Genomic DNA, 57,671 nt, shown 5'->3' with positions numbered 1-57,671 from the left:
GACGTTCGCAAGCTTCTTGTTGGTGGCCACGAGCTGCGGGCGCTGATACAGCGGAATCGATCCTGCAGCGGCCCAGATCCGGGCGTCCGCCTGCCTCATCAGGTCCCGGGCAGCCCCCTCGTCGAGCTCGGAGACCGCCTGGTCGAAGAGCTGGTCGATGTGGTCCGTACCGATGCGGGTGTAGTTCTGCTCGACGAGCAGCGATCCGTCGGTGGCGGGCACCGGCTTGGCGAAGATCGGCCGGTCGTCGGTGGCCGGGTAGGCGGTGGCGGGCCATGAGTACAGCGCCAGGTCGTAGTCGCCCGAGGCGACATGGTCCTTGAAATAGCTGGCGTCCGAGACCTTGATGATCTCGGTGGAGATGCCGACCGAATCGAGCATGGCCGAAATCTTGTCCCCCACGGTCCGCAGCGACTCCGAGCCGGGTCCGGAGGGCAGGACGAAACGCAGGATCAGCGCCCTGCCGTCCTTGCCGAGGGGGCCGCGGACTCCGCCCGCGGCCCTGGCCGGGGCCGCCGGAGCCGCAGTCCCCGCGGGGGCGTAGGCGCCGGCGGCGCCGCCCGGCCCGCGTTCCTGGGCGGTGACCTTCTCGCGGGTGACCTCGGCAGGGCCGGTGTCGACGACGGCGCGGGCGTAGGCGTCCGAGAAGGTTCCCGCCTGGCGCAGCAGGGCGGCGCTCTGGACGGCGGCGGCCGGAGCGGGGGCGAGGATGTGACCGGCCCCTTCCGCGTCGCCCGGCTTGTCGTCGCCGCCGAGGATGTGCCTGCCGTCGCCGCTGGTCGGCTGGTGCTGCGCACCGGCGTCGTCCGACTTGCCGTCGCTCTTGTCCGCCTTCGCGGCCTTGTCCGCCTTCTCCTTTTCGGCCTTGTCCTTCGTCTTCTCGCCCTCGCTGCCTGCCTTCGTGCCGCCGGACTTCTTCGTCGCGCCGTCCCGCGTCCAGCCGGCGTCCGCCAGTAGCGCCTGCGACTCCTTGGTGTCCTGGTCGCCGAGCGCCCCGCTGTTGTCCTGGTAGCCGGGCTGTCCGGCCACTGCAAGGTGGCTGCCGAGCGGGGCGGCGGGCAGACCGAGCGGACTCAGTACGGCGTCGGCGAGCTCCTGGCGGTTCAGGGCCCGGGCGACCGCGCGGCGCACCCGGTCGTCGGCCAGTGGCCCGGACTCACCGTTCAGCGCGAGCTGGGTGTAGGCGGGCCCCAGGGACTTGCGGAGAACGTAGGCGCGCAGCCCGTCCTGCTCGGAGGCGTACACCTCGGCGGCTGCCCTGGTCTTCTCCCTGGCCGCCTGGGCGACCGCAGCCGCGTGCTCGTCCGAGCCGTGCGCCACGGCCCAGGAGCGCAGCGCGGCGGCCGGGCCGATCTCCGAGCCGGGGCCGTGGGTGAGCGGCTGCCCGTTGCCTCCCTTGTCCCGTCCCGCCGCCACGATCCGGTGCGCCGCCGCAGCATCGACATCGGCGACGTCGACCTTGCCCTCGACCAGCGCCGCGGTGCGGTCCTTCGGCTTGACCGCACGGAAGACGATCGAGTCGAGCTTGGCCTGGCCGCCCCACCAGCGCGGGTTGCGGACCAGGGTGATGGTGCCCCGTCCCTGGTCCACGCCGCGCAGCCGAAACGGTCCTGCGGTGGACTTGAGCGTGGTCCGCGCCCCGTCGTTGAATGCTGCCGGGGAGCTGGTCATCTCCTTGGGGTACAGCGGGGAGAAGAGGGAGCGCCAGTCCGCGTACGGCTTGGCGAACGTGACCCGGACTTCCAGGTCGTTGGCGCCGCGCTCGATCCGTTCGATCCGCTCGTAGCCGGCGTTGCGGGCGGTCCAGAACGCCGAGTCCTTGCCGCTGAGCGCCCGCCACTGGGCGACGAAGTCGGGGGCCCCGATCTCCCGGCCGTCGCTCCAGACCGCCTGCTGGTCGAGCCGGTAGAGCACGACCTGCTTGGGCTCGCGCTCGACAACCTTTGCGGAATTCAGATAGTCCCGGTTCATCTGCGGGGTGCCCTTGGCGTCGAGCGGAAAGAGCGTCGGCAGCAAAACCCCGGTGATGCGTGTGGTGGTGGCGTCGGCGTCCGCCTGGAAGGCGTTGAAGGTCGCGGGCATCGCGTCGATCGCCCAGTTGACCGTGCCGCCCTCGGCGACATGACCCCGGCCCGCGGGGGCCACGTCCTGCGGAACGACGGTGGCGGCGGTGGCCTGATCATCCGAACTGGTGCACCCGGCGAGCGCGGGGATCGTGAGCACACCCGCGACAAGGAGCGCGAGCGGGCGGCGCTTTCGGACCGTCCCGCGGGGGACGCCGACGTGGGACATGGCTGATACCTCCGGGGCCGGCCCGGCCCACCCGCACTCGAATGGACCAGATGATGCGTATTTAGTGGCATTTACTGTTGATCGCACTGATTCCGCTCATCCAATGAAGGCGCCCACGCGCGCGGGACAGCGCAGACACGGCGCGCAGCCCGCGAACCTCACCCGGGCGGCGGAGTGCCGAGCAAAGACAGGGCGGCCCGCTCCCTTCCCAAAGGTGGTGTGACGCGCGACACTCGCATGCGCATGAGCATTGCCGCCCGCGACCGCAGAGGTGAGAGCAAGTCATGTCACTGCAGGACGAGTTGACTGCTGTTCAGCGCTGCCTAGACGACCTGGCCCGCACCGTCGGACGGCTGGAGCGGAGCCTTGCGCAGCTGCGCGCGGCCGACGCCGGTCCGCAGCCACCCGGAGCCGCCGCCGGCACCGACCCCGTCGACGGCGTCATCACGATCACCGAGGCGCCGTACGACGCCACCTTGTGGACGGACTCGGACGACGAGGGTCTGGGCGTCCGCGGCAGGCACGCCCCCTAGGAGAGTTCCTTGGCCACCGGCACAGAACCAGGTACGGAACCATCTCAACGCAACGATCCCGTGCGGCGCGGCGCACGTACCGCCCGGCGGTCCGGCGTGCACGACGCCTCGCGGGCCGCCATCGCCGCCCGCCATCTGCGGACCGACCGCTGGTGGCTGGCGCCCGCGGTCACCGCGGGCGGGCTCCTCGCCTTCATCGTCTACTCGACCTGGCGAGCCTTCTCGAACGCCGACTACTACGCCGCCCCCTATGTGTCGCCGTTCTACTCGCCCTGTCTGGCGGAGAACTGCGCCCCCATGCGGCACGGCCCGAACTGGGAACTCTTCGGCAGCTGGTGGGGCCTCTCCCCCGCCCTGCTGATCCTGGTCTTCCCGCTCGGCTTCCGGCTGACCTGCTACTACTACCGCAAGGCCTACTACCGGGGCTTCTGGGCCTCCCCCCCGGCCTGCGCGGTCGCCGAGCCGCACAGGACGTACACCGGCGAGACCCGCTTCCCGCTGATCATGCAGAACATCCACCGGTACTTCTTCTACGCCGCGGTGCCGGTCGCCGGGATCCTCACCTACGACACCGTGCTCTCCTTCCGCGACGAGCACTACGCCTGGGGCCACATGGGCCTCGGCTCTCTGATCTTCCTGGTCAACATCACGCTGATCTGGGCGTACACCCTCTCCTGCCACTCCTGCCGGCACATCATCGGCGGCCGGCTGCGGCACTTCTCCAAGCACCCGGTGCGCTACCGGCTGTGGGGCTGGGTGGGCCGGCTGAACGCCCGGCACATGCTGCTCGCCTGGTCCTCCCTGATCAGCGTGGCGCTCGCCGACTTCTACGTGTATCTCGTCGCCTCCGGCGCCTTCGACGATCCGAGGTTTTTCTGAATGACTGAGCTCGAACGGCAGCAGTGGGACGTCGTCGTGGTCGGTGCCGGAGGCGCCGGGCTGCGCGCAGCCATCGAGGCACGGGAGCGCGGGGCCCGTACCGCGGTCATCTGCAAGTCGCTCTTCGGCAAGGCACACACGGTCATGGCGGAGGGCGGAATTGCCGCCTCCATGGGCAATGTGAACTCCGGGGACAACTGGCAGGTGCACTTCCGCGACACCATGCGCGGCGGGAAGTTCCTCAACCAGTGGCGGATGGCGGAGCTGCACGCCAAGGAGGCGCCGGACCGGGTCTGGGAGCTGGAGACCTGGGGGGCGCTCTTCGACCGTACGCCGGACGGGAGGATCTCCCAGCGCAACTTCGGCGGCCATGAGTACCCGCGGCTCGCCCACGTCGGGGACCGTACCGGCCTCGAACTGATCCGCACCCTCCAGCAGAAGATCGTCTCGCTGCAACAGGAGGACTACCGCGAGCACGGCGACTACGAGGCCCGGCTGAAGGTCTTCCAGGAGTGCACCGTCACGCGGGTGCTCAAGGACGGCGAGCGAAGCGGGGTGGGGGTCCCCCCCGGCCGAAGGCTCGGGGGGAGGGTCAGCGGCACCTTCTGCTACGAGCGTGAGTCCGGCCGCTTCTTCGTCCTCGAAGCGCCCGCGGTCGTCCTCGCCACCGGCGGCATCGGCAAGTCCTTCAAGGTCACGTCGAACTCCTGGGAGTACACCGGCGACGGCCACGCCCTCGCACTGATGGCGGGCGCACCCCTGCTGAACATGGAGTTCGTACAGTTCCATCCGACCGGCATGGTCTGGCCCCCGTCCGTCAAGGGGATCCTCGTCACCGAGTCGGTGCGCGGCGACGGCGGGGTGCTGCGCAACTCCGAGGGCAAGCGGTTCATGTTCGACTACGTCCCCGACGTGTTCAAGGAGAAGTACGCGCAGTCGGAGGAGGAGGGCGACCGCTGGTACGAAGATCCGGACCACAACCGCCGCCCGCCCGAACTGCTGCCGCGCGACGAGGTCGCCCGCGCCATCAACTCCGAGGTGAAGGCGGGCCGCGGCTCACCGCACGGCGGCGTCTTCCTGGACGTGTCCACCCGGATGCCGGCCGAGACGATCCGGCGGCGGCTGCCCTCGATGTACCACCAGTTCAAGGAGCTGGCGGATGTCGACATCACGGCGGAGGCCATGGAGGTCGGCCCGACCTGCCACTACGTGATGGGCGGGATCGCCGTCGACTCGGACACCGCGGCAACCGTCGACGTGCCCGGTCTGTTCGCGGCGGGCGAGGTCGCGGGCGGTATGCACGGCTCCAACCGGCTCGGCGGGAACTCCCTCTCCGACCTGCTGGTCTTCGGCCGTCGCGCCGGACTGCACGCCGCCGAGTACGCGAGCGCGATCGGCGATCCGCCGGTGGTGGACGAGGAGCAGATCGACGCGGCGGCGGCGGAGGCTCTGCGTCCGTTCAGCGCCGGGGACTCTGACGCCGTCGGGGAGCCCGCGGAGAATCCGTACACCCTCCACCAGGAACTCCAGCAGACGATGAACGACCTGGTCGGCATCATCCGGCGGGCACCCGAGATGGAAGAGGCGCTGGAGAACCTCGCCGCGCTGCGGATACGGGCGCGCCGCGCCGGGGTCGAGGGCCACCGGCAGTTCAACCCGGGCTGGCACCTCGCCCTGGACCTGCGGAACATGTTGCTGGTCAGCGAGTGCATCGCCCGGGCCGCGCTGGAACGCACGGAGAGCCGCGGCGGTCACACCCGCGAGGACTGTCCGACGATGGAGCGCTCCTGGCGGCCGGTCAATCTGCTCTGCCGGCTGTCCGAGGACGGTGCCCTGGCACCGGGCGGCCGGATCGAACTCGTACGGAAGACGACCGACCCCATCCGACCGGACCTGCTCTCCCTCTTCGAGAAGGAGGAGCTGGTCAAGTACCTCGCCGAAGAGGAGCTGTACGAGTGAGCGGCTACGAAGCCCGGTTCAGGGTCTGGCGCGGCGACGCCGACGGCGGTGACCTGCAGGACTTCTCGGTCGAGGTGAACGACGGCGAGGTCGTCCTCGACATCATCCACCGGATCCAGTCCGGCCAGGCGGGCGATCTGGCGGTGCGCTGGAACTGCAAGGCCGGCAAGTGCGGTTCGTGCAGCGCGGAGATCAACGGACGGCCGCGGCTGATGTGCATGACCCGCATGTCGGTGTTCGACCGGGACGAGACGATCACCGTCACTCCGCTGCGGGCCTTCCCGGTGATCCGCGATCTGGTGACGGACGTGACCTTCAACTACACCAAGGCACGGGAAGTGCCCGCCTTCGTACCACCGGAAGGGGTGAAGGCGGGCGACTACCGGATGCAGCAGGTCGATGTGGAGCGTTCGCAGGAGTTCCGCAAGTGCATCGAGTGCTTTCTCTGCCAGGACACCTGCCATGTGGTCCGCGACCACGAGGAGAACAAGGCGGCCTTCGCCGGACCGCGCTTCCTGATGCGGGTCGCCGAGTTGGACATGCACCCCCTGGACGCCGCCGCCGAGTCGGGACTCGACCGGAAGGCGACGGCGCAGGAGGAGCACGGGCTGGGCTACTGCAACATCACGAAATGCTGTACGGAGGTGTGCCCCGAGCACATCAAGATCACGGACAATGCGCTGATCCCGCTGAAGGAGAGGGCGGTGGACCGCACGTACGACCCGCTGGTGTGGCTGGGGAACAAGATCCGACGGCGGGAGGCTCCCTGACGCGGGAGCGGCGGTGGGGCGGGCCCGACAGTCTCGGTGGTGGGGCACCTGCGGCCGGCGGGGCGGCGGCCGCTTCTGAACCATCTGCAGAGCATGCACGCGAGTGTTCGGAGAGCCCACGCGGCCTGTCCGATTCGCACGGCCCAAGGGATTCACACAGTCCATACAAGGGATTCACATGGTCCATACAAAGGAGAGGTGCCAGGGCGAAGCAGACCATTCTCGGCCGTGTCACCCAGCCGGCAAAGGCCAATATCAACGCGCTGCTGGATCAGGCGGAGGATCCGCAGAAGATGCCGGACCAACTGATCCGCGACTACACGGCGAACGTCTCGGAGGCCGAACAGGCGGTGGCGGCGACCATCGGCAATCTGCGGCTGATGGAGCAGGACCACGGCGAGGAGGTCGCCGCGGCCAAGGAATGGGGCGACAAGGCGCTCGCCGCCAGTCGCAGGGCCGACGAGCTGCGGGCGGCGGGCTCTGCGGCAGAGGCCGACAATCCGGAACGGCGGCCGCTCTGACACCAGGTCCCGGTCCCGCGCTCAGAACATGCTCAGCAGCTGCTCGACCGTGCGCTCGACGGCCGGTTCCCCGTCGGGCAGCGGCAGTTCGAACCAGACGGTCTTGCCGCGCGGAGTCCGCCTCGAACCCCAGGCCGCACTCAGCAGTCCGACCAGCTGCAACCCACGCCCGCCCTCGTCCGTGTCGCGCGCTCGGCGTCGCCGCGGCTGGACGAGACCTGCGTCCCATACCTCGCACACGAGCGTACGGTCGCGCAGCAGCCTGAGCCGGATCTCACCCTCGCCGTAGCGCAGGGCGTTGGTGACCAGCTCACTGACGAGCAGTTCGGTGGTGTCCACCAGGTCGTCGAGCTCCCAGGCGAGCAGTTGACCACAAGCCAGTTCGCGGGCGCGGCCGACGGAGCGGGGTTCGCGCGGCAGCCGCCAGTCGCCGACCGCGTCGACCGGTAGCCCTTGGATGCGAGCCATCAGCAGGGCGATGTCATCCTCGCCGTGCCGGGTGTCGAGGGTGGTCAGTACGTGGTCGCACACGTCCTCGAGCGGGAGCTCGGCTTCGATGAGGGCATCGCGCAGAGCCTGCAGTCCTTCGTCGAGCGGGTGGTCGCGGGACTCGACGAGACCATCGGTGTAGAGGGCGAGGAGGGCGCCCTCCTTCAATTCGACCTCGACTTCCTCAAAGGGTTCGCCGCCGACGCCGAGCGGCATCCCGGGCGGGACGTCGAGCAGCAGGGCGGGTTCGCCCGGTTCGACCACAACAGGGGGGAGGTGTCCGGCGTTGGCGAAAGTGCACCGCCTGGTGACCGGGTCATAGACGGCGTAGACACAGGTCGCCAGGTAGACCTCGGAGAGATCTGCGTCCCGGGCCTTGTGGGACGCTCGTGACGGCCACTGGGCGCCCCCGAGGCCGTCGGAGGGGGTGCTGGCACCGGGGGTGCCCAGTCCGCGGGCGACCTCGTCGAGCGCGGAGAGCACCTCGGCGGGTTCCAGGTCGAGGAGAGCCAGAGTCCTTACTGCGGTGCGTAGTTCGCCCATGGCGACGGCGGCCCGCAACCCACGGCCCATGACATCGCCGACCACCAGGGCAGTGCGGTGTCCGGGGAGTTCGATCACGTCGAACCAGTCGCCGCCTACCTCGGTCGCGGTGTTGCCGGGGAGATAACGGCAGGCGATGTCGAGACCGGCGGCCTCGGGATCGCCCGGTGGCAGCAGGCTGCGCTGGAGGATCAGTGCCCGCTCGTGCTCGCGCCGGTAGAGGCGGGCGTTGTCGATACAGACGGCGGCGCGGGCGGCAAGTTCGGTGGCGAGGGCCCGGTCGCGTTCGCCGAAGGGTTCGCTGCCTTTGGTGCGGGAGAACTGGACGAGGCCGACGACGGTGTCATGGGCGACCATCGGAACGGCAAGGGTGGACTGGACGAAGCCGTGGTCGTCGCCGGGGACGTCCTCGACGCGGCCGGTCCGCAGGGCTACGGAACAGGGGGAGCTGAAGGAGTAACGGTGAACGGCGCCCAGCGCGGGCGGGTCGGTGGCGCCGTCGGACGCGGCGCCGTCCGGGGCGGTGGTCGGCAGGACGTCCGACACGGCGCTGGCGAAGGCGACACGGCGCAGTTCTGCGGATCCGCCGACGGACTCGTGGTGGAACGAGCCCAGACTTCCGGGCGGCGCCTCGTCACCGGTGAGCAGTCCCTGGTAGAGGTCGACCGAGGCCAGGTCGCAGAAGCCGGGTACAGCGACGCCGAGGAGTTCGCGGGCGGTGGTCTCCAGATCGAGGGAGTTGCCGATGCGCGCGCCGGCCTCGTTGAGCAGGGCCAGGTTGCGGCGGGCGCTGGCGGCCTCGCGGGCCGCGATGTGACGGCCGGTGACGTCGGTGGCCAGTCCGGCTATGCCGATGGGGCGGCCTGCTCCGCTGTGCACGCGGTAGAGGTTCATCGACCAGTGGCGGCGCTCGGCGTCGCCGGGCGCGGTGCCGACGAGTTGGAGATCGGTGACGGAGTCCCCGGTCTCCAGAACACGCCTGAGCGTGGCGGTGAGCCGGTCGGCCTCGGGGCGGGCGAGGTAGTCGTCGACCGTGCGGCCGCGGTGGTCGTCGGACTTGCCGCCGAAGACGGTGGCGAAGCGCTGGTTGGCGCGCACGACCGTGAAGTCTGTGCCGAACAGCACGAAACCGAAGGGAGATTGACCGAAAATTGCCTGCGATGCCGCAAGGTCCGTCTCGATACTCCGTAGGGCGCGGACGTCCACGACGATACAGAGGGCGGCCCGTTCCCCGCGCTCCGTCTCGCTGGGCATCACATAGACCTCGGCGAGACCGTGCACGGCGTCCTCGCCCGGCATCCGAAAGGGGACGAGGCCCGTCCACTCCTTGCCGTCGAGTATCTCGCCGACCCGGCGATGGCCGCCGGTGCGCAGCTCTGCGGGCATGAACGTCTCGACCGGGTCCCTGCCCACCGCCTCGTGCGCGGCAATGCCGAAGAGACCGGCGGCCCGGCGGCTCCACTGCTCGATCAGCCCGTCGGAGCCGATCGAGAAGGAGGCGACCCTGATGTAGTCATAGATCGAGCCAGGCGGGCTGCTCTGCCACACGACGTCGCCCGCTGTCCCAGGTATTTCGCTCACGCGACCGTCCCCTCCAGCTCACACACCGGACCGGTCCTGCCCGCAGTATTCAGCACTACGGCGCTTACCGACACGGCGTTCACGATCACAGCACGGCCACAGTCCCTTTCAGCCAGGTTCTGCCCGGCCTCTGGTGATCGCTGTGCGTCCCACCCCACTCCTAACCAGGGAGGGCCAGCTCGAACCACACCGTCTTGCCACTCTTTCCGCGCCGGGTCCCCCAGCGACGCGCGGAACAGGCCACCAGCTGCAGTCCTCGACCACCTTCGTCGTCGGGTCCGGCAGGGTGTTCGGTGGGCGGATCCGGAAGCGGATCGGAGACTTCCACAAGCAGTCCGGGGCGGGCGTCCGGAACTTTGCCGTCGAGGTGCGGGCGCACCAGCCGTACACCGATGGGGCCCGAGGCGTAGCGCAAGGAATTGGTCACGAGCTCGCTGACCAGCAGGACGGTCACATCACCGACGGCCGCGTCGAGCCCCCAGCCGCGCAGCGCCTCGTGGACCGCATGCCGAGCAGTACGCACGGCGCCCGGCACAGCTGGAAAGGTCCACTCGGCGCAGTCGCCTTCGGCATCGATCACGCCGATCACTTCCCAAGACCAGCAACGAGGAACGTCGTGTTTAAGGGGTCTAATCAGCACATACCCGATATTTAAGGCGGACTATCGCTGGAATCGACACCTGGGGCGTACGGGTGTATGGCGACGTGCGCACCGAGGGGACGTGCCTGATCAGCGGCGCGCGCCGCCCGGCAGGCTCCGAGTCGGCGCTGTTCCGGTCCCCGTCGGCGCGGATCCGGTCGGCGCTGTTCCCGTCGGCGCCGTTCCGGTCGGGAGGCGGCGCATGGCTTCGGCGACGGCGGGCCGGTCCTGATCCAGCCAGTCGACCTCGTCGCCCTCGCCGGGCCCGAGCCAGCGCAGCTCGTCGTGGTCCTGAAGTGGAACGGGCACACCGGACACCAAACGCGCGGCCCACACCCGGAGTACGTATCCGGGCTTGAGCGGCCACTCGCCGGGAATGCGCTCCAGCGGCTCCGTCTCGACGCCGAGTTCCTCGCGGAGTTCACGTACGAGCGCCTGCTCGCCGCTCTCCCCCGGCTCCAGCTTTCCACCGGGCAGCTCCCAGCGGCCGGCCAACTCGGGCGGGGCACTGCGACGCGCGGCCAGCAGGCGCCCCCGGTCATAGACAGCTCCGGCCACCACCACGCGATCATTCATAGGCCGGAGCGTAGTCCCCGGTTCCGCCCCTCACAGGTCTCCCCCGCCCCGCACCGCCCCCGCGATCGGTCCGTGGGTCAAGGCCGGGCGCTCTGCCCCATGCGCTCCACCCAATAGAGCTGCTCGTGTCCGCGGTTGTCGAGCTTGTCGGCGATCCTCTGTGCCTCGTCCTGCGTGGCATACCTGCCGACGCGGTACCGACTGCCGTTGTCGTCCTGCCGTATCACCAGCCAAGGGAGCACGGCACCGCTGTCGCTCATCGCGTCCCTCCCGAGCATTGAGCCCCTCCCCTGTACAGCGTGCACGTCTCGAAGGATCCCCAGGAAACCGCAGTACGCATATGCCCGAGCCTACGCCTGACCTTTACGCAACGGATAAGTAATTACACAAAGAGATACCAATCCGGCCAACGCGAAGGGGGCGCACCCACTCGGATGCGCCCCGCCCCCGGTGCCTCACGGATCAAATCTGCCGCTTGCGCCTCCGCCACCTCTGCCCGCTCCGGCGCCGTGCGCAGCGTCGGCATCGGCATGACGACCGGGCCGACAGCCGGGTCCTTGCGGCAGACGCCCCCGCACTCCGCGTCCAGCGAGAGAGCTCGACAGCGAGCCCGCGATCAAGCCCACCAGCGCGCGAACCGCCGCTCACCTGACGGGAAGGTGGTAGGCGATCCGGTAGCGATCCGCAGGCACCACCACATCCGCCGTCTCCACCGCCCGCCCCGATGCGTAGTATGTACGCCCGATCACCATCACCACATGGCCCGGCACACCGCCGAGAGTCAGGAGCTCCTCCGCCAGCCCCGGACGCGCGCCGACCTGTTCGACCACGTTGTCCACGACGACATCGATCGCGGCCATCCGCTCGACCACCCCGCAGCCGCCCAACGGGCCCTCCTCCGGCAGCATCACCGGCGTGCGCCCCGTGACGGCGAGGGGCTCCCAGGAGGTGGAGAGCATCATCGGTTCCCCCGCTTCCCGGAAGATGTATCTCGTACGCATCACCCGGTCGCCCGCCTCGATGCCGAGCCGTTCGGCGATCTCCGGACTCGCCCCTTCCTGCTCGCTGCGGGACTCCCACGTCCCCCGCACCCCGTCCGCCGTCTGCTCCTGGCGGAACGGGCTGGCACCGGCGCCCGAACGGTATCCGGAACGGGCGATGCGACGCGGGACCGGGCGCTCGCGCACATACGTACCGGAACCGGAGCGCCCCTCGACCAGCCCCTCTGCCATCAGCACCTTGCGCGCCTCCAGCGCGACCGTGTCGGAGACTCCGTACTCCTCGCGGATACGGGCCTGCGACGGCAGGCGCGTATGCGGCGGCAGCGAGCCATTGGCGATCTTCTCTCTCAGATCGCTCGCAACGCGTAGATAGGCGGGCTGCTCACCGAAAGTCACAGGGCACTCCCAACAGGTTGACAGTCTGCAACAGCCTGGCAACCGTCGGTTGTGGACCGCAAGCGCAGGCCAAAGTTTCACCCGAAGTGATGATTTGGCGCCGTCCTGCACATACCCGGGACGCGATCACCCCGGATCATCCGCGATCGGCCTCAACCGTTTCTATCGGGCATCCACGGGCGCGACCTCCAGGTCAAGGACCTGGACACGAGCGGGCCCCCCGCCAAGCTCACCCACATCACCTACCCCTTCGGCAACGCGAGTGCCGACGGCACGTGCGTGGCCGGACATGCGCCCGTCAAGACGGACGCCGGGGCGGACCACGTCCGTCCGCTGGACGCCGCCGGGCCGGTGGACGGCGTCGCGGACACCGGCACCGAGCCTCTCGCGGGCAACTTCGATCAGCTGCGTGAGCTCACGGCCAAGCACCCCGGCCTGAAGGTGATGATCTCGGACGACGGAGAGCCGACCCGCCGTCGACCAGGGCCTGGGCCGGCGGTAGCAGGCGAGAGGGTGTGGGGGCGGCCGCCCCCACACCCTCGGTCCGTTCAGCGACGCATCGTCGTGATGATCAGAACTGCAGGGCCCAGGAGTTGATCTTCCCGGTGTCGGCCGCGGCATTGTCACTGACCCGCAGCTTCCAGGTCCCGTTGGCCACCTCCGACGAGGCGTTCACCGTGTAGGCGGTGATCACGTTGTCGGCGCTGCCGCCCGTTCCGTACGCCTTCAGGTTGTAGACCGACCCGTCGGGCGCGACCAGGTCGATCTTCAGGTCGCCGATGTAGGTGTGCGTGATGTCGACGGGCACGCTCAGCGTCGCAGGTGCGTTGCCGGTGACACCGGTGACGGTGATCGGCGACTCGACCGTGGAGTTGTCGCTGATGGTGTAGCTCGTCGCGTTCTCGAACCTCGGGCCCGGCGGCGTCGTGGTGCCGCTGCCGACGTTCAGCAGCCGGTTCGGCGAACCCGTACCCGGGCTGGTCACCACTCCGGTGCTGGCCGCGGCGACCAGTCCGGCGGAGACCTGCGCAGGGGTCTCGCTCGGGTGGTCGGCCAGATAGAGGGCCGCGGCGCCGGCGACGTGCGGGGTCGCCATCGACGTGCCGGAGATGGTGTTGGTGGCGCTGTCGCCGGTGTTCCAGGACGAGGTGATCGACGAGCCCGGGGCGAAGATGTCCAGCACGCTGCCGTAGTTGGAGAAGCTGGAGCGGGCGTCGGTGCTGGTCGTGGAACCGACGGTGATGGCCTCGGTGACGCGTGCCGGGGACTTGGTGGAGGCGTTGGTCGACTCGTTGCCCGCGGCCACCGCGTAGGTGATGCCGGACGCGATGGAGTTGCGCACGGCGGCGTCGAGGACGGAGTCCGCCCCACCGCCCAGGCTCATGTTGGCGACGGCGGGCTTGACGGCGTTCGCCGTCACCCAGTCGATGCCCGCGACGACCTGTGCGGTCGTGCCGGAGCCGCTGTTGTCGAGGACCCGCACGGCGACGATCTTCGCCTTCTTGGCGACGCCGTACGCGGAACCGGCGACGGTACCCGCCACATGCGTGCCGTGGCCGTAGCCGTCCTGGGCGGTGTTGTCGTTGTCGATGGCGTCGTAGCCGTACGAGGCACGGCCGCCGAAGTCGCTGTGGGTGATCCGGACACCGGTGTCGATGATGTACGCGGTGACACCCTCGCCCGCGTTGTCGGGATAGGTGTAACTCCGGTTCAGCGGCAGGGTCTTCTGGTCGATCCGGTCCAGTCCCCACGAGGGCGGTGACGGCTGGGTGCCGGAGACCGTGAAGGTCCGGTTCTGCACGACGGACTCGACGGCCGGGTCCGCGGCGAACTTCTTCGCCTGCGCCTCGGAGAGCTCGACCGCGTAGCCGTTGAGGGCGGCGCGGTAGGTCTTCCTGATCGTGGCGCCGTACTCCCTGGCGAGCGCCTTGCCCTGCGCGGAGCCGGCGTCGGCCGCCGCCTCGTCGAGCGTGACGATGTAACTGCCGCTGATGGCGTCCGGCGCGCCCGCGTTCTCGATCCGGCCTTCCGCCGCGGTCCCGGCCGCGGTGGCGGGGAACACCGCCGCGGCGGAGAGCACGAGGGCCGCGCCGGCTATGACGCTCGCCGCAGCGATTCTTCGACGCGCGTGGGGGGTGTGACGCATCACTGACATGTGAGGGGTCCTCCTGAATCGCCTTGCGCTGGTGTGGCGTTGCGAACCGCTTGGGTACGGAAGCGAACGCTGTACAACATGAACATGACAACCATGCGGTTGACAGATTCGACGTTGCCCGTTCCCCGCTGTCAGCGAAAGATTGACCGATCCATGGGAATCCCACAAGACGGCCTTGCAGTGCGCCATACCTTTGCCATTCACCCGCCACACGGCTGACATGCTGGCGGGCATGGCCACATATCTCTGCCCGCAGGACGGCACCCGCGCCGACACCACATCTCTGACCTGGTGCTGTCCGGTCTGCCGTGGCCCCTGGGACCTCGACTTCGAGCCGGACACACCGCTCTGCGTCAACGCGCTTGCCGGACGCGTCAATTCACTGTGGCGTTACGAAGAGGTGCTGCCCCTCTCCTCGCCCACCACCAGCCTCGGCGAGGGTCGCACGCCGCTCGTACCGCTCACCGACACGGTCTCTGCCAAGCTCGACTTCCTGATGCCGACACTCTCCTTCAAGGACCGCGGCGCCGTGATGCTCGCCGAGCTGGCCCGCCGTCTCTCCCCCGGTCGCGTCGTCGCGGACAGCAGCGGCAACGCGGGAACGGCCGTCGCCGCGTACTGCGCGCGGGCCGGACTGCCCTGCACGGTGTACGTCCCCGGGGGCACGTCCCCGAAGAAGACCGAGCAGATCCGGGCCCACGGCGCCCGCCTGGAAATCGTCCCCGGCGACCGCGAGGCCGCGGCGTCGGCCGCCAGGACCGCCGCCGACTCCCCCGGCACCTTCTATGCCTCGCACGTCTTCAACCCGTACTTCCTGCACGGCACGAAGACGTACGTGTACGAGATGTGGGAAGACCTCGGCGGCAGGCTCCCCGACGCCATCGCCGTGCCGGTCGGCAACGGCACGCTGCTGCTCGGCGCGGCCCTGGCCACCGCGGAACTCCTCGCCCAGGGTCTGATCGACGCGCCACCCGCCCTGATCGCCGTACAGGCCGAGGCCGTGTCGCCGCTGGCCACCGCGTTCCACCGGGGCGAGCACGACCTCCCCGGCCCTCCCGGCCGGGCCGCCCCCGCCGCCCCCACGCTCGCCGAGGGCATCGCCATCCCCCGCCCGCCGCGCGCCCGCCAGATCCTGGCGGCGGTGCGGGAGTCGGGCGGCACCTTCCTCACGGTGACGGAAGATCAGATCCGTACCGCGCAAAGGGACCTGGCGGCCCGCGGTTTCTACGTCGAGACGACCGGGGTCGCCTGCTGGGCGGCGGTCGGCGACTGGACGGACCGCAGCGTGGTCGTACCCCTGTGCGGGGCTGGGCTCAAGACGGGCCTGGCCCCCTGATCAGGGGTCGGGCCAAGTGAGCGCCTCGCGCAGCCCGGCGTAGGCGTGCCCGATGGGGGGCTTCCCCCTGTATTCGCCACGTACCCCTGCACCGTGTCGACGGCGACAGGACGGGCGAAGCAGGCGAATCTGTTGCGCTGCTTCTCCTCCGCCCAGGCCATCGCGGCCGGGTCGATACGTTCGCTGACCAGGAGGGGGAAGCAGGCGACGCCGGTCTGCATGCCGACGAGCGGCCCGCCCTTGTTCTTCTTGGCGACGCGAGCACCTGCGTGGTGAACGTGTCGATGACCGGGACGGTGATCTCGGGCACGGCGGCGGCCACGGTGTCGGCCCGGCTTCGGCGGGGCCTTTTGCTGTTCAGGGGCGCTTCGAGTACGCATGCGAAAGCCCCGGCAGCGCACTCGTCGTCCGTCGGAGCACCGGTCCGGCTCCGCGCCGGACCGGTGTCTTCGCGTGGCCGGGAGGTGCCGGGACGCGTCCGGGTCAGACCTGCTCCTGGAGCATCTCGTTCAGGCGGCGGGACAGTTCGACCCGGCGTGTCTTCAGCGTGGCGGTGCGCGGCAGTTCGGCCAGCGGGATCTGGACGGGGTCGGCCAGCTGGGGGTACGCGGCGACGGCCGCGCGCCAGCGGGCCGGGTCGAGCGGCTGGTCCCGGTGGGTGCAGACGACCGGGATCGCGTTGCCGTCCGGGCCCGGCACCACGACGACCTCGGCCAGTTCCTCCAGCTTGTCCAGCACGATGTCCTCGATCTCGAGGTTGCTGCCCACCCCGGGGATCGTGTCGAACTCCCGGTCGAGCATGTGCAGGCAGCCGAACGCGGTGCGGTAGCCGACGTCCCCGGTCCGCCACCATCCGTCGTGCACGTTGGCGTCGTAGCGGTCCTGTTCGCCGTGGTAAGTCTTCGCGATCCCGTCCCAGCGGACGTCGATGAAGCCGGGGTTCTTCGACGAGGGCCGCTTGCCGTCCTGGCTCACCAGCCTGACCCGCGCGCTGCCCGGCAGGGGGTAGCCCACGCAGCGGCCGTCCATCCGGTGGGCGGACCTGCGGTAGTACGGGCGGCCGACCGCGGGGCCGACCTCGCTCTGCCCGTAGATCTGGAAGAACTGCGCCTTCTGCCCGGAGGAATGCAGGAGCCGGCGCACCGTTCTCGGATGGATCGCGTCGAAGGTGCTGCTGAAGTACTTCACCGACGCGAACGGCTTTCGCGGATCATCGGCCAGGTCCTCCCACGCCAGGAAGGAATTGGGGAGCGCCTCGATGAGCCATGGGCGGTGCTCGGCAAAGAAATCGGCGACGGCGTCGGGGTCGCCATCGTTCACCAGCAGCACCGGCATCGCCTTGGCGAGGCACAGGGCCATCGCCGCGAACATCCGGGAGTGGCCGAAGGCTATGTGGATCGCGACGGCCCCCCGCTTGCGCATCAGCCCCAGCAGGAACAGCTGCGGGCGGAGCCGGGTACGCATCGTCCGCGGCGTGTGCACGACCAGCTTGGGCAGGCCTGTGGTGCCGGAGGTGTGCGTGATCATGGCCGGCTCGTCCAGGCCCTGGAACACCGGCCGGACCGGAGCCGATCCGGCGAGCTCGGCGAGCGAGACCGCTCCTGGTCCGCAGTCGCCCACACCGATCACGCCCCGGGTGAGCTCCGCCAGCGGCACGTCGGCCGCGGCCAGCGCATCGAGCTTGGGCCCGTCGGTGAGCAGGTGCGGCTGGTCGAGCCGTTCGAGCAGGGCGGCGAGGGCCTCGAAGTCCAGCGTGTGCGACAGCATCACCGGAACCGCGCCGGTCCGCGCCACCGCCGTGGCCAGCAGCCAGACGTCGAAGTTCGCCGCCTTGTAGATCACCACGTGTTCGCCGGGGCGCACACCGGCCGCGGCGATCCGGTTCGCGAGGTCCGCCGTGTGGCCGGCGAGTTCGGTCACCGTCAGGCTCCGCCCGGCCTCCGGCAGGACGTCGAGATCGTGATCGAGGGTGAGCGGCATGGAGCCGTTCACCGCCGCCGCTCTTTCCGGTACGACGCCGAGGTAGAGCCCGCGCTTGTGTATCGAGTTGTTTCCCATGAGACCTCCATCCGGATCCGCGTCGATCCCGTTCTCCGATTGACGGCGGTTCCCTGTCTTCCGGTGCCGGCGGATCACAGCGTCCGGCACCGGACTTGGCCCTGACTGGCCGACGAATTGGCATCTTCTTGGCCCGTGCGACGCACGGCGGAACCCGGCCGGAACTGATGCGCCGACATCGCTTTTCCGGTAACGGCGCCGACACATCGCGGTGATGTCCGCCCCGATTCGGGGGCGGTTCAGCGGTCGCGGTAGGCGACCTGTTCGGCCATCTCCTCCAGGCGGCGGCGCCAGCCGGGAGGCAGGAGGGCATCCTCCAGGGCCGCGCGGGCGTCGACGACGAGGGCGGCGATCCGCTGTTCCACTTCCTCACGGACTCCGGAAGCGAGGAGTGCGTCGCGGAGTTCGCCGGGGTTCCAGTCGGTGTGGCGGCCGTCCTCGAGCAGGCGGGCGACCGCGGGGTCCTTGGCCGCGGCCAGGGCGATCAGCAGGGTCATCTTGTGCTCGCTGAGGTCCAGGCCGGTCGGCTTGCCGGTCGTCTCCGCGTCGCCGAAGGCGTCGAGGAGGTCGTCGCGCAGCTGGAACGCCTCGCCGGCCGCGACGCCGTACTCCTCGAAGGCCGCCTGGAGTTCAGGCCGTCCGGCGATGGACGCGCCGAGGGCGAGGGGCCGGTGGATGGTGTAGCGGCCGGACTTGCAGACGGCGACCCAGCGGGCGAGGTCCGGGTCCGGCTTCAGCTCCGCGGCGAGGGTGATGTCCAGCTGCTGGCCGATGATCATCTCGGTGACCAGCTCGTTCCAGACCTCCGAGGCCGGGCCGGTCAGGCGGCCCGCGAGCCGGTTGGCGTAGCTGAGCGCCAGGTCTCCGGCCAGGATGGCGATGCCCTCCCCGTACCGGCGGGACTCCCCGGCCCAGCCGCGCTCGGCGTGGACGCCCGCGTACGTGGCGTGGACGGTCGGCACCCCGCGCCGGGTGGGCGAGTTGTCCATGATGTCGTCGTGGATGAGGGCGAAGACGTGCAGCAGCTCCAGCGCCGCCGCCGCGTCGACGACCGTGTCGTCGTCCGCCGCGCCCCCGGCCGCCAGGTAGCCGCTGACGCAGAAGAGGGGGCGCAGTCGCTTCCCGCCCGCCGCGACCAGCTCCGCGATCGCCTCGACCGGCACCGCCACACGGGCGTCCACGGCGCTCCAGCGCGCCGCCTCGGCGCTCAGCAGCTCCTCGATGCGCGTGCCGACCCGGTCCAGCAGCTTGGCGCAGGTCTCGTCGGCAGTGCCGTGGTCGTCGTCGGCGCCACCGCCGACGTCCTCCTGCGGCGTCCGCTCCTCCAGCTCCGGCGGCAGTTTGAACACCACGTCCTCGGTGGTGCTCACCTCGGTCTCGACCTCGGTGAACCCGAGCTCCGCGAGCCGTTGCAGGACCTGCTCGACCAGCGCCTCGGGCACACTCGCGCCCGCGCTCAGCCCCACGGTGCCGACGCCGTCCAGCCATGTCGGGTCCAGCAGGTCCGGGCCGGGCAGCAGCCGGGCCTTCGCCCCCGTGGCCTGCGCGACCTCCACCATCCGCAGCGAGTTGCTCGAGTTGGCCGACCCGACGATGAGCACGAGGTCGCTGCGCCCGGCGATCGCCTTCACCGCGTTCTGCCGGTTCTGGCTGGCGTAGCAGATGTCCGCGCTGCCGGGGCCGGTAAGCCCGGGGAACCGCTCGTGGAGGACAGCCACGATCTCGGCCGTGTCGTCCACCGACAGCGTGGTCTGGGTGAGGTAGGCCGCCGACGTGCCCGGCGGGAGGTCGAGCCGTCTGGCCTCCTCCGCGTTCTCCACGACGACCGTGCGGTCCGGGACCTCCCCGTAGGTGCCCTCGATCTCCTCGTGGTCGGCGTGCCCGATGAGGATCAGCGTGTCCTTGTCGCGGGCGAACCGGCGGGCCTCCTGATGCACCTTGGCGACGAGCGGGCAGGTCGCGTCGATGACCTTGAGCTCACGCCGCTGGGCGTTGCCGCGCACCTGCGGGGACACCCCGTGCGCGGAGAAGATGCAGACCGCCCCGACCGGCACCTCTTCCTCCGAGTCGACGAACCGGGCGCCCTTCTCCTCCAGTTCGCGGACGACGTGCTCGTTGTGCACGATCTGCTTGCGTACGTACACCGGCGCACCGTGGACCTCGAGCGCGCGTTCCACTGTCTCGATGGCCCGGTGCACACCGGCACAGGCGCCGCGGGGCTCGGCGAGCAGGACTCGGCGCAGGGCGGACGACATGGTTTCCCCCTCAGATTGCTCGGAACAACTTCGACGGTCCGCGTTTCGGGCGCGGTGGCCGGGGCCGAGGAGAAATCGCCCGTTTCCCGGAGATTCGCGCGGAGAGCTCGAACGCCCGAATGATGTCGTCCCGCAGGGTGCGAAATTCCCTGCGGGTGCGGCTTTCTCGGCAGTGCTCGCCGAACCGCGAAGAGCATCATCGACCGCATCACTTGCCGGGGACTGAGGAGCGGATTGGCACCGGCTTGGCGGCAAGCGGACACCAATCCGTACAACAGTCGGGGCCAAGTCACCGATTGCATCCTTTCCCTCGCGGCCGACCTCGGCAGGAGGCGCCGCGACGCATTCCGTGCCTCTCCGCGCCGGCCTTTCCCGGCACACATGCGCCTGAAGAAAATTCTCCGCCGCGCGGTCCCGCCTGCCCGCGCCCGTACTGCCCCCCCGAGGAAGCGAAAACACATGAGCGGTCTCATCGTTCCGCCCGGCCAGGGCCGAAAACTGGTCACGAAGGCACAGGACGTGACCTTCAAGGTCACCGCCGCGGACGGCTCCTCCCTTTCCATGTTCGAAGTGGTCGTGCCGCCGGGATTCGACGTCGGGGCGCACACCCACACCCATTCCCAGGAGTTCTTCTACGTACTGGAAGGGGAATTGGAACTCCTCGCCTTCGAGCCCGCCGAGCGGACCGCGGAGAGCTGGCACGGCTGGGAGTCCCCCGGCGGCGACCGCGCCGTCCGTGCCGGCGAGGGCAGCTGCATGTTCGTCCCGCCGGGATGCCCGCACGCGTTCCGGAACCCCACCGACGAGCCGGCGCGCATGCTCTTCCAGAGCTACCCCTCGCCCGACCACGAGCGGTACTTCGAGGAGATTGTGGAGATCTTCGCCGCGGGCCGGTCGGTGGACTCCGACGCCGTGCAACGGATGCGCGAGCGCTACGACGTCAACCAGATCACCCCCCTGCGCTTCGATCCCCCCGCCCGGCCCGACTTCGCTCCGGCCGCGCACCACGCGGCGTGAGGACAGGTGACGACCGATGACCTTGGACACCATTCCGCTCGTCCATGCGAGCCTGGGAGACAGAGAATTCGCGGCCGTCGCCGAGGTGTTCGCCTCGGGCTGGCCGGCCGGCCAGGGCCCCAAGGGGAAGTCCCTGGAGGCCAAGCTGGCCAAGCGCTACGGGGTCGGTGACGCGGTCTCACTCAGCAACTGCGGCGCGGCTCTCCACCTGGCCATGCTGGCACTCGGCGTCGAACCCGGCGACGAGGTGATCGTCGCCGACTACACCTTCCCCGCCCCGGCCCACGCGGTGCGCTACGTCGGCGCGACCCCCGTCTTCGCGGACGTGCGCGCCGACACCGGCACCGTCGACCCGCAGGCGGTGGCAGACCTGGTCGGCCCACGCACGGTGGGCGTGATCGCGGTGGACACCGTCGGCCTGCCCGCCGACTACACCGAGCTGATGGCCATCGCGGACCGCCACGGCCTGTTCGTCGTCGAGGACGCCGCCTGCGCGGTCGGCGCGACGTACCAGGGCCGCGAGGCGGGCGCGCTGGCGCCGGTGGCCTGCCTGTCCTTCCACGGACGCAAGGGGGCCACCAGCGGCGAGGGCGGGGCCCTGCTCACCGCCGACCCCGTGATCGGGGCGGACGCCAGGCTGCGGTCGTCCTTCGGTATCGGCAGCATCTACGACCAGGCACAGGTCGTCGGTCTGCCGATCCCCTCGTTCACCGACATCGGCTACAACTACAAGCTCTCCGACATCGCCGCCGCGATCCTGCAGGTGCAGCTGGACCGGGTCGACGAACTCCTCGACCGGCGGCGCGCGGTCGCGGCGCGCTACGGGGAGATGCTCGCGGACGAGGAACTGCTCACGCTGCCGTACGTGCCGCAGGACCGCACCCACGCCTGGCAGTCCTACATGGTGACCCTCGATCCACGCGTGGACCGCTCGGGACTCGCCGCCGCCCTGCGCGCCCAGGGCATCGGCTGCGGGCACGGCACCTGGGCCACCCACCTCCAGCCGGTGTACCGCTCCACGCAGCAGTGCCCGGTCTCGGCGGACCTCTTCCAGCGCAACCTGGCCATACCCATGCACGCCGAACTCCGCATGGACCAGGTCGAACGCGTCGTGGAAGTCCTGCGGACCGAGCTGAAGAACCACGCGTGCCCGCACTGAACCCCGGCGCCGAACGCCGCGGGGCAGCCCGGCCCGGCTGCCCCGCGGCGCCCCGCGACCCGCACCCCGCTCTCCGGCGCCCGCGCCCGCGCCCGCACCCGCACCCGCACCCGCACCGCCGCGTACACCCCCCTGTTCCGCTGACCCCGAGTTGAGGAGTGTCCGTGCTTGTCGTCTGTCTTGTCGGGGCGGGGCCGCGCGGTCTGTCGGTCCTGGAGCGGCTGTGCGCCAACGAGCGCACATCCCCCTCGCACCGGGCGGTGACCGTGCACGTCGTGGATCCGTACGCGCCGGGCCCGGGGAAGGTGTGGCGCACCGGGCAGTCGCGCCGGCTGCTGATGAACACCGTCGCCTCGCAGGTCACCGTGTTCACCGACCGCACCGTGACGATGGACGGCCCGGTGGCGGAGGGCCCCGGCCTGTACGAGTGGGCCGCGGACCTCGCCCGGCGGTCCGACACCCCCGAGGCGCGCGCCCGGTTCTCGCCCGGGACGCTGGCCGAGGCGCGGCGCCTGGGCCCGGACGACTACCCCACCCGCGCCTTCTACGGCGCGTACCTGGGCGACGCCTTCCACACCGTCAAGGCCTCGGCGCCACAGCACGTCACCGTCGTCGAGCACCGCACCCGGGCGGTGGCGCTGTCCGACGAGGCCCGGCCGGGCGGTCCGCAGTCCCTGCTGCTGGCGGACGGCACCCGGCTCGCCGGCCTGGACGCCGTGGTCCTCAGCCAGGGGCACGTCCCGGCCGCCCCCACACCCGCGGAGCATGCCCTGGCGAAGGCCGCCGCCGTCCACGGGCTGACCTACATCGCCCCCGCGAACCCCGCGGACATGGACCTGTCGGCGATCGCACCCGGCGAGACGGTGTTCGTCCGCGGCCTGGGGCTGAACTTCTTCGACGTGCTCGCTCTGCTGACCGAGGGGCGCGGCGGCGTCTTCATACGGGACGAACGGGACGGCAGCAGGTTGCGGTACCGCCCCTCGGGCCAGGAACCGGACATCGTCGCCGGCTCCCGGCGAGGCGTGCCGTACCACGCGCGCGGCGAGAACCAGAAGGGCCCCTACGGCCGCCATGAGCCCCGGCTGCTCACCCTCGGGGCCGTCGCCCGGCTGCACCGGCGCGCCGAGGACGGCGAGCGCCTGCACTTCCTCACAGACCTGTGGCCGCTGATCGCCAAGGAGGTGGAGAGCGTCTACTACGGCACGCTGCTGTCCTCGCGCGGCCGAGAGCGCGAACGCGAGCCCTTCGTACGGGACTACCTGGCCGCGCCGGACCACGCGGCCGAGACCCGCCTGCTGGAGGCCGCCCGGATCGCTCCGCGGGAACGCTGGGACTGGGAGCGCCTGGCCCGGCCCCATCTCGGCCGGGACCTGCGCGACCGGGCCGGCTACCGGGCCTGGCTGCTCGGCCACCTGGCCGAGGACGTGCGCGAGGCCAGGGCGGGCAACGTCCGCGGCCCGCTCAAGGCCGCCCTGGACGTCCTGCGCGACCTGCGCAACGAGATCCGCGCGGCGGTCGACCACGGCAGGCTGGAGGGCGGCTCCTACCGGGACGACCTCCAGGGCTGGTACACCCCGCTGAACGCGTTCCTGTCCATCGGGCCGCCCGCCGCCCGCGTCGAGCAGCTGATCGCGCTGATCGAGGCCGGGGTGGTGGACGTCATCGGCCCCGAGGTGCGGGTGTCCGCCCCGTCCCCCGAGGAGCACGGCGGCGCGGGCCGGGCGGCGTTCACCGTCGTCTCCGGCGCCGTGCCGGGGCCGGAGGTGCGGGCGACGGCTCTTGTCGAGGCCCGGCTGCCGGAGCCGGACCTGCCGCGCACCGCGGACCCGCTGCTGCGGAACCTGCTGGAGACCGGGCAAGCCTCCTGCCACCGCATCGAGGGCTCCTGCGGCACCGAGTACGAGACCCGGGGCCTGGCCGTCACCGAACGCCCCTACCGGCTCATCGACGCGGCGGGGCACACCCACCCCCGCCGGTTCGCCCACGGTGTGCCCACCGAGGCGGTGCACTGGGTGACCGCCGCCGGGGTCCGCCCCGGTGTCGACTCCATGACCCTCGGCGACACGGACGCCATCGCCCGCGCCGTGCTCGCCCCGCCCGCACGCCCCGACGCCCCCGCGCCGACCCCGGACCCGTACACCGATCTTGTCGAGGTGAACGCATGACAGCCGACAGCGCACAGACCCGCACGCAGACCGGGAGAGCCGAGTGCGGCCCTGACTCCGGGCTGCTGTCCCCGGTCCGCGCCGGAACGCCCGCCGAGGCGGCCACCTCCGACCTGGCCTGGCTGCAGGCCATGCTCGACGCCGAGGCGGCTCTGGCCCGCGCGCAGGCCGCGATCGGCACGGTGCCCGCCGAGGCGGCGGCCGCCGTCACCCGCGCCGCGCAGGCCGACCGGCTCGACGTACGCGAACTCGCCGTGATCGCGCGCGAGACGGCCAACCCGGTGGTGGGGCTGGTCCGTGCCCTCACCCGGACGGTCGCCGCCGAGTCGCCGGAGGCCGCCGAGTTCGTCCACCACGGCTCCACCAGCCAGGACGTCTTCGACACCGGCGCCATGCTCGTCGCCGCCCGGACGCTGCGCCTGATCCGCGCGGACCTGGAGCGGGGCGCCGAGGCGCTGGCCGTACTCGCCGCCCGGCACCGCGACACCCCCATGGCCGGGCGCACCCTCGCCCTGCACGCCGTTCCCACCACCTTCGGCCTGAAGGCGGCCGGCTGGCGCCGTCTCCTGCTGGACGCCCGGGACCGGGTGGCCGCCCTGCTCGACGGCGGACTGCCGGTGTCGCTGGGCGGGGCGGCCGGCACCCTCGCCGGTTATCTGGCGTCGGCCGCGGGACAAGCGGCGGACGACCACGACGACTACACGGACCGGTTGCTGGACGCCTTCGCCGTCGAGACCGGTCTGGCCCGCCCGCCGCTGCCCTGGCACGCGCTGCGCACCCCGACCGCCGACCTCGTCGCCGCGCTGGCCTTCACCGCCGGAGCCCTGGGCAAGATCGCCGTCGATGTGCTGTCGCTGGCCAGGACCGAGGTCGGCGAGGTCGCCGAGCCCGCGGGGCCCGGGCGCGGCGCCTCCTCGGCCATGCCGCACAAGCGCAACCCCGTGCTGGCCACCTTGCTGCGCAGCGCGGCGCTGCAGGTTCCGCTGCTCGCGGCGGGCGTGACGCAGTGCCTGGCCTGCGAGGACGAGCGGTCGGCCGGTGTGTGGCACGCCGAGTGGCAGCTGCTGCGCGAGTGCCTGCGGCTGACCGGAGGCGCCGCACACACCGCCGTGGAGCTGGCCGAGGGGCTGGTGGTACGGCCTGAGCGCATGCGGGAGAACCTGCACATGACGGGGAGTCAGATCGTCTCCGAGCGCATCTCGGCCGCCCTGGCGCCGCTGCTCGGCAACGCCCGCGCGAAGGATCTGCTGACCCGCGCCTCGGCCGAGGCCGACCGCACCGGCAGCCCTCTCGCCGCCGTCCTGAGGGCATTGCCCGAGGTCACCGCACACCTGACGGACGGCCAGATCACCCAACTCCTGGATCCCGAGGGCTACACCGGTGCCGCGGCCGCCCTGGTGGACCGGGAACTGGACGGCAAGCCGCCACCAAGAAACCGGCAAGCCTGACGTACGACATTAATGCTGTAAAGACGGAAGAATATCCCCTGTATCTGAGAGGCAGATGCCGGACATGCCAATTCTGCACAAGCCTTCGGTGCGCGTGCCGGAATACACCATCACCATGGAAGAGACCCTGGAATTCGCCAGGAAAGCACATGAGGGAAAGCCTCAGCTTCCGCTCGCACTCCGGCTGATAGAGAACACCGGAGTGCAGAAGCGGCACCTGGTCCAGCCCATCGAGAAAACCCTGAACCACCCGGGCTTCGAGGAACGCAACCACATATACGAGACGGAATCGAAGAAGCGCTGCCCGGAAGTCATCGAAGAAGCCCTGGCGAACGCGTGCCTGACGGCCGAAGACATCGACGCGATCATCTACGTGTCGTGCACCGGGTTCCTGATGCCCTCGCTCACCGCGTGGCTGATCAACACCATGGGATTCCGGTACGACACCCGGCAGCTGCCGATCGCGCAGCTGGGCTGCGCGGCGGGCGGAGCGGCGATCAACCGCGCCCATGACTTCTGCATGGCCCACCCCGACAGCAACGTCCTGATCGTCTCCTGCGAACTGTGCTCGCTGTGCTACCAGCCCGACGCCGACGACATCGGCTCGCTGCTGTCCGACGGGCTGTTCGGCGACGCGGTCGCGGCCGCCGTGGTGCGGGGCCGCGGCGCCCCCGGCATCAGCGGCATACAGCTGGAGCGCAACGCCTCCTACCTCATTCCGAACACCGAGGAGTGGATCTCCTACGCGGTACGCGACACCGGATTCCACTTCCAGCTCGACCGTCGGGTCCCGGGGACGATGGAGCCCCTCGCCCCGGTGCTGCGCGACCTCGCCGCAGGCCACGGCTGGGACGCCGGCGCCCTCGACTTCTACATCATCCACGCCGGCGGCCCCCGGATCCTGGACGACCTCGCCAAGTACCTCGGTGTCGACCGCACGGTCTTCCGGCACAGCTGGGGGACGCTGAGCGAATACGGGAACATCGCCAGCGCCGTCGTGCTCGACGCCCTGCGCAGACGGTTCGAGGAGCCCGGGGAACTGCCCTCGGGCGCCACCGGCATGATCGCCGGCTTCGGTCCCGGCATCACCGCCGAGATGGCCCTGGGCACCTGGGTCGCCGACCCGGCCCCGTACGCACAAGAACGCCCGGTCGCCGTGCCGGTGCCGCGCCAGTACGCGGGAAGGAACGCATGAGCGCCACCGGCACGAACAGCACCAGCACGAACGGCGGCGGTCCGACGTCGGACCGGATCATCCGGCTGATCAACGGCTACTGGGCCACCGGGGTCCTGGGCACGGCCGCGACGTACTCGGTCTTCACCCACCTCGAGGACGGTGCCGCCTCCGCGGAGCAGCTGGCCGAGCGCGCCGGGATCTCGCCGCGCGGCGCGCAGGCCCTCCTCGACGGACTGGTCGGCATCGGCCTGGTCGAGGTGGCGGACGGCCGCTACCGCAACACCGCCGAGGCATCCGCCTTCCTGGTGGAGGACAGGCCCGCCTCCCTGAGCGGCTTCGCCAAGCTGAAGATGGGCCACATGGGCTCCCTGGCGGCGCTGCCCGATGTCGTACGCGCCGGAGGACCGCTGACGGACGCGGTGGTGGAGGTGTCCGACAACCCGCACTGGGAGGGGCTGGTCCAGGCCATCGCCGCGCAGTCGGTCCCCGTGGCGCGGATCGCCGCCGACGCCCTGGGTCTTGCGGAGGCCGGGAAGATCTCGATCCTCGACATCGGCGGCGGGTCGGGCGTCTGCTCGGCCGTCTGGCTCGGGCTGAACCCCGACGCCCGCTCGACCCAGATCGACTGGGCGCCGATCAATGCGATCGCCCGCCGGCTGCTCGCCGAGCAGGGCGTGGGCGACCGTGTCAGCCATGTCGACGGCGACTTCCACACCGCCGACTTCGGCGACGGCGACCACGACGTCGTGATGTACTCCAACATCGCCCACCAGGAGGGGCCGAAGGACAACACGGAGGTCTTCGCCAAGGTACGCAAGGCGCTGAAGCCCGGCGGCACGCTGGTCGTCTCCGACTACATCGTCGACGACGACCGCAGCGGCCCGCCCTTCGCGCTGGCCTTCGCAGGGGAGATGCTCCTGAAGAGCCGGCACGGCAACACCTGGCGGCGCTCCGACTACCACGCCTGGCTCACCGAAGCGGGCTTCGAGGACATCCGCTTCCTGACCACCCCCTCCCCCACCGCCCTCGTCATCGCCCGCTGAACCCCACCCACCCGAGCCCCGGTCGGCCCCCGACCGGGGCTCCGCCCTGCTCCCCTCCCGAGAGCGGGCGGGACACCACGACGCAGAGACGGTCTCACCGGCCAAAGACCGACCGGCAATTGGGGGGCGGCGTCACGAGGCCGGGGCACGCACCTCGCGGCGTTGTCGTCAATCACCAGGGCTCCGCCATGGCTCAATCCTCCGCCTTGCGATGCACGCACCCCAGCCCCGCTCCTTCACCCACCCCCCAATTGCCGGTCGGTCCAAGACGCGGGAAGCCTCCGGCCGTGGGCGGTCCCGGGCCGGGAACCGCACTGCCGGAGGCTTCACGTACACACGTGCGGGGCGGAGGGCGGGGCGGCTACCGGTCGAGCTCCGGCGCCTGCCGCAGGATCTCCAGCTCCAGGTGCTGCAGCGCGAGGCTGGGGGAGATCCCCAGGTCCTCCACCATCCGCTTCTGGTGGGCCCGCAGCACCGACAGCGCGTCGGCCTGCCGCCCCGCCCGGTACAGCGCCAGACTCAGCAGCTCACACCCGTGCTCGCGCAGCGGATGGGCCTGCGTGAAGGCCACCAGCTCAGGCACCGCCATCTCGTGGGCCCCCACCGCGATCAGCGTCGCGCAGCGGCCCTCGATCACCGAGAGCCGCAGCTCCTCAAGGCGTACGGCCTCTGGCGCGACATGCGCGGCGCCGGCCATCTCCGTGTACGCCTCCCCTCGCCACAGCGCCAGCCCCGCCTCGAACTCGTACAGCGCCCGCTGCGGATCGCTCCGGTCCAGCGCCTGCCACCCGGCCATGGCGCGCTCGCCGAAGCGGTGGGCGTCGACCTCGACGACCCGGCTGTCCAGCAGATAGCCCCGCCCGCGGGTGCACAGCACCGTCGCCGGCGTCCGCGGCGCCCGGTGCGGCTCCAGAGCCCGCCGCAGATTGGCGATGTACGCGTGGAGTGAGGTGATCGCCGACTGCGGCGGCCGACCGGCCCACAGCTCCTCCACCATCACGTCGACCGACACCAGCTGGCCCACCTGGCTGACCAGCAGCGCGAGCGCCGCACGCTGCTTGGGTGCGCCCAGGTCCACCCATCGGCCGCCGACGGCCGCCTCGATCGGGCCCAGCACCCGGAACTCCACCCCGGCCGCCGGCTGCTGCGGGCTGTGCGAGGAGCGGTCCCCGGCCCACTGGGCGGCGCCCTGCCCAGGACGGCGCACGGTCGCGGCCCCGTCCGGGCCGTCGGCGACCGCTTCGGCGAAGCCGTCCCCGGGGAGACCGAGTCCGACGTCGAGTTCGAGGGCCTTGCTGAAGTACCGCTTCAGTGTCTCGTTCGCCCGTCTGAGCTCCCGGACCTCGCGCTCCAGTTCCGCTATGCGCTGCGTGCTCCCCGCGTTCTCCCCCGACCTCTGCTCAGGAATGAACTCCGCCCCGCGTCTGCCGCCGGCCACAGGGCCGGCGGTCGTCGTGCCGAGTCCAGTTCCCCTGTCCAACGCCTCTGAACTCATTGGCTCTTCCCCCGAAGGTGTGTGTCCGGACATGACCCGGACGACGGATGCGATCGCCTCTGCTGAGGGATCCTCTGCTGAGGGATCCTCTGCTGAAGATCGAGCCGGAGAACCCGGATCTGCCACGGGCCCGGTGCCGCCCCTCCCAGCCGGCACCGGGCCCGTGACAGACAGCCGTCAGCGGCCGTCGAGCGCGAGTTCGCGATCGGGCTCGTCCGCCAACGGCAGGGCGTCGTCCCGGCCGTGGAACAGCTTGCCTGGCCACCACATCCACCGGCCCACGTCCAGGGTCAGCGCGGTGACCAGCACCGAACGGACCACGATGGTGTCCAGCAGCACGCCGAACGCCACCGTGAAACCGAGTTCGGCCGCGAAGATCAGCGGCAGCGAGGCCATCGCCGCGAAGGTGCCGGCCAGCACTACGCCCGCCGAGGTGATCACGCCGCCGGTGGAGGACAGACCGGTCAGCGCGGCGCGCCGGGTGCCGTACAGCAGCGCGTCCTCGCGTACCCGGGTGACCAGGAAGATGTTGTAGTCGATGCCCAGGGCGACCAGGAACACGAACGACAGCAGCGGGAAGGTCGCGTCGGCCCCGGCAAATCCGAACACATGCTCGAACATCAGGCTGCTCACGCCGAGGGCCGCCCCGAACGACAGCACCACCGTCGCCATCAGCAGCAGCGGCGCGACCACCGCCCGCAGCAGCACCGCCAGGATGAACAGCACCACGAGCAGCACGATCGGGATGATCACCTTGGAGTCGCGGGACGCCGCGTCCTCGGTGTCCACCATGATCGCCGTGCTGCCGCCGACCTGCGCGTCGGCGCCCTCGACCGCGTGGACCGCCTTCCTGGCCCGCTCGACGGTACCCATCGCCGCCTTGCTGCTGGGCTCGTCCTTCAGCTCCCCGAGCAGGACGACCTCGCCGCCCTTGGCCACCGGGGCGGCCGCGACGCGGGTGATCCCCGGTACACCGGCCAGCGCGGCCTTGACCTGCTCCGCCGCGTCGCCCTTGGTCACGACGTAGACGGGGTCGCCCGATCCGGCCGGGAAGTGCTCGGCCCGGATCTCCTCGCCGACCGCCATCTGCGGCTTGGTGGTGAACTGGTCCTTGTTGGCGAGGCCGTCGGCCTTGAGCCCGAACGCCCCGAGCGCCATGGCCGCGAGGACCAGCACCGTGCCGATCCACACCACCCGCGGGCGACCGGAGACGGCCGTGCCGACCCGGCTCCAGACGCTCTCCTTGACCACCGACGCCGAGCCGTACACCGGCTTCACCGGCCAGAAGATCCACCGACCGCAGGCGACCAGCAGGGCCGGCATCAGGCTGACCATGGCGAGCAGCCCGACCAGGATGCCGATGGCGCAGGCCGGACCGAGGCCCTTGGTGGAGTTCAGGACGGCCAGCATCAGCAGCATCAGGCTGACCGCGACGGTCGCGGCGCTGGCCGTGATCGCGGGGCCCGAGCGGTACAGGGCCTCCGCCATCGCCTCGTGCCGGTCCTCGTGCCGCAGCAGCTCCTCCCGGTAGCGGGAGATGAGCAGCAGCGCGTAGTCGGTGGCGGCGCCGAAGACCAGCACGGTCAGGATGAAGCTGGTCTGCTTGTTGATGACGAGTCCGGCGTCCTTGGCCAGCAGGTAGATCAGCGCCTCCGCCGTGACCAGGGCCACGCCGACGGTGATCAGCGGCAGCAGGGGCAGCAGCGGGCTGCGGTAGGTGAGCAGCAGGATCGCGAGCACCACCAGCGCGGTGATCGTCGTCAGGGCGCCTCCGCCGCCGAACGCCTTGATCGAGTCGGCTCCGTAGCCGGCCGGCCCGGCCACGTGGAAGCCGAGGCCGTCCGCGTTCTTCTTGCCGACCTCGGTCATCGCGTCGACGACCTTGCCGAGCCCTTCCCAGCCGGACTTGTCCTTGCGTACCTGGACGATGGTCTGGATGGCCTTGCCGTCCTCGGCCTTCACCGGGCCCTGCATCTGGCTCACGACATTGTCGATGCCCTTGAACGCCGCGGCGTCGGCCTGCGCCTTGGCCATGTCGGCGTCGGTGACACCGCCGGACCGGTCGTAGACCACGATCGCGGGCACGCTGTCCGCGGGCATGAACTTCTCGGCGCGCTCGACGACCGCGGTCGACTCCGCGTTGCCCGGCAGCCAGGCCGAGTTGTCGTTCTCCTCGGCGTCACCGAGCTTCCCGGCCAGCATCAGCGCCGGGACCAGCAGGACGGCCCAGAGCGCGATGACGACCCATTTACCCACTCTTCCGCTGGGCAAGGCGGCCAGTTTCCGCATCATGTCAATTCCTCTGTACGTGGTGTTGAAAGGAGGGGTTGTAAGAGGGGCGAACGCGGGGTCGCGACGGCGGTCACCGCACCTCCTGCGGCGCGGCCGACGGGTCCAGAACCCGCGAGCGGACGTGGCCGAGGGCGAGCAGCACCGGGATGTCGGTCAGCAGCGGGAAGTGGTACGAGAAGGGGCGGGGGCCGACCATGTCGGGCGGGCCGCCGAAGCTGCCGTCCGCCTTCTGCTGTGTGAGCAGCCAGGACAGGGCGCGGCCGACGGGCTGCGGGTCGTCGCCGTAGCACAGCGCGATCAGGCCGTAGGCGGTGCTGATGTCGTCGCTGGGGTCGCCGGGCTGCATGCCCCAGCCGCCGTCGGCGTTCTGCGTCTCGCGCACCGTGCGCTCGATCCGCTCGGTCATGGCGGCGGTGCGCAGGTCGTCCGGGCCGGCGGTGGACGCGGCGAGCCGCGCGCGGAACAGGGTGTGCAGACGGCTGCGGCTCCACCCGGGCTCGAAGCCGCCGTCGGCCAGCTGGCTGTCGGCGAGGAACGCCAGGGCCCGCTCCCGGGCCGGCGCGGTGAAGGGGTGCGGCGCGAGCGCGCAGACCGCCGCGGCCGTCATGCACGGCTCGGAGGAGGCGCCCGCGACGTAGGTCGGGAAGCCGCCGTCGGCGCCCTGCGCGGCCAGCAGCGCGTCAAGGCCGCGCCGCATCGCCGCTCCGTGGGCCACCGGGTCGATCGCCTGGAGGAACTCCAGGGCGCAGGAGGTGTCGTCGACGTCGTTCTGCGCCACAACGGGGGAAATCGACCAGCCGCCGGTGAGCGTCGCACCGCGGGAGAGGGAGCGCAGCGGGGCGCCGCCCTGGTGGGCGGTGAGCATCCCCGCCATCCTGCGCAGCAGCTCCGGCTCGGCGCCCGCCGCACAGAGCGCAAGGCCGCCGGTGGCCGTGCACCAGTTGTGCAACTCCAGGACGAACGGGAAGCCGCCGTCGGCGCGTTGGTGGCGCAGCAGCGTCTCCAGGCCGCGGCGCACGGTCTCCTCGTGCCCGGGGACCGAGGCCAGCGCGTGCAGCACCAGCAGGTGCATCAGCACGTAGCCCTCCCACACCGTCGTGGCCGGGTCCGTGGCCAGGAGTGTGTCCAGCGCGGCCTCGGTGGCCTTGTTGCTGACGCCCGTGGCGGTGGCCAGGATCAGCGTGATGGACGCCTCCTGCACCGCGGCCCAGGAGTGCAGGGGGTCGGTGGGGACCTCCCCGCCGCCCGGCAGCTCGGCGTCGGCCGGCAACGGGCAGCCGAGCACCGACAGCACCGCGTACACCATCATGCGGCGGCGGGCGGAGATGAAGCCCGGCGCGGAGCCGAGCACGCCCGCCGTCAGCCGACCGACGAGCTCGGCGTCACCGGCGGTCTCCCGGCCGACGGAGAGCGAGGCGAGGACGCGGTCGAGCCGGTTCGGGAACTCCTGGTGGCCGCGGAGGAACGTCAGCAGGCGGTTTCTGGCCGGGGATTGCGCGCCGGTACGGGTCATCAGCGAGAGTGCGAGCGCAGACTCCAGCACCCGGCTCTCGCACTCCTCTCGTATCGCGCCGTCGGCATCGACTCTGCCGCTTACGTACGAGACCAGCCGGGACGTGGCCTGGCGCACCTCATCCGGGGAGACCTCCTCGGGCCACGGTAGCAGCGTCGAGCGCGCGAGGTCCGCGATTTTCATCCTGTGCTCCTGTCTGGACCGGTGTGAACTGGCGTGGATGGCCTGGGAGTTCGACGGACAAGGCCCGGCTCCGCCGGTCGGAGGAGATCCCCCGACCGGCGGAGCCGGACGCGGGTCAGCGAATGCCCTGCGCGAACCGGAAGAACCGGTGCGGGTCGTACGCCTCCTTGACCCGGGCCAGCCGCGCGTGATTCTCGGCGTAGTAGGAGCTCTGCCAGTCGGGCAGGCGCGGGTCGATGAAGTTCTGGTACGTCTCGCCGTTGGAGTACGGGTCGATCACCGCGAAACCCGCGTCGACGAACTGCCAGGCGGCGGCCTTGGCCTCGTCGGAGACCGGCGCGGCCGCGTTCGAGGTGAGGAAGCTGGCCGAGAAGAGGCTGTCGCGGTGCACATAGGCGGTGGCGGTCCGCGACAGGGTGTTGGCCTTTCCGCCGAGGGCGGAGATCTGCAGCTGCCGCGTCTGCCCGGCGAACCGGTTCCCGTCGAGCACCTCCAGCGCCTTGGCCCAGCCCTCGCGCGGCATCGTCCGCTCGAACAGGCGGCTGCGCCACGTGCCGAACGCCGGGCGCTGGAGCTTGCCCTCGGCAGAGGTGTCGGCGCGGTGGCACTGGGCCACCGTGAGCTCGGAGCACAGGTAGAGAGACATCAGCACCGACTGGTACGGGGCGGTGAACTTCTGCTGGTACGCCGGGGGGCGGCCGACCAGCGAGATCAGCCGGGCGATCTCGGCGTCGAACGCCGGGCCGGTGTCCACCGAGCCGAGGAACACCCCGGCGGTCGGCACCTTCCCGGGCCCGGCGTCCGTCAGCGTGACGTTGACGCCGCTGCCGATCGTCCACGGCGCGTCGGCCAGCCACTGCGTCCAGCCGTCCACCATGTCCAGCGACTGGTCGAAGGTCCACACGAGGTTGACGGCGGCCACGTCGGTCAGCTCGGAGGGAGTGACCGTGTAGGAGGTCACGATGCCGAAGTTCCCGCCGCCGCCACCGCGCAGGGCCCAGTACAGGTCGCTGTGACAATCCGGCGAGGCGGTCACGGTCCGGCCGTCGGCGAGGACCACCTGCGCCGACGTCACCTTGTCGGAGGCGATGCCGATGCTGCGGGTGAACAGGCCCATGCCGCCGCCCTGGAAGAACCCGCCGGCCGCGACGGTGGGGCAGTAGCCGGCGGATATGCCGACGCCGGCCGGGGCGAGCCTGTTCGCGATGTCGACGAGCTGCGCACCGGGGCCGATCCGCGCCGATCCGTCGCCGAGGACCACGGAGTTCAGCCCGGACACGTCGATGACCAGACCCTGGGTCGTGGAGTAGCCGCCCGCGCTGTGGCCGCCGCTGCGCGCGGCGACGGGGATGCCGTTGGCTTCGGCGTAGCCGATGCACCGGGCCACGTCGGCGGTGGAGGAGCAGTAGGCGACCGCCTGCGGGCTGATGGCGTCGTACTGGACCTGGAAGAGCTGCTTGGCCCGCTGGTAGTCCGCGTCGGACGGGAGCACCAGGCGCCCCTGGAGGCTGTCGGCCAGTCGGCTCCACTTGGAGCCGGGGGCGCTGGTCGCGGCCTTCGCGGCGCCGGACAGCGCCGTCGTGGCCAGCGCGACGCCTCCGGCGCCGACGAGGAAGGACCTTCTGTTGATCATGCTGCTTCTTTCGTTTTCGTCGCGTCGAGGGGGGTCGGTCCGGGTCACGGGGCCCGGTGGCCCAGGACGAGGGAGAGGGCCTCGGTCAGGGAGCCCGCCGGGTCCGCCTCGCCGCCTGCGCTGCGCCAGGCCACGTGGTTGTCGGGCCGGACCAGGACGGCGCCCGCCCCGTCCGTCTCGCGCAGGGTCTGCCAGGCGCCGTCGGCGTCGGTGTACTCCGCCGCGTCGCCGACGCGGACCGCGGTGACGGGCACCGAGAGCTTCTCCGCCGCCAGCGCCGCCGCCGCGTGCCACGCCTGCCCGTCCGCTCCGGTGATCAGCACGAAGCCGGTGCCGGAACCGACCAGGTCGTGGGTGGACACCCGCCGGCCGTCGTGCTCGACCCACGCGTGCGGCAGCAGGTGCCCCGGGCGGGTCGTGGGCCGGTACACGTCGCCCAGCGGCGAGCGGGCCGGCGGGCGGCTGCCGTCCGGGACGACCGCGCCCTGCTCGTAGGCGAAACCGGTCTCCACGTCGAGCGCCTGGCACTCGCCGCGGTGGGTGGCGAAGATCTCCGCCGCCCGGGTGCGCTGGGCCGCGCCGACCGGGGACGGGGCGAAGTAGGAGAAGAACACCGGCGTGCGACGCTCCGGCGGCACGTGCGGGCCGAGGCCGACGGCGGCGTCGATGACCACCTGGTGGTGCGAGGCGGCGGACATCGCCCAGCCCAGGTTGTACTGGCCGACCGGCCGCCGCTCCGCCTCGTAGGTGTCGAGCAGGCTCTCGGCGGCGCGGCCGGAGAGCACCGCGGCCAGCTTCCAGGCGAGGTTGTGCGCGTCCTGGATGCCGGTGTTCAGGCCGAGGCCGACGGCGGGCGGCTGGCGGTGGGCGGCGTCGCCGGCCAGGAACACCCGCCCGTGGCGGTAGCGCTCGGCGAGCACCGCCTCCACGGTCCAGCTCGTCACCTCGTGCAGGGTCAGCTCCAGGCCGGGCAGCCCCAGGACCTCGCGGATCCGGGCGGTCACCGCCTGTTCGTCGGCGCGGTCGATCCCGGCCAGGGAGAGGTGCAGGCCCCACTCCTCGCAGTGCTTGCCCCAGGTCGGGCCCATCTCGATGAGAGCGCTGGACAAGTCCTGGCGGTACGGGTTGAGGAACCAGGTGATGAGCGAGCCCTCGTTCCACCACTGCGACAGGTCGGCGGAGAAGTAGACCGTGGTGGCGTCGAACAGGGCGGGCAGGCCCTCCATCCGCACGCCGAGGGCGGGGCCGACCGTGCGGCCGCCATCCGCCGCGATCACGTACCGCGCCGTGACCGTGGTGGTCTCGCCGGTCGCGGTGGAGCGGATCTCGGCGACGACCCGGTCGCCGCCGTCGTCCTCGGTCAGCGAGAGAAGCTCGTGGCCGAACAGGATCCGTCCGGGATTGCGCTCCTCGGCGTGGCGGCGAAGGACCGGTTCGAGGCGCAGCTGCGGCAGCTTGGCCGGCAGGACGGGCCCGGCCGCGTCGTACGCCTCGCGCAGCGCACCGCCGCCGAAGCCGTCGATCTCGTGGATCAGCCGTGCGTCCAGCGGCCCCTCGCCGGTGAGCGTGGTCTGCCAGCGGACCTTGCCGAACTGCTCGGGCGTCGCGGCCTGTTGGGCCACATCACCGTCCAGTCCGTGCTGGCGGAAGATCTCCATCGTGCGCTGGTTGACGTAGTGCGCCTTCGGCAGTCGCGAGGTGTCGGCGCGGCGTTCCACCAGCAGGTGGCCGACACCGTGGTCGGACAGGAAGACGGAGGCGGACAGGCCGGAGCCGCCCCCGCCCACGATCAGTACCGGAACTTCCACTGTTCCCAATGCTTCGTCCTTCCGAAAACGGACCGGGCGGCAAGGAGACTCCAACCGCCTGCGGGCCGTGGGGAGTTTGAGGAGTTTGGGGTGTCAAAAAGAAAGGGGGTGGGCTACACCGGGTCCGCGAGGGCGCCCTCGGTCAGCTGCATGATCTCCGGCACTCCGGAGCCCCACCGGTAGTAGGACTGGAGCTTGTAGTACTCACCGTCGGGCTGGGAGGCGACGGCGTAGACGAACTTCGTGCCGGGGTCGGCGCGCAGCACGTGCTTCACGAACAGATCGATCCTGTCGTCGAGTTCGACGGGAAGACTGGCCGGGTCCGTGGTCGCCACGGCGAAGCAGATCCGCTCGATCTTCGGGGAGTCCCAGTTCAGGGTCACGTAGACGCCGAAGGCCTGTCGGCCGAGCCTGAGCATCTGCTCGGTGGGCTCCGCCTGGTCGACCTCGCGGAGCATCGACCGCACGGACTCCGCAGCGATGCCCCCGACGGGGGGCTCACCGAAGTACACGTTCACGGTCCGGTTGCGGTAGTCGATCCCGAGCAGGCCCACGGTGTCGCCCAGGCCGTGCCGGGCGATGAAGTCGAGGCTCTCGCCCAGACTGCGCGGCATCGACGGGATGCCGGCGAGCTTCGTGACCTGCTGAAGGCCGGTCCTGGGCAGCACCACCCAGATCTTCTTGAACCCCCCGACGACCCCGAAGTCGATGCCGTAGCCGTCGACGGGGCAGCTCTCCCGGATGTCCGGGAGCAGCCTGGCGACGGGGTGGTCCGTCTTCTCCACCAGGCCGTTGTCCAGAGCCAGTTGGTACGGGTCCACATCCTGCGGCACCATGAACCGGCAGTCGAGCTCTCCCGCGCGGCGCGCGCCGGTCGCCACCCTGAACGCGGCCGCGGACTGCGCGAGATCACCCCCGTACAGGTCCAGGATGGGCAGCACCTTGTCCCGCGAACACTCCACCTCCAGCAGCCCGGCCGCTTCCTCGATGGCCGAACACAGAGCCTGCACCGAGTCTTCCGGGGTGATCCCGGCCGCCTCACTCATGGCGGTCACCATCCATACGCTTCATGGCGTCAACCCTCGGCCACGGCTCTTGCCCACCGCTATCTTGTAACTTGCCGCTGACTTGGCGAGGCCGAGCCGTGCGGTCAGGGGTCACAGCGGGTTCTCCGCTCTCGGCAGTGAGTCCGCCAGCAGCAGGACAAGGGGATGGAACCGGTAGCGGTCCGCCTCCTGGGCGTCGCCGCCTCCTGTCTCCGGGTGGATCAAGGAGGCGTCCACGAGGTCTTCCAGGGCGCGCTCCGCCTCGGCTTCGGCGAGGCCGACCACGTCGCCCGCGAGCCGGGCGGTGAAGGGGCCCTGGCCCATCTTCGCGAGCCAGGGCAGGACGGCCCGGGTGGCCGGGCGCAGCGGGGGCAGTGCCCGGGCCAGGGCGCGGGAGAGGTCGAGGTCGCCGTAGGACAGGGCGGCGAGCCTGGAGCGTGGTTCGGCGAGCCGGGCGGCCATCCGGGCCACCGGCCAGTGCGTGCGGGAGGCGAGCCGGGCGCCCGCGATCCGCACCGCGAGCGGCAGTCCGGCGCAGTGGCGCACCAGGTCCCGCGCCGCCGACGGCTCGGCGGCGATCCGTTCCGCGCCCGCGGTCTCGGCGAGCAGCGCCGCTGCCTCCTCGTCGCTCATCGGGCGCAGGGCCACCGTGTGGACGGCGGGCACGGTCACCAGCCGCGCCCGGCTGGTGACCAGCACCGCGGCGTCCGGGCCCGCGGGCAGCAGCGGGGCCAGCTGCGAGTCGCTCGGCGCGTCGTCCAGGACGAGCAGCATCCGGGCCGCGGCCGTCCTGGCGCGGTAGCGCCGCACCAGGTCGTTGAGGCCGGTCCCGTCGGCCGGCACGGCCTCACCCAGGGCGGCGAGGATCTCGGTCAGGACGGCTGCGGGCGGCCTCGCGCCGCCGTGGGCGTCCTGGAGGTCGGCATGCAGCACCCCGTCCGGGAACGCCCGGGCGCAGTGGTACGCCACTTCTGCGGCCAGGGCCGTCTTGCCGCTGCCGGGCATCCCCGTGACCAGCGCCGCCCTGAGGCGGGAGCCCGGGCCCGGCGCACGGCGCAGCAGCAGCGACCTGAGCCGGGCCGCCTCGGCCGTCCGCCCGGTGAACGCGGCGGCCCGGGCGGGCAGCAGGACGAGCGGCTTGCGCGGCGCCGGGGCGCCTTCTCCGTGCAGCATCCGCACATACGCCCCGCTGAGCTGCGGACCGGGCGCCACACCGAGCTGCTCGTCGAGGATCCGGCGGCCCTCGCCGTACACCTTGACGGCCGCCGCCTGCCGGTCCGACCTGTGCAGCGCCGTGATGAGGTGTGCGCGCAGGTTCTCGTCCATGGGGAAGCGGGCGACCAGGGAGAGGAGTTCCGGTACCAGGGCGCGGTGCCTGCCGAGCGCCAGGTCCGCCTCGATCCGGCGCTCCAGCGCCTCTGCCCGCAGGAACTCCAGACGCGGCTGCTCGGCCTGGAGCAGGTGGTCGGTGACGTTCTCCAGGGCATGGCCGCTCCAGCAGTCGAGCGCCAGGCCGAGGAGCCGCCCCGCGTCCTCGTGGCGGCGCTCCCTCAGGGCCTTTTGGCCCAGCCGGTCGAGCCGTTCGAAGGAGAACAGGTCGACCTGGGCGTTTTTCGCGTCGAGTACGTATCCCGAGCCTTTCCTGAAAATCTCCACCGCGCCTTTGAGGCCCTTCCTGAGCCGTGACACGTAGGTGTAGATCTGGGAATTCGACGTGGGCGGCGGGGCGTCTCCCCACAGCGCCGCACTCAGTCTGTCGTCGGCGACCAGGGCACCTCTCGCGAGCAGCAGCACCGCCAGTACGGTATGGATCTTCGTCCCGGACAGCGGGACCGGTCTCCCGAACCGGATCGCGGAAACCGGCCCGAGCAGCCTGAATTCGAGCACCCCTGGCACTTCTGCGCCGGCTTCGTCCGGCTCGGCGATCCCGTCGACGGGCCTGACGGCCACACCACCAGAGTTCAGCACAGCACAATCCGTTTCCGGCGCGCCCTTTTCCCCGTGGAGGCACGTGGCACACCTGGCAGCCCTGATGAAACAGTCTCAGGACTCTAGCGGCGTACATTTTCCTCGCGTTATCACGGCGATTTCGAGCACGCGAAATAGTGGGGAAATCGATACAAAAGCACGGCTCCGTAGGATGGTTTCCGAAAATCATGGGGAATTTAATTCACGACTGGGAGATCCGTTGATGCGCAAGCCCCGTCCGATCGAAGCGGCGTTCATCACCACGGCGTTCCTCTTCCTCCCGTTCCTCCCGCTGTTCGGCGCTGCGGCGACCGGCCCGGGCACGGACGACCTCCCGTGGACCGGCATCAGCGCCGCGGGCGGCACCGGGACCACAGACCTGCCCTGGACCCTGTGACCGGCACGCCGACACGTGCCGGGGGGCTCGGGGGGAGTCAGCGTGCGTCGAGCAGGCGGGCCAGGGCCGCGCCGTCGATCGGCCGACCGACGGGCCGAGACGCCAGGGCCTGCTGCAGCAGGTCGGCGCGCCGCACCCATAGCGGTGCGTTGAGCGCACGGAACTCCTGCCGGGCCCACTCCAGGGGGACCGCGGCGGTGCTGCCTCCCCGGATCGCCTCGACGCAGGCGAGGTTCGTCGTGATCCGGGCCTGCAGGAACCGGTCCCCGACCTCTTCGGCGGCGCGCAGTGCCATCAGCAGGGTGGCGCGCGCCTTGTGCGCCTCGTTCTGCCGCCACTGCGCCTCGCCGAGGACGCACAGCCCGTGGGCCTCACCCAGGCGGTCGCCCTGACCGCGGGTCAGGGCGACCACGTCGTGGCAGACCCGCTCCGCCCGCGCGGGCTGCTCGGCAGACAGCAGCGCTTCGGCGAGACGGTAGAGGTTCTGGGTCCGGCTGCGCAGCGACCCGCCTTCGTAGCTGGCCTCTATCGCCTGGTTGCTCAGTTCGACGCCGCGCTCGGGCTCGCCCTGCTCGATCTCGATCTGGGCGAGCAGCCCCAGGGCGTGCGACAGGCCCGAGAAGTCCCCGGTGCGCCGGAACAGCACAAGGGACTCCTCGCAGTAGCGGGCCGCTTCGGCGAGGTCGCCCGAGAACCTGGCGCACACGGCGAGATTGCGCCGCACGATGGCCCGGCCCTGCGTGTCGTCGCTCTGCTCCAGGTGGAACATGGCCGACAGGAGCCGGTCCCGTGCCTCCTCGTAGCGGCGCTGGTAGATGGCGAGCGTCCCCAGGGAGCGGAGCATGGTGCCCGCTCCGAGCGTGTCCCCCTCGCGCTGCGCGCCCTCCAGCGCGTACTCCGCCGCCCGCCGCCAGTCCTCCAGGTGGTTGCGGGTCTCGAAGAAGGGCACGGACCGCAGCGTCAGGGCCCAGGCGTGGCCGGCGAGGCCGCTCTGCGCCGCCTGCCGCACCAGGCCCACGAGCGCCTCCCGCTCGCCCTCGAACCACTCGATGGGATCGCCGACGAGCTCGCTGACGGTCTCGTCCGGCAGGACCTCCCCGTGCATCACGCCGCGGGGGACGGCCTCGCCCTTGCCGTACAGCTGTTCCTGCGCCGCGTGCGCCAGGGCGAGCATGGCGCCCAGCACCCGCTCCAGGCTCTCCTGGCGCTCCTGCGGGGCGTCCTCCGCGAGGCACCGCTCCCGCGCGAACGGGCGCATCAGGTCCTGGAAGCGGAAGCGGAGCCCCCCACCCGGCGCGGGGCAGGTCTCGAGGAACTGCGCGTCGGCCAGCTGGTGCAGCAGCTCCTCGGAGGCGCGGGGGGTGACACCGAGGACGGCGGCGCCGATCCAGGCGGGGAAGTCGGGCACCCCCAGCATGCCCAGGTGCCGGTAGAGCCGCGCGGCCTGCACCGACAGTGTCCGGTAGCCGAGCCAGGCCCCCGATCGCACGCCGCCCTCGCCCGAACCGGGGATGTCCAGGCGGTCACGGCGGTCCTCCATCCTCGCCACCAGCTGACGCAGCGACCACCGGTGGTCGGCGAGCAGCCGGGTCGCCACGACCCTGAGAGCCAGCGGCAACCGGTCGCACAGCTCCACCAGCCGCTGTGCCGCCGCCGGTTCGGCCGCCACGCGCTCCTTGCCGAGCACGGCGACGAGCATGTCCCGGGCCTCGGCCGCGCTCATCTCCCGCAGTTCCACGCCGACCGCGGCGAACTCGCCGGCCAGCCCGGGCAGCGGGTCCCGGCTGGTGACCAGCACCCGGGCCGGACCGGGCCCCGGGAGCAGCGGGCGGACCTGGGCCGGGGAGCCGGCGTTGTCGAGGACGAAGAGCACCCGCTTGCCGTCCAGGGTGCTGCGGTAGAGCGCGGCCCGGTCCTGCAGGTCGACGGGGATCGCGGCGCCGGGCACGCCGAGCGCGCGCAGCGCCCGGTCGAGTGCGGCCTCGGGCGGGACGGGGCGGCCGTGCTCGTGGAAGCCCTGGAGGTCCATGAAGAGCTGGCCGTCCGGGAAGCGCTCGGCGCGGCGGTTCGCCCAGAGCATGGCGAGCGCGCTCTTGCCGACCCCGGCGGCGCCGCAGATCGCCGCGATCCGCACCGGCGGGCGGCCGTCCGTCGGCTCCAGCAGGCGCTCCAGCAGGTCCAGTTCGCTCTCCCGGCCGAAGAACGGCTCGGGCGGGCGCGGGAGTTGGCGGGGGACGACGGCGGGCGGGGCGGCCATTGCCCACTCCCGCCCGGCGCCCCGGGGCCGGATGCCTTCCAGCACCGTGCGGTGGAGTTCCTGCAGCTCCGCTCCGGGCTCGACGCCCAGCTCCGCCACCAGGATCTGGCGCCCTTCGCGGTAGCACTCCAGCGCCTCGGACCGCCTGCCCGACAGGTGGTACGCCTGCATGAGGACGGCGCGAGCCTGCTCGCGCAGCGGATGCTCGGCGACGACCGGGGCCAGGCCCGCCACCACCGCCCGGTAGCGGCCCTGCTGGAGCAGGAGGGCAGCGTGCTCCTCGGCCAGGTCGAGCCGCAGCTCGGTCAGCCGGCTGACCGCCCTGCCGATGGCGCCGCCGTCCATGCCGTCGAGCACCGGTCCGGACCACAGCGAGAGCGCGTACTCGAAGCGGCCCTCCGCCGCCGGGTCCCCGGCCTCCGCGGCGGCCCGGGCGCTCGCGATGCACTGGTGCAGGTCGAGCAGGTCGACGTAGTGGCCCTCCGCGTGCAGCACATAGCCGGGAAGCACCGTCTCGATGAGGCCGTCGACGCCCGCCTCGTCCCGTAACGTCTTGCGGAGCGCGGAGACGCAGATGGCGATCTGGTTGCGCACGGTGGCGGGCGGGTCGCTGTGCCAGACGGCTTCCGCCAGGGACCGCACGGAGACGACCCGCCCCGGGGTCAGCAGGAGTACGGCCAGAACTGCCCGCTGTCGTGCACTACGCAGCGTCAGCGGCCGACCGTCCACGCTCACCCTCAGCGAGCCCAGCACCTGAAACGACAAGCTGGGCGACACACCGCCTCCATTCCCGGGACAGTGCATGCCCCGACCCCCGTGGAGTCATTGTGCGGACAAGCTTTCGATCTTTACAACAAGGTTCGGCGGCATCTCACGCTATGTGCTGGTCACTTGGGTCCCTCCTGCGTGTCTTCGAAACGTCGCCACCCTCCGTCACCCTCCAGTACGGCGACGGAGGCGTCCGGCAGGGCCTCGCGGTCCACCCTCCCGTCGGCGTCCAACGGCACCTCGTCCAGCAGGGTGAAACTGCCGGGCACCTGGTATCCGGGCAGCCGCCGCCCGCAGTGCGCCGCCAGCACCGCGGAGTCCAGGCCTTCCGCACCGGGGCGCGGCACCACATAGGCGGCCAGGCGGACGTCGCCCGGCGCGGGCTCGCAGCCGACGACGACGGCCTCACTGACGCAGGGATGGTCGTGGAGGGCCTCTTCGGACTCCGCCGGATCGACCCGGTGGCCGCTGATCCTCACCTGGCGGTCGGTGCGGCCGACGAGCTCCGCCACCCCCGCTTCCGTCCAGCGCGCCAGGTCTCCGGTGCGGTACATCCGCGTCCCCGGCGGACCGTACGGATCGGGCACGAACCGCTGCGCGGTCAGCGCGCCGCGGCCCGGATACCCGCGGGCCACCCCGGCCCCGGCCACGTACAGCTCGCCCACCATGCCGACCGGGACCGGCCGGTACTCGCCGTCCAGCACCCGTATCACCGCCCCCGGCAGCTGAGTTCCGGCCGGCACCACGCCCGCGCCCGGATCAGCCGGTACGGGATGGACGCACGGGCCCGCCGACGCCTCGGCCGTCCCGTACTCATGGACCAGCCGGCCGGGACCGAGGACCCCGGCGAGACGCGCTGCCCCGGGCCCCCGCAGCGCCTCGCCCTCGACCACGACCACGCCGGCCAGTGCGGCGGTCCCCGCATCGCCCAACTGTTTTGACAGGAACTCCAGTTGGCCAGACGTCAACTTCAGGAAGCTGAACGGCCCGGCCGCCGCCAACCGCTCCCCCAGCTCCGCCACGTCCAGGTCCTGCGGCAGCATCAGCACCCGTTGCCCGGCCAGCAGCGGCGCCCACATGCCCATCACCGCCAGCTCGCAGGCGATCGACGAGAACACCGCCCCGCCGCCGCGGCCCGCACCGGCCAGGTCCCGCGCCGCCCAGGCCGCGTGGTTCGCCAGCCCCCGGTGTGTGACCGCCACACCATACGGGCGCCCCGCCGCACCCGGCGTGTGGATCACGTACGCCGCCTCGTCCGGATCGTGCGCCACCCCGAGCGCCGCGCCCGAAGCCCGTGCGAGCGCGCTCGCGACCTCCGGATCGTCCACGCACAGCACGCACCTGTCGAACCCGTCGGGCACGTACGCCACCTCGGTGACCAGCACCCGCGCACCCGCGTCGGCGAGCAGCCAGGCCGTCCGGGCCGCCGGGAAGGCCGGATCCAGCGGCACGAAGGCCGCGCCCGCCTTCCACACCCCCAGCATCACCGCGTGCAGATCGGGCCCGCGCCGCACCAGCACCCCCACCACCGAGCCGTGCCCCACGCCCAGCGACCGCAGACACCGCGCCCAGCGGTTCGACGCCTCGTCCAGCCCGCCGAAGGTCAGGGCGAACCCGTCCCCCTCCACGGCGACCGCGGCCGGCGCCGCCGCGGCACGCCCCGCAAAGGCGACCGGCACCGGAACCTCCGACACGGCGGCGCTCTCGACCGATCCCTCGACGGACCAGTGGACCTGCCAGCCCCCGCCCTCGCAGGAGACCACCGCACGCAGCGCGGTGCACTGCGGCCGGCCGGCCTGCCCCGCCAACGTCCGCAGGAGCGACGGCCCGGCCCGGACGACGCTGACCCGATGCTCGCCCATGACCCGCACCAGCGCCGCCGGGTCACGGTCGGCGTCCGGGGCCAGCACCACGGCCGCCCCGGCGCAGAGCGGTGCGAAGATCTCCCACACATGGGCGTCGGAGAGCAGGTCCGCGTGGTGCAGCACCCGGTCCCCGGCGGTCAGCCCGAGCCGGGCGACCGCCGCCGTGACCCTGTCCGCGAAGACCTCGTGTGTCACGACCACGCCGTCTTCGGGCGCGTCGGCGGAGCCGGAGGCGGGCAGTACGCAGGCCGCGGCACCGGGCTCGGAAGCCTTTCCAGAGGCGGCCCACACGCCCTCGGTCTCCGCCGGGACGACGGGAGTGGCTCCCGTCGCGGCCACGGTGTCCCTGGCCGCCGGGTCGCACAGGACCAGCCCGGTCCCGAAGTCCGCCACGAGGACGTCGAGCCGCGGCTGCGGGAGGCTCGCGTCCAGGGCGAGGTAGGGGGCACCGGCCCGCCAGACGGCGAGCAGTGCGACCACCAGGTCGGGGCTGCGGCCGAGCAGCACGCCGACCGGGGCCTCCGGCCCCGCGCCCAGGGTCCGCAGCCGTCGGGCGAGCCGGGCGGAGCGGCGGTCGAGGTCCTCGTAGGACATCCGCAGGCCGCCCGCCACCACGGCGGTCGCCTCGGGAGTGCGCTTCGCCTCGCGCCCGACGAGCCCGGGGACGGTCCGGGCCTGGTCCGTAACGACCGTCGGCGGTGGGGGGGGCATGGGTCTGCGCTCCTTGTCCTGGTCGGTCGCGGATGTCGATCGCAAATGACTGCGGGGCGGGGCGGCTCAGAGGCTGTCGGGCTACCTTCGACCGCCCGGTCAGAGGTAGCCGGACAGCCTCTCAGCCTGACGTTCGACCTCGGCTCAGGCACCCTGTCCGGCCATGCGGCGGCGCAGGCTCGCCGGACGCAGGTCGGTCCACACCTCCTGGATACGGGCGAGGCACTGCTCCCGCGACCCGACGGTGCCCTCGGCACGCCAGCCGGCGGGCAGCTCGCGGTCGTTCCGCCAGATCGAGTACTGCTCCTCGTCGTTGAGCACGACGCGCCAGGTAGCGGCGACGGTCTGCGGTTCGAGCACGGTCACTCCTGTCGGGGCCACGGGCGTTCCACTGAGCCGGACCAGCCTGCCGAGGCCTGCCATACACGAGCTATACGGCGGCTTGTTACTCCTCCACCCCCTGAAGGGGGTGGCTTCTCGCTTTGCCGGTCGGGCTTCGCGACGGGCCGGCCCGGCCCGTAGAACGTTCAGGGCGCCCACTGTGTCGGCGTGCGCGTCGTGGCCGCACACGGTGCAGTGGAACTTGTCCTGGGCGGGCCGGTTCTCCTTGGCGGTGTGGCCGCATGCGGGGCACTTGCGGGAGGTGTTGCGGGGGTCCACGGCCATCACTTCCCGTCCTGCGCTTTCAGCCTTGGCGTTCAGGATCGCGAGGAGCGCCCTCTCCCCGACCAGCATCGTTGATCAATCGGAAGACTTCACGCCCAAGCGCGTGGTTCTCGCCATCCTTGCTCAAGAACGGCGTAGAACTCACCCCCGAGTCGATCTTCGGGTTCTGGCGCCCCTCCCGGCAAGCTTTGCCCACCGAGGTGGCCGGCAAACGACAGGCGCGCCCCGCTACCTGACCGCCCACTCTCTCCACACCTCTGGAGGGTGCACCTCCAGGATCGACGCCGTCCCGCCGGCCACCGTGGTCTCGTACAGCGTGATCCGGTCACCCGGGGCAAGGTGCCTCCACCGCGCCGGCGTCAGGGGCAGGAGGCGCACTGGAGCCCGAGCGCCGGGCGCGAGGTCGGGAGCGAGCTCGACCCACACGCGGGCGATGTCCAGGTCGGATGCCCCGCCCTCCCTCCGGTGGCCGTGTCCCACATAGGCCGCTGCACCCCAGCTCCGGGGATCGGAGTGGATGCGCCGCCGCGCGCGGAAGGCTGGTTCGCGGAGGACCTGGACCGCCTCCCCGAGGCACCCCGCCATACCGAGCTCATCGACGGAGCCCTCGTCTTCATGATGTCGCCCCGGCGGTCCTGGCATGGCCGCCTCGTCACCGCCCTGACCACCACGCTCATGGCGCAGGCGCCGGCCGGCTTCGAGGTCGAGCGGGAGACGACGGTCCGCCTCGATGCCCGCAACCGCCCCGAGCCGGACCTCTTGCTGACGGACCTGCCCTACGACCCCGACCGCACCTGGTACGCCCCAGAGGACGTGAAACTCGTCATCGAGGCCGTATCCCCTGAGTCCGCCCACCGCGATCGCACCGTAAAGCTTCGCAAGTACGCAGAGGCCGGCATCCCTCACTACTGGTGCATCGAGGACGAGGACGGGGCACCCGTCGTCCACGTCTACGAGCTCGACGAACCCACCGGCGCCTACGCGCCCGCCGGTATCTTCCGGGGCGCCCTCCAGCGCCCGGTGCCCTTCGACATCAGCCTCGAGCTCGACAAGCTCACACCGCCCAGAAGCAGCTGAAAAGTCAGCACCATGTCCGCACGGGAAAGCAGTCTCCTGTGCGGGGCTCCGCCGGATCACTCACGACGTGAGAGATCCCGGACTTCGTGGCTATCGGGGCTGCCACGCCCGTACGAGATCCTCCGGCCCCCAGTGCGCGGTGAGCGGCAGATCATCGGTCACCCCACAGCGGGAGACCGCGACCAGTGGAGTATCCGGGGCTGTACCGGGGACGGCGAGCATGTCGCGCACCAAGGCGTCGTACTCGTGACGGCCGAAGGGCTGGGTCTCCAGCCACTTGACCGACCCGACGAAGGACACCTGCCGGGCCACCGGCTCGCGGTCTGCACCGATGAGGTCGATCTCGGGGTTGTTCCGACGGTTCCACCAACCGCCGATGGCCTCGGTCTCGGGCCACTCATCATCGGGCATCAGACGCAGCAAGGACTCGCGGATCAGTGGCTCGACCGCTCGCCCGCGCCAACTGGTCCATGACCGCTCGATGCGTTCCAGTGCCAGGTCACCGCGGCCTCGCTCGATGAGTGGGATCGCACGTGCCAGGAACGCCAGCCAGAACCGCAGATACGGGTCGGCGATCCGGTAGCGCTTGTTCTTGCTGTCCGGCTTGACCGACAGGGGGAGATCAGCAGCCATGACTCGCTTGGCCTGCAGCATGGCCAGCAGCGGGGAGAGCGTGCCGGACGGCAGAGCGTCGGCGCCGCCGGCCTGGGCTGCGATTGCACTGAACGTGCGCTCACCGCTGCCAACCGCTTCCAGTACGGCCCGTGAGTGCGAAGCCTCGGGGAATTCGCCCAGCAGGGACAACTCGCCGGCCACCAGCAGGGGCGAGAGAGGATTGGCGACCGACGCCTGCAAGAAGGCTGTACGCCCCATTCCCGGCCGCCACGACTGCACGATCTCGGGGAATCCGCCAGTGATCAACTGGGCGTCGACGGCCCCTGCGGCGTCGAGTTCGGTCATGGCCTGCACATCGGCCAGGTTCAGGGGGTGGACGGTCATTTTCGCTGCCCGACCGAAGAACGGGCGTCCATACGACTGCAGTGCCTCCATCACCGATGTATCGCTGCCAACCAGCAGCAGAAGCACGGGCTTGGAGGACAAGTGACGGTCCCAGACAGTCTGGAGTGCACCCTCGAATTCCTGATCCTGCTCGACCAGCCAGGGCACCTCGTCGATCACCGCGATGCTGGGTGAGTCAGCGGGTACCGCGAGCGCCAGCGAGCGCAGGGCCTGGTTCCAGTCCTGCGCCTGGAGGCCGGCGACCAGCTCCGCCCCAGGCAGTAGCGACTGCGCGAGCGTCGCGGCAAAGTCGGCGCGCTCCGTCACAGGGTTGCGCCCACGGGTGGCCTGAAACACCACGTACGGCGCTCCCGAGCGGTCGCAGAACTCCTGGACCAGTCGCGACTTCCCTACTCGACGCCGACCCGTCATGATCACAGCCCGCCCCCGAGTGGCTCCAACGCCCTCTGCCACTGTCCGGTACTGCTCAGCCAGCAGCTCAAGATCTCCGGCCCGACCTTGAAACTCCACGACGCACCCCCGGGGACAATTAACGTAGATAGATTCTTACGTAGATTGAATCTTACTTCACCTCGCGACCTGATGGATCGAACGGGGAAAAACCCAGGGGGCGACTCCGAAGAGCACGGCAGTCCTCGATCGCGTTGCGGCCGACCGGCCGCACGCGATTGCCACCGCCCTCGACCCAGGGGAGATCACACCGCCACGAGCCGGACGCGATCGCCACAGAGCTTGGTCATGTCGTCGCTCTCGGAGGTCGACATGACCACGGGGCGATGCTGCCGCAGCGCGGCCTCGGCGACCGCCGCATCGATCGCGTACCTGTGCCCATGCAAACCGGCATCCATCAGCAGCTTCGAGGCCGCCCGCGCCTCCTCGTCGCCCACCGGGACTACACGCAGCCCGGAGAGCACCCAGTTCAGGCGAGGCGTGTTCGTACGGGCGTGGACGACCTCGATGATGGGGAGCGCACTGATAACGACCTCCATGCCGCGCGAGCGCGCTTCGGCAACCAGAGCCACCACTTGCTCGTCGTCGGCGAGCAGCTTCGAGAGCCCCTCGCTGTCGAGGACCAGCGTCCCCTCGTGGCTCAGCTTGCGGCGGGCCACTCGGCCTCCTCGGCGAACACCTCGTCGAAGACTTGCCGCGCCCGCTGACGAGCCTGCTCGGAGACCGGCCCCTTACGGTTCTCGTAGTCCGCCAGGTACTCGTCCATCACCTGACCGCGCAGCTCACGCTCGACCGCCGCGGCGATGAACGCGGAGAACTCCCGCTTGCCACCCACGCCCGGATCGCCTCCGCGGTCCCCTCCGGCAGCGACAGGCTCACCCGCGTCGCCGGCCCGGAGGGCCGCCTCCCCTGCGCTGCCATGACTATGCGCACCCACAGGGTTACGACCGTCGGTAGGATCAGCACCATGAGCAGGAGCAGAAAGTACTCCATCAGCCTGCCCGAGGACCTTGCCGAGGCCGTACGCGCCCATGTCGGGCCCGGTGGCTTCTCCGCCTACGTCGCCGAAGCCCTGGAACAGCGGGTCGCCATGGACAAGCTTCGGGAGATCGTCGCCGACTTCGAGACCGACAATGACGAGCTCACCCGCGAGGAGGTCGAGGCCGCCCGCGCGCTGCTGCGCCACGACCACCGACAGGTCGGCGGTGCCGCCGCCTGATGCCCGGCACCCTGCTGCTCGACAGCGAAGGACTCTCCAAGCTCTACCGCAAGGACCGCACCGTCGTAGCGCTGGTCCAGGCGGCATCAGAGGAAGGCATCCGCGTGGCCACCAGCGCCATGACCACTCTTGAGGCCGATTACGAGCGGATCCACCCGGCCCGCATCAAGTGGGTCCTCTCCCGCGTCGACGTTCACGACGTCACCGGAGAGGTCACCGACGAAGCCGCCGCCCTCCTTCGCGCCCATCATCTCCACGGCCACGAGTACGCCATCGACGCCGCCTTCGCCGTCATCGCCCGGAACGCGCCCCGGCCGGTCACCGTCCTCACTTCCGACCCCGAGAACCTGACGCTCCTGTGCGGCCCATCCGTAGAGGTCGTCAAGGTCTGAAGCGCCGACCACAGCCACGCCAACCCGGTCGGCCGTCAGCCACAGCCCTTCACGGACGAGGACTCCGACCGACTCACGATCGACAACGGTGAGCTGGTGGTGGTGTGGGTCGTGCACGTCGGGCATCGCTCCACGGTTCACGACACCTGATCCTGCGCCAGGAACACGTGCGGTCGGCCGGAATCCGCTGGAGGTAGCGACACCAATGCCAGGACCGGCCGGCCGGACGTCAGCGGCGGCTGCTTCCATGGCGTCATGAGCACTGTGCACGACACCGCCGCCCTCCTCCCCGACCCCGCCGAACTCCGCGTCCATCTGCGCGCGTTGGCCGTCCTGGACGCCACGATCGGCGACGATCCGCGGTTCTGCTGCTACATCTTCGACGCCGCCTGGGGCCCCGGCGAAGAGGCAGCCTTGATGGAGAACGGCTCGGGGGACGACTTCTCCGTCCTCTTCACACCGGCCGGCGTGCTCATAAGCGGCTTCGACCACGAGTCGGAGATGAGCCCGTACGGGACGGACGACGAGCAGGTCTGGCCCGGCGTCATCGACGAAGTGCCCGCCCCGTTGCGCCCGCTCCTGGACGAACCCGCCTTCCGTGATGAGGGCATCGACGCCCCTCGGGTCACCGCCTGCCTGTGGCGGGAGACCGGCGACACCATCTGGCGCACCGGCTCGGCCATCACCTTCCCCTCCGGTAGCGAGGACGCGGACGGCTCCGGCTTCCTCTTCCGTCTTCTCACCGACCGCTCCCCCGAGGCCGTCCAGGCCCACTTCGAGGACTACTACGAGCGCCCCGTCCCCCTCGACGCCATCCGCCACGTCCTCGCCGGACACCCCCTCACCCCCGCGGTCGCCGCGGCCCTCAACCCGGCCGTCCTCTCGGACAACGCACTGCTCCACAGGATCGCCGCGCATCCCGAGGTCGCCTCCTACCTGGCCTGCGACGGCGAGTTCGACCTTGCCCGCACCGACCCGATCGAGTCGATCGCCCTGCCCAACGGCCTCCCTGTGGTGCCCGTCGCCGGCTGCAACGCGGGCGGCACCCACTACCTCTGCAGCCCGACCGTCCCCGACGGCCCCCGCCCTGTCCTCTACACCGACTCCGAGGGTCGAGCCTCCCTCATCGCCGAGTCCCTCGCCGAGGCCCTGACCCTCGCCATCGTCCTCCCGTCCTGGCACGACGCCCTGGCCGGCTTCCGTCCTCCTGCCCTCAACTCCGACTACCTCGACGACCACCCGGACCACCCCACCGTCCGCGACCGCCTCCTCGCCGCACTTCGGCTCCCTCCGGCCACCGACCGGGAAGTCCTGGACCGCCTACTCACCACCGCCGCCCGCACCGTCCCCGACGGATTCCTCCCGCACGTTCCCGATGAGGAGGACTCCGCCTTCCAGCCGATGCTCGAACTGTCTGCCGAGTAGGGCCGCCCCCACCCGACCGGGTCAGTGCCTCGTCGTGCGACAACCGGGGCGCGAGGGCCGAACCCGTCCGCTGCCGACACCACGTCAGAATCCAGCACCATCCCAGCACGGGACATGCGAAGGGGCCGCCTCTCAAAGGAGTCGACCCCATCTGACCTGCATGTTTGCCAGCATGGCAACGTGGTGTTACTTCACCCGCTCACACATTGAAGCGGAACTCCACCACGTCGCCGTCCTGCATCACGTACTCCTTGCCCTCCATGCGGGCCTTGCCCTTCGCGCGGGCCTCGGCGACCGAGCCCGTCTCGACCAGGTCCTCGAAGGAGATGATCTCCGCCTTGATGAAGCCCTTCTGGAAGTCGGTGTGGATGACACCGGCCGCCTCGGGGGCCGTGGCGCCCTTCTTGATCGTCCAGGCGCGGGCTTCCTTCGGACCTGCCGTGAGGTAGGTCTGGAGGCCCAGGGTGTCGAAGCCGACGCGGCCGAGGGTGGCCAGGCCGGGCTCTTCCTGGCCCATGGACTGGAGGAGTTCGAGGGCCTCGTCGTCGTCGAGTTCGATGAGCTCGGACTCGATCTTGGCGTTGAGGAAGATTGCCTCGGCGGGGGCGACCAGGGCGCGCTGTTCGTTCTTGAAGTCCTCGTCGACCAGCTCGTCCTCGTCGACGTTGAAGACGTAGAGGAAGGGCTTGGTGGTGAGGAGGTGCAGCTCGTGGAGGAGCTTGCCCTTCTCGGTGCCTGCCGTGATGCCCGCGTGGAAGAGGGTCTGGCCGGACTCCAGGATCTTCTGGGCCTCCTCGACCGCGGCGAGGACCGCGACCTTCTCCTTCTGGAGGCGGGACTCCTTGGTGAGGCGCGGGACGGCCTTCTCGACGGACTGGAGGTCGGCGAGGATCAGCTCGGTGTGGATCGTCTCGATGTCGTCCTTGGGCGAGACCTTGCCGTCGACGTGGACGACGTTCTCGTCCTTGAAGGCGCGGATGACCTGGCAGATCGCGTCGGACTCGCGGATGTTCGCGAGGAACTTGTTGCCGAGGCCCTCGCCCTCGCTCGCGCCGCGCACGATGCCGGCGATGTCCACGAAGTCGACGGTGGCGGGGAGCAGCTTCTGGGAGTTGAAGATCTCCGCGAGCGTGTGCAGACGCGCGTCGGGGACGCCGACGACGCCGACGTTCGGCTCGATCGTGGCGAACGGGTAGTTGGCCGCCAGCACGTCGTTCTTGGTCAGGGCGTTGAACAGGGTCGACTTGCCGACATTCGGCAGACCGACGATTCCGATACTAGTACTCATGAAGCAAACGTCCGCTCAGGATCAAGAAGGGTGGGATCGGCCGTGACGCCAGGCATGCTCACCGGCTCCTCGTTTCCACAGCAGCCCAAGCGCGCCATCATCTACGTGCGTGTATCACGGTACAGGGACAAGGACGAGAAGATCTCACCCGAACTCCAGATCGATGCGTGCAACACGCTGGCGGAGCGCGAGGGCATGGTCGTCATCGACGTCCTGCAGGACCTCAACCTGAGTGGCAAGTACTTCGCGAAACGCCAGGTAGAGCAGATCATCCAACGGATCAAACGGGGCGAAGCGGACGTCGTCCTGGTATGGCGTTGGTCACGGTTCGGGCGTGACGCGACCTTGAGCTCGTACAACATCAAGCGTCTGGAGCAGGCCGGCGGAGAGATCCGGGCGGCGAAGGAGGATATCGACACCTCCAGCAGCGGCGGTCGGCTCGGCCGGAACACGCACTTGATCGTCGCCGAGTACGAGGTCGACCGCAGTCGTGAATCGTGGATGGAGACCCACGACCACCGACGCAACCGCGGCGTCACTCACGACGGTCAGCTCCGATTCGGTTACGGAAAGTGCCGACGCCCTCTGGAAGGGGACCCTGACTCCCGTTGCGAGAAGTGCCGCGTGGGAGCCCTCCACGTCGAGGAATCGGAAGCCGCCTACGTACGGGAAATGTTCGAGCGCCTGTCGGCCGGAGAGCCGATGAACCGCATCGTGGTCGACATGACAGCGCGCGGCCTGCGCACTCGCGAAGGGGCGGTCCTGACCATCGGCAAGTGGTACCGGATGCTCGACAGCGGATACCAGGCGGGATACGTACGCCACCAGCCGACCAAGTACCGGAAGGAGCTCGGGAGCAGCCACGTGGATGCTCCCGGCATCGAGTGGATCAAGGGGATTCACAATCCGCTCGTTCCCGAGGATCTCTGGACGGCGTACAAGGCGCGGCGAGGACGCAAGTCGGGCAGCACGCGGGACAATTCCCCGGCTCACAGCGTGACGGGCCTGATCTACTGCGATCTGTGCGGCTGGCGCATGGTATCCGGTAGCACGAAGTACAAGCGGAAGAACGGTGACAGCGGGATTTCGGTGTTCTTCCGCTGCTCGGCGAAGGTTCGCGGGGCCACGTGTTCGGGTGGCACGGTGCTCCTCACCGTCGTGGAGGAGGCAGTCCGCTCGTTCCTGGCGTCGCGGGTCACTCCGGAGGGAGACACCATCGCGGCGACTTCGGCCAGGGAGGCCGCGGCGACCCCGGTGGCACGGCCCGTCGAAGTAGATCAGTATGCCCAGCTCAACGAGCGGAACGCCGAACTGGAGCGGCTTGTCACGCTCTACACCAAGGGCATGATCAAGCTGGAGAGCTACGAGCACCGCTATCGGGAGCTGACCGACGCGATCGCCAAGCTGGAGGCGCAAATCGAGCAGCGGGAGAACGTGCCGGTGCCGGCCGTAGCCCCGAGCCCACAGGTGTTCCGGGGCATCCTCACCGAGTGGGAGGGGCTGGAGGCTTGGGCGAAACGTCAAGCCCTGTCGATGGTCGTCCACCGGATCGTCGTCCGCCCCGGGCCCCGTGGCACGAAGGACAAGGTGCGGATCATCCCGGTTGAGGATGCCGAGAAGTACAGCCCTCAGGCGGCCTTGCCGACTCCAGGGCGTGCCTTCGGCGGGGCGGCGGTTGCCCGCGTCGACGACGAGCCACTGGAGGAACTGAGCGATGCGCCCTGATCCCTCCACTGCTGTCCGACCGCGTAACCGATGAACTCGTAGAACCGGCTCCACGGGTCGTCGGTGGCGGTGGCGGTGGCGGTGGCGATACGAAGATTCGGAATCGGCGGCATGCAGGAACTCCCGGCGGCAGGACGTGAACCGCGTCGCGGGACTGGCGACGGCCTGGTCAGGATCCGGAGATCCGAGGGTTTGGCCAGGCCGGGAAAGGGTGGTAGGTGCGCGCCCCTGGGTGGTGGCGACAAGTGCTGTTCTTGGACGCCGAAGGGCGGTTGCTCCACCAGGCGCGCGGTGGAGCAACCGCCCTTTTCCATGGCCGAGAACCCGAGACCTGCGGACGTGTGGAAACGCTGGGCAGACCAGCAGTTACCCCACAGCTCGAACCCACCACGAAGGACTGAAACGATCACTCGGGAATCAAGCCGGTGGATCCATGCTCGGTAGCGAGACCTACGCATTACAAGGGCCTGCAAGATCATCCCGGGTGGTGCTGGACGGTACCGCCCAATCTCATTCCCGCTGATCAGAGACGTGCAGCCTTGATCGCCATTGCGCCTGGTCCACCCTGGTGCCACCCAGTCCGCTCACGCAGCGCTCACCTCAGACCTTCGCCCCGCATCCAGCAACCGAGCGGTCCGAACTGTCAGGACGGATGCCGCGACCCAATGAAATTGCCCAGTGGAGTCGCGCTGCTGGGGCGAGTACTCATTCTGAGATTATCGGTCCAGGTCTCACCCAGTGGTCATACAGCGGCGGGGCGCTGACACGGCCGAAGCAAGGACGGCCACGACGGCGACACAGCAAGAAACCAGAGCGCCCGATTCTGCTGATCCTGGCGCTTGGCGGTGTCGAGGACCGCGGTGAGAACCCTCTCTGTCAGCCTTGGGTGAGACGCCCCGCTTCGGCGGGTTAGCCTGAGAGGGCACGACAGGAGAACCACCCCCTCATGACCAGCACCAAGCCCGCCGGATCCGACCCGGCTCCCCGGCCGAAGCGCCGTACCTTCACCTCGGAGTACAAGCTGCGGATCGTCGCCGAGTACGACGCCGCGCCCCGGAACGAGAAGGGCGCGGTCCTGCGCCGGGAACGGCTCTACCACTCGCATGTCAAGGAGTGGCGGGCCGCCCGGGATGCCGGGGCCCTGGAAAACCTGGTCGACCGCCGGACGAGTCCGGCCCGTGCGAAGAAGTCCGCCGCGGAGGTGGAGAACGAGAGGCTGCGGCAGCAGGTGGAGCGGCTGCAGAAAGATCTGGCCCGGAACAAGGCCGCACTCGAGGTGATGGGAAAAGCTTCCGCGCTCTTGGAAATGATCTCCGAGAGCGCGGACTGAAACACGCCGTCGACCCGGTGGTGGACACCGCGTTCACCGGTGTCGAGGACCAGCTGGGCGTCACCGCCGCCTGTCGGCTGACCGGCCGGTCGCGGGCCACTCACTACCGCAGGCTGCGGCCCTCACCGGAACGGAAACCCAGGAAACCACAAGCCCAGCCCTCGGCCCTGACGGCCGAAGAACGGGCTGCGGTACTGGAGTTGATGAACAGCGACGAGTACGCCGAACTGCCGCCCGCCCAGATCTGGGCCCGCGAGCTGGATGCCGGGCGCTACCACTGCTCCGTCTCCACGATGTACCGGATCCTGCGCGAGCAGGGCCAGTCGGGAGAGCGCCGAAGACAGGCCACCCATCCTGCCAGGGCGGTGCCCGAGCTGATGGCCACTGCCCCGTCGCAGGTGTTCACCTGGGACATCACGAAGGCGGCCGGACCGGCCAAGGGCGTCTGGTATCACGCCTACGTCATCATCGACATCTTCAGCCGTTACATCGTCGGCCACACCGTTGAACGGGCCGAATCAGCCGAACGGGCCGAGGAGCTGATCCGCGAGACCATCGCCCGCAACGGGATCGTGCCCGGCACCGTGCACGCGGACCGCGGCACCTCGATGACCTCCAAGAAGGTCTCCCAGCTGCTGATCGATCTGGGGGTGACACGCTCGCACTCCCGGCCGAAGGTCTCCAACGACAACCCCTACAGCGAGGCCCAGTTCAAGACCACGAAGTACATGTCGGACTTTCCCGAACGGTTCGACTCGCTGACCCACGCCCGCGAGTGGTTCGACGCCTTCATCGCGTACTACAACCATGAGCACCGGCACTCGGGCATCGGCTGGCACACGCCGGCCAGCGTGCACTTCGGGACCGCCGAGGAGGTCCGCGACCAGCGGGCCGTCACCCTCGCCGGGGCATACGCCCGCCACCCCGAACGCTTCGGCCGCCGCCCCCGACCACCCGCAATACCCCAGACCGCCTGGATCAACGACCCAGCCAAGCGCCGCGAACCCGCACCACAAACCTCATAGCGTCACAACTGTCTCACTGGACTTGAAATATTCGTGCGCCGTGGAAAGCGCTGTTTGACCGAGTGGAGGTGGAAGACCTGCGCCGCGAGCCCCGTCGCAGCGGGGCGAGCGTAGCTGACGGCAGC

General features: G+C 70.6%; 41 protein-coding genes and 4 pseudogenes (1 of these 45 running past the window's edge). 21 read left to right on the top strand and 24 right to left on the bottom strand.

The genetic code is table 11. The features are described 5' to 3' along the window. On the bottom strand, positions 1-2,292 hold the 5' portion of the coding sequence (locus AB0I23_RS25940) for an ABC transporter family substrate-binding protein (protein ID WP_359112674.1). The gene continues 90 nt to the left of window position 1, outside the view; 2,292 of the gene's 2,382 nt are visible here — the first part of the coding sequence; the start codon lies at positions 2,290-2,292; the stop codon falls past the left edge of the window. A gap of 284 nt (positions 2,293-2,576) precedes the next feature. Between AB0I23_RS25940 and AB0I23_RS25935 the strand changes: the two genes are divergently transcribed. From AB0I23_RS25935 to AB0I23_RS25915, 5 genes and pseudogenes are all read left to right on the top strand, one after another. Beyond that, positions 2,577-2,825, top strand: a complete 249-nt coding sequence (locus AB0I23_RS25935; RefSeq protein ID WP_359112672.1) for a hypothetical protein — start codon at positions 2,577-2,579, stop codon at positions 2,823-2,825. A gap of 9 nt (positions 2,826-2,834) precedes the next feature. Continuing rightward, the gene (locus AB0I23_RS25930; protein WP_436846998.1) at positions 2,835-3,704 is read left to right on the top strand and encodes a hypothetical protein; all 870 of its coding nucleotides are present in this window, start codon (positions 2,835-2,837) and stop codon (positions 3,702-3,704) included. Beyond that, positions 3,705-5,663 (top strand): fumarate reductase/succinate dehydrogenase flavoprotein subunit, encoded by a 1,959-nt coding sequence (locus AB0I23_RS25925; protein WP_359112670.1) that lies wholly within the window; start codon positions 3,705-3,707, stop codon positions 5,661-5,663. Then, positions 5,660-6,433, top strand: a complete 774-nt coding sequence (locus tag AB0I23_RS25920; RefSeq protein ID WP_359112668.1) for a succinate dehydrogenase/fumarate reductase iron-sulfur subunit — start codon at positions 5,660-5,662, stop codon at positions 6,431-6,433. Before AB0I23_RS25925 ends, AB0I23_RS25920 begins: the two co-directional genes overlap by 4 nt. Positions 6,434-6,618: 185 nt before the next feature. Beyond that, a pseudogene (locus tag AB0I23_RS25915) lies at positions 6,619-6,930 on the top strand (PspA/IM30 family protein); the annotation flags it as partial. Positions 6,931-6,975: 45 nt separating this feature from the next. Here the strand turns inward: AB0I23_RS25915 and AB0I23_RS25910 are convergent. The 5 genes from AB0I23_RS25910 to AB0I23_RS25890 all read right to left on the bottom strand — a co-directional run bounded on the left by AB0I23_RS25910 (position 6,976) and on the right by AB0I23_RS25890 (position 12,180). Then, positions 6,976-9,534 (bottom strand): SpoIIE family protein phosphatase, encoded by a 2,559-nt coding sequence (locus AB0I23_RS25910; RefSeq protein WP_359112744.1) that lies wholly within the window; start codon positions 9,532-9,534, stop codon positions 6,976-6,978. A 193-nt stretch (positions 9,535-9,727) separates the two neighbouring features. Next, the gene (locus tag AB0I23_RS25905) at positions 9,728-10,156 is read right to left on the bottom strand and encodes an ATP-binding protein (RefSeq protein ID WP_359112666.1); all 429 of its coding nucleotides are present in this window, start codon (positions 10,154-10,156) and stop codon (positions 9,728-9,730) included. A gap of 141 nt (positions 10,157-10,297) precedes the next feature. Further along, entirely contained in the window at positions 10,298-10,783 is a 486-nt protein-coding gene (locus AB0I23_RS25900) for a (deoxy)nucleoside triphosphate pyrophosphohydrolase (protein WP_359112664.1), read from the bottom strand. 77 nt (positions 10,784-10,860) lie between these two features. Further along, entirely contained in the window at positions 10,861-11,043 is a 183-nt protein-coding gene (locus AB0I23_RS25895) for an SPOR domain-containing protein (RefSeq protein ID WP_359112662.1), read from the bottom strand. Positions 11,044-11,427: 384 nt separating this feature from the next. Beyond that, on the bottom strand, positions 11,428-12,180 hold the full coding sequence (locus AB0I23_RS25890) for a GntR family transcriptional regulator (RefSeq protein WP_359112660.1): 753 nt from the start codon (positions 12,178-12,180) through the stop codon (positions 11,428-11,430). A 168-nt stretch (positions 12,181-12,348) separates the two neighbouring features. On the opposite strand from AB0I23_RS25890, the pseudogene AB0I23_RS25885 reads away from it, so the two are divergent. Next, positions 12,349-12,642: pseudogene (locus AB0I23_RS25885) on the top strand (glycosyl hydrolase); the annotation flags it as partial. Between the two features lie 109 nt (positions 12,643-12,751). On the opposite strand, the gene AB0I23_RS25880 reads toward AB0I23_RS25885, so the two are convergent. After that, a complete protein-coding gene (locus AB0I23_RS25880; RefSeq protein ID WP_359112658.1) occupies positions 12,752-14,335 on the bottom strand; it encodes a S8 family peptidase in 1,584 nt (527 codons plus the stop codon). Positions 14,336-14,567: 232 nt separating this feature from the next. Here AB0I23_RS25880 and AB0I23_RS25875 point away from each other — a divergent pair, with 232 nt between their 5' ends. Further along, positions 14,568-15,671, top strand: coding sequence for a threonine synthase (locus AB0I23_RS25875; RefSeq protein ID WP_359112656.1), 1,104 nt, complete (start codon positions 14,568-14,570; stop codon positions 15,669-15,671). A gap of 483 nt (positions 15,672-16,154) precedes the next feature. Here AB0I23_RS25875 and AB0I23_RS25870 read toward each other — a convergent pair whose 3' ends face one another. Both AB0I23_RS25870 and ispH read right to left on the bottom strand, forming a co-directional pair. Further along, positions 16,155-17,729: a class I adenylate-forming enzyme family protein gene (locus AB0I23_RS25870; RefSeq protein ID WP_359112653.1), complete on the bottom strand. Its 1,575-nt coding sequence runs from the start codon at positions 17,727-17,729 to the stop codon at positions 16,155-16,157. Between the two features lie 239 nt (positions 17,730-17,968). Beyond that, positions 17,969-19,984 carry a 4-hydroxy-3-methylbut-2-enyl diphosphate reductase gene (gene ispH, locus AB0I23_RS25865; RefSeq protein ID WP_359112651.1) on the bottom strand — a complete coding sequence of 672 codons (2,016 nt, stop codon included), beginning with the start codon at positions 19,982-19,984 and terminating at the stop codon, positions 17,969-17,971. A 459-nt stretch (positions 19,985-20,443) separates the two neighbouring features. On the opposite strand from ispH, the gene AB0I23_RS25860 reads away from it, so the two are divergent. From AB0I23_RS25860 to AB0I23_RS25835, 6 genes are all read left to right on the top strand, one after another. After that, positions 20,444-21,001, top strand: coding sequence for a cupin domain-containing protein (locus AB0I23_RS25860; protein WP_359112649.1), 558 nt, complete (start codon positions 20,444-20,446; stop codon positions 20,999-21,001). A gap of 22 nt (positions 21,002-21,023) precedes the next feature. Continuing rightward, positions 21,024-22,160, top strand: coding sequence for a DegT/DnrJ/EryC1/StrS family aminotransferase (locus AB0I23_RS25855; protein WP_359112742.1), 1,137 nt, complete (start codon positions 21,024-21,026; stop codon positions 22,158-22,160). Between the two features lie 164 nt (positions 22,161-22,324). Next, entirely contained in the window at positions 22,325-24,325 is a 2,001-nt protein-coding gene (locus tag AB0I23_RS25850) for an FAD/NAD(P)-binding protein (RefSeq protein WP_359112648.1), read from the top strand. Continuing rightward, on the top strand, positions 24,322-25,773 hold the full coding sequence (gene pcaB / locus AB0I23_RS25845) for a 3-carboxy-cis,cis-muconate cycloisomerase (protein WP_359112646.1): 1,452 nt from the start codon (positions 24,322-24,324) through the stop codon (positions 25,771-25,773). The genes AB0I23_RS25850 and pcaB overlap by 4 nt, the downstream gene beginning before the upstream one ends. Positions 25,774-25,837: 64 nt before the next feature. Beyond that, positions 25,838-26,968, top strand: a complete 1,131-nt coding sequence (locus AB0I23_RS25840) for a type III polyketide synthase (protein ID WP_359112645.1) — start codon at positions 25,838-25,840, stop codon at positions 26,966-26,968. Next, positions 26,965-27,993, top strand: a complete 1,029-nt coding sequence (locus tag AB0I23_RS25835) for a methyltransferase (protein ID WP_359112644.1) — start codon at positions 26,965-26,967, stop codon at positions 27,991-27,993. Before AB0I23_RS25840 ends, AB0I23_RS25835 begins: the two co-directional genes overlap by 4 nt. 361 nt (positions 27,994-28,354) lie before the next feature. Here AB0I23_RS25835 and AB0I23_RS25830 read toward each other — a convergent pair whose 3' ends face one another. The 7 genes from AB0I23_RS25830 to AB0I23_RS25800 form a co-directional block, all read right to left on the bottom strand. Continuing rightward, complete coding sequence (locus AB0I23_RS25830; RefSeq protein WP_359112642.1) at positions 28,355-29,488, bottom strand: AfsR/SARP family transcriptional regulator; 1,134 nt, start codon at positions 29,486-29,488, stop codon at positions 28,355-28,357. 177 nt (positions 29,489-29,665) lie between these two features. Next, entirely contained in the window at positions 29,666-31,759 is a 2,094-nt protein-coding gene (locus tag AB0I23_RS25825; protein WP_436846997.1) for an MMPL family transporter, read from the bottom strand. 91 nt (positions 31,760-31,850) lie between these two features. Further along, positions 31,851-33,476, bottom strand: coding sequence for a prenyltransferase/squalene oxidase repeat-containing protein (locus tag AB0I23_RS25820; RefSeq protein ID WP_359112637.1), 1,626 nt, complete (start codon positions 33,474-33,476; stop codon positions 31,851-31,853). Between the two features lie 115 nt (positions 33,477-33,591). Continuing rightward, complete coding sequence (locus AB0I23_RS25815; protein WP_359112635.1) at positions 33,592-35,109, bottom strand: FAD-binding oxidoreductase; 1,518 nt, start codon at positions 35,107-35,109, stop codon at positions 33,592-33,594. A gap of 44 nt (positions 35,110-35,153) precedes the next feature. Beyond that, positions 35,154-36,917: an FAD-dependent monooxygenase gene (locus tag AB0I23_RS25810; protein ID WP_359112739.1), complete on the bottom strand. Its 1,764-nt coding sequence runs from the start codon at positions 36,915-36,917 to the stop codon at positions 35,154-35,156. Between the two features lie 113 nt (positions 36,918-37,030). Further along, positions 37,031-37,963, bottom strand: coding sequence for an aromatic prenyltransferase (locus AB0I23_RS25805; RefSeq protein WP_359112632.1), 933 nt, complete (start codon positions 37,961-37,963; stop codon positions 37,031-37,033). Between the two features lie 111 nt (positions 37,964-38,074). Continuing rightward, positions 38,075-39,913: an AfsR/SARP family transcriptional regulator gene (locus tag AB0I23_RS25800; RefSeq protein ID WP_359112630.1), complete on the bottom strand. Its 1,839-nt coding sequence runs from the start codon at positions 39,911-39,913 to the stop codon at positions 38,075-38,077. A 241-nt stretch (positions 39,914-40,154) separates the two neighbouring features. Here AB0I23_RS25800 and AB0I23_RS25795 point away from each other — a divergent pair, with 241 nt between their 5' ends. After that, positions 40,155-40,328, top strand: coding sequence for a hypothetical protein (locus tag AB0I23_RS25795; protein WP_359112628.1), 174 nt, complete (start codon positions 40,155-40,157; stop codon positions 40,326-40,328). A gap of 37 nt (positions 40,329-40,365) precedes the next feature. Here the strand turns inward: AB0I23_RS25795 and AB0I23_RS25790 are convergent, their stop codons facing one another. From AB0I23_RS25790 to AB0I23_RS41770, 4 genes and pseudogenes are all read right to left on the bottom strand, one after another. Further along, a complete protein-coding gene (locus AB0I23_RS25790; RefSeq protein ID WP_359112626.1) occupies positions 40,366-43,362 on the bottom strand; it encodes an AfsR/SARP family transcriptional regulator in 2,997 nt (998 codons plus the stop codon). Positions 43,363-43,472: 110 nt separating this feature from the next. Continuing rightward, complete coding sequence (locus AB0I23_RS25785) at positions 43,473-45,929, bottom strand: amino acid adenylation domain-containing protein (RefSeq protein WP_359112625.1); 2,457 nt, start codon at positions 45,927-45,929, stop codon at positions 43,473-43,475. A gap of 144 nt (positions 45,930-46,073) precedes the next feature. After that, positions 46,074-46,289 carry an MbtH family protein gene (locus tag AB0I23_RS25780; protein ID WP_359112737.1) on the bottom strand — a complete coding sequence of 72 codons (216 nt, stop codon included), beginning with the start codon at positions 46,287-46,289 and terminating at the stop codon, positions 46,074-46,076. Between the two features lie 174 nt (positions 46,290-46,463). Next, a pseudogene (locus AB0I23_RS41770) lies at positions 46,464-46,664 on the bottom strand (zinc ribbon domain-containing protein); the annotation flags it as partial. A 444-nt stretch (positions 46,665-47,108) separates the two neighbouring features. Here AB0I23_RS41770 and AB0I23_RS25770 point away from each other — a divergent pair. Beyond that, complete coding sequence (locus AB0I23_RS25770; protein WP_359112623.1) at positions 47,109-47,672, top strand: Uma2 family endonuclease; 564 nt, start codon at positions 47,109-47,111, stop codon at positions 47,670-47,672. A gap of 90 nt (positions 47,673-47,762) precedes the next feature. Here the strand turns inward: AB0I23_RS25770 and AB0I23_RS25765 are convergent, their stop codons facing one another. The 3 genes and pseudogenes from AB0I23_RS25765 to AB0I23_RS25755 form a co-directional block, all read right to left on the bottom strand. After that, on the bottom strand, positions 47,763-49,202 hold the full coding sequence (locus AB0I23_RS25765; RefSeq protein ID WP_359112622.1) for an ATP-binding protein: 1,440 nt from the start codon (positions 49,200-49,202) through the stop codon (positions 47,763-47,765). 185 nt (positions 49,203-49,387) lie between these two features. Then, positions 49,388-49,801: a DNA-binding protein gene (locus AB0I23_RS25760; protein ID WP_359112620.1), complete on the bottom strand. Its 414-nt coding sequence runs from the start codon at positions 49,799-49,801 to the stop codon at positions 49,388-49,390. Continuing rightward, positions 49,783-50,063, bottom strand: a pseudogene (locus AB0I23_RS25755) (hypothetical protein). Before AB0I23_RS25755 ends, AB0I23_RS25760 begins: the two are co-directional and overlap by 19 nt. 46 nt (positions 50,064-50,109) lie before the next feature. On the opposite strand from AB0I23_RS25755, the gene AB0I23_RS25750 reads away from it, so the two are divergent. The 3 genes from AB0I23_RS25750 (at position 50,110) to AB0I23_RS25735 (ending at position 52,178) form a co-directional block, all read left to right on the top strand. Beyond that, complete coding sequence (locus tag AB0I23_RS25750; protein ID WP_359112618.1) at positions 50,110-50,361, top strand: hypothetical protein; 252 nt, start codon at positions 50,110-50,112, stop codon at positions 50,359-50,361. Then, positions 50,361-50,753, top strand: a complete 393-nt coding sequence (locus AB0I23_RS25745; protein ID WP_359112616.1) for a DNA-binding protein — start codon at positions 50,361-50,363, stop codon at positions 50,751-50,753. The genes AB0I23_RS25750 and AB0I23_RS25745 overlap by 1 nt, the downstream gene beginning before the upstream one ends. A 255-nt stretch (positions 50,754-51,008) precedes the next feature. After that, positions 51,009-52,178, top strand: coding sequence for a hypothetical protein (locus AB0I23_RS25735; protein WP_359112614.1), 1,170 nt, complete (start codon positions 51,009-51,011; stop codon positions 52,176-52,178). 199 nt (positions 52,179-52,377) lie between these two features. On the opposite strand, the gene ychF is transcribed toward AB0I23_RS25735, so the two are convergent. After that, positions 52,378-53,466, bottom strand: coding sequence for a redox-regulated ATPase YchF (gene ychF, locus AB0I23_RS25730; protein ID WP_359112612.1), 1,089 nt, complete (start codon positions 53,464-53,466; stop codon positions 52,378-52,380). Positions 53,467-53,508: 42 nt separating this feature from the next. Between ychF and AB0I23_RS25725 the strand changes: the two genes are divergently transcribed. The 3 genes from AB0I23_RS25725 to AB0I23_RS25715 all read left to right on the top strand — a co-directional run bounded on the left by AB0I23_RS25725 (position 53,509) and on the right by AB0I23_RS25715 (position 57,546). Further along, positions 53,509-55,191: a recombinase family protein gene (locus tag AB0I23_RS25725; protein ID WP_359112610.1), complete on the top strand. Its 1,683-nt coding sequence runs from the start codon at positions 53,509-53,511 to the stop codon at positions 55,189-55,191. Positions 55,192-56,137: 946 nt separating this feature from the next. Beyond that, positions 56,138-56,521, top strand: coding sequence for a hypothetical protein (locus AB0I23_RS25720; RefSeq protein ID WP_359112609.1), 384 nt, complete (start codon positions 56,138-56,140; stop codon positions 56,519-56,521). Positions 56,522-56,538: 17 nt separating this feature from the next. After that, entirely contained in the window at positions 56,539-57,546 is a 1,008-nt protein-coding gene (locus AB0I23_RS25715; protein WP_359112607.1) for an IS3 family transposase, read from the top strand. The last annotated feature ends 125 nt before the right edge of the window (positions 57,547-57,671 follow it).

The organism is Streptomyces atratus, from assembly GCF_040655115.1.
GTDB classification, from domain to species: Bacteria; Actinomycetota; Actinomycetes; order Streptomycetales; family Streptomycetaceae; genus Streptomyces; species Streptomyces atratus_D.
This window is presented reverse-complemented; position numbering and strand designations above follow the sequence as displayed.

Bases quoted from the DNA above. Each gene is read 5' to 3' on its own strand.
- AB0I23_RS25935 (WP_359112672.1), top strand. From the start codon at position 2,577: ATGTCACTGCAGGACGAGTTGACTGCTGTTCAGCGCTGCCTAGACGAC.
- AB0I23_RS25925 (WP_359112670.1), top strand. From the start codon at position 3,705: ATGACTGAGCTCGAACGGCAGCAGTGGGACGTCGTCGTGGTCGGTGCC.
- AB0I23_RS25900 (WP_359112664.1), bottom strand. From the start codon at position 10,783: ATGAATGATCGCGTGGTGGTGGCCGGAGCTGTCTATGACCGGGGGCGC.
- AB0I23_RS25895 (WP_359112662.1), bottom strand. From the start codon at position 11,043: ATGAGCGACAGCGGTGCCGTGCTCCCTTGGCTGGTGATACGGCAGGAC.
- AB0I23_RS25880 (WP_359112658.1), bottom strand. From the start codon at position 14,335: ATGTCAGTGATGCGTCACACCCCCCACGCGCGTCGAAGAATCGCTGCG.
- AB0I23_RS25875 (WP_359112656.1), top strand. From the start codon at position 14,568: ATGGCCACATATCTCTGCCCGCAGGACGGCACCCGCGCCGACACCACA.
- AB0I23_RS25870 (WP_359112653.1), bottom strand. From the start codon at position 17,729: ATGGGAAACAACTCGATACACAAGCGCGGGCTCTACCTCGGCGTCGTA.
- ispH (WP_359112651.1), bottom strand. From the start codon at position 19,984: ATGTCGTCCGCCCTGCGCCGAGTCCTGCTCGCCGAGCCCCGCGGCGCC.
- AB0I23_RS25860 (WP_359112649.1), top strand. From the start codon at position 20,444: ATGAGCGGTCTCATCGTTCCGCCCGGCCAGGGCCGAAAACTGGTCACG.
- pcaB (WP_359112646.1), top strand. From the start codon at position 24,322: ATGACAGCCGACAGCGCACAGACCCGCACGCAGACCGGGAGAGCCGAG.
- AB0I23_RS25840 (WP_359112645.1), top strand. From the start codon at position 25,838: ATGCCAATTCTGCACAAGCCTTCGGTGCGCGTGCCGGAATACACCATC.
- AB0I23_RS25835 (WP_359112644.1), top strand. From the start codon at position 26,965: ATGAGCGCCACCGGCACGAACAGCACCAGCACGAACGGCGGCGGTCCG.
- AB0I23_RS25830 (WP_359112642.1), bottom strand. From the start codon at position 29,488: ATGAGTTCAGAGGCGTTGGACAGGGGAACTGGACTCGGCACGACGACC.
- AB0I23_RS25820 (WP_359112637.1), bottom strand. From the start codon at position 33,476: ATGAAAATCGCGGACCTCGCGCGCTCGACGCTGCTACCGTGGCCCGAG.
- AB0I23_RS25815 (WP_359112635.1), bottom strand. From the start codon at position 35,109: ATGATCAACAGAAGGTCCTTCCTCGTCGGCGCCGGAGGCGTCGCGCTG.
- AB0I23_RS25805 (WP_359112632.1), bottom strand. From the start codon at position 37,963: ATGAGTGAGGCGGCCGGGATCACCCCGGAAGACTCGGTGCAGGCTCTG.
- AB0I23_RS25795 (WP_359112628.1), top strand. From the start codon at position 40,155: ATGCGCAAGCCCCGTCCGATCGAAGCGGCGTTCATCACCACGGCGTTC.
- AB0I23_RS25785 (WP_359112625.1), bottom strand. From the start codon at position 45,929: ATGCCCCCCCCACCGCCGACGGTCGTTACGGACCAGGCCCGGACCGTC.
- AB0I23_RS25750 (WP_359112618.1), top strand. From the start codon at position 50,110: ATGAGCAGGAGCAGAAAGTACTCCATCAGCCTGCCCGAGGACCTTGCC.
- AB0I23_RS25745 (WP_359112616.1), top strand. From the start codon at position 50,361: ATGCCCGGCACCCTGCTGCTCGACAGCGAAGGACTCTCCAAGCTCTAC.
- AB0I23_RS25735 (WP_359112614.1), top strand. From the start codon at position 51,009: ATGAGCACTGTGCACGACACCGCCGCCCTCCTCCCCGACCCCGCCGAA.
- ychF (WP_359112612.1), bottom strand. From the start codon at position 53,466: ATGAGTACTAGTATCGGAATCGTCGGTCTGCCGAATGTCGGCAAGTCG.
- AB0I23_RS25720 (WP_359112609.1), top strand. From the start codon at position 56,138: ATGACCAGCACCAAGCCCGCCGGATCCGACCCGGCTCCCCGGCCGAAG.